The 57671-nt window shown below is 46.0% G+C and carries 50 protein-coding genes, 2 pseudogenes and 1 riboswitch (2 of these 53 running past the window's edge); of the genes and pseudogenes, 37 read left to right on the top strand and 15 right to left on the bottom strand.

Going from position 1 to position 57671, the window contains the following annotated elements:
- The 7 genes and pseudogenes from BUA14_RS05810 to BUA14_RS05780 all read left to right on the top strand — a co-directional run.
- A protein-coding gene (locus tag BUA14_RS05810; RefSeq protein ID WP_072771700.1) for an MFS transporter crosses the window boundary here: on the top strand, window positions 1-132 show its end. It extends 1047 nt beyond the left edge of the window; 132 of the gene's 1179 nt are visible here — the last part of the coding sequence; its start codon lies beyond the left edge, outside the window; it ends in the stop codon at window positions 130-132.
- Between the two features lie 10 nt (window positions 133-142).
- Window positions 143-259, top strand: a pseudogene (locus BUA14_RS28425) (RNA polymerase subunit sigma); the annotation flags it as partial.
- On the top strand, window positions 256-864 hold the full coding sequence (locus tag BUA14_RS05800; RefSeq protein WP_072771699.1) for a zf-HC2 domain-containing protein: 609 nt from the start codon (window positions 256-258) through the stop codon (window positions 862-864). The pseudogene BUA14_RS28425 and the gene BUA14_RS05800, both read left to right, overlap by 4 nt.
- 401 nt (window positions 865-1265) lie before the next feature.
- Window positions 1266-1901: a cobalamin B12-binding domain-containing protein gene (locus tag BUA14_RS05795; RefSeq protein ID WP_072771698.1), complete on the top strand. Its 636-nt coding sequence runs from the start codon at window positions 1266-1268 to the stop codon at window positions 1899-1901.
- A gap of 34 nt (window positions 1902-1935) precedes the next feature.
- Window positions 1936-3180, top strand: a complete 1245-nt coding sequence (locus BUA14_RS05790) for a uroporphyrinogen decarboxylase family protein (protein ID WP_072771697.1) — start codon at window positions 1936-1938, stop codon at window positions 3178-3180.
- 206 nt (window positions 3181-3386) lie between these two features.
- Window positions 3387-4016, top strand: coding sequence for a cobalamin B12-binding domain-containing protein (locus BUA14_RS05785; RefSeq protein WP_005809612.1), 630 nt, complete (start codon window positions 3387-3389; stop codon window positions 4014-4016).
- Between the two features lie 42 nt (window positions 4017-4058).
- Window positions 4059-4784: a GntR family transcriptional regulator gene (locus BUA14_RS05780; protein WP_072771696.1), complete on the top strand. Its 726-nt coding sequence runs from the start codon at window positions 4059-4061 to the stop codon at window positions 4782-4784.
- 179 nt (window positions 4785-4963) lie between these two features.
- Here the strand turns inward: BUA14_RS05780 and BUA14_RS05775 are convergent, their stop codons facing one another.
- Window positions 4964-5305, bottom strand: coding sequence for a winged helix-turn-helix transcriptional regulator (locus BUA14_RS05775; RefSeq protein ID WP_072771695.1), 342 nt, complete (start codon window positions 5303-5305; stop codon window positions 4964-4966).
- 196 nt (window positions 5306-5501) lie between these two features.
- Between BUA14_RS05775 and BUA14_RS05770 the strand changes: the two genes are divergently transcribed.
- Complete coding sequence (locus tag BUA14_RS05770) at window positions 5502-5816, top strand: cupin domain-containing protein (RefSeq protein ID WP_072771694.1); 315 nt, start codon at window positions 5502-5504, stop codon at window positions 5814-5816.
- A 19-nt stretch (window positions 5817-5835) separates the two neighbouring features.
- Window positions 5836-6216: a VOC family protein gene (locus BUA14_RS05765; RefSeq protein WP_072771693.1), complete on the top strand. Its 381-nt coding sequence runs from the start codon at window positions 5836-5838 to the stop codon at window positions 6214-6216.
- Between the two features lie 62 nt (window positions 6217-6278).
- Here the strand turns inward: BUA14_RS05765 and BUA14_RS05760 are convergent, their stop codons facing one another.
- The 3 genes from BUA14_RS05760 to BUA14_RS05750 all read right to left on the bottom strand — a co-directional run bounded on the left by BUA14_RS05760 (window position 6279) and on the right by BUA14_RS05750 (window position 9486).
- Entirely contained in the window at window positions 6279-7997 is a 1719-nt protein-coding gene (locus BUA14_RS05760) for a methyl-accepting chemotaxis protein (RefSeq protein WP_072771692.1), read from the bottom strand.
- Window positions 7998-8070: 73 nt separating this feature from the next.
- A complete protein-coding gene (locus BUA14_RS05755) occupies window positions 8071-8502 on the bottom strand; it encodes a chemotaxis protein CheW (RefSeq protein ID WP_072771691.1) in 432 nt (143 codons plus the stop codon).
- A 78-nt stretch (window positions 8503-8580) separates the two neighbouring features.
- A complete protein-coding gene (locus BUA14_RS05750) occupies window positions 8581-9486 on the bottom strand; it encodes an HD-GYP domain-containing protein (protein ID WP_242954566.1) in 906 nt (301 codons plus the stop codon).
- A 313-nt stretch (window positions 9487-9799) separates the two neighbouring features.
- Here BUA14_RS05750 and BUA14_RS05745 point away from each other — a divergent pair, with 313 nt between their 5' ends.
- The 4 genes and pseudogenes from BUA14_RS05745 (at window position 9800) to BUA14_RS05730 (ending at window position 14462) form a co-directional block, all read left to right on the top strand.
- Window positions 9800-11584 (top strand): sensor histidine kinase, encoded by a 1785-nt coding sequence (locus BUA14_RS05745; RefSeq protein ID WP_072771689.1) that lies wholly within the window; start codon window positions 9800-9802, stop codon window positions 11582-11584.
- On the top strand, window positions 11581-12711 hold the full coding sequence (locus tag BUA14_RS05740) for a response regulator (protein ID WP_072771688.1): 1131 nt from the start codon (window positions 11581-11583) through the stop codon (window positions 12709-12711). Before BUA14_RS05745 ends, BUA14_RS05740 begins: the two co-directional genes overlap by 4 nt.
- Before the next feature lie 10 nt (window positions 12712-12721).
- Window positions 12722-13237, top strand: a pseudogene (locus tag BUA14_RS05735) (DUF3102 domain-containing protein); the annotation flags it as partial.
- Between the two features lie 331 nt (window positions 13238-13568).
- Window positions 13569-14462, top strand: a complete 894-nt coding sequence (locus BUA14_RS05730) for a GNAT family N-acetyltransferase (protein ID WP_072771687.1) — start codon at window positions 13569-13571, stop codon at window positions 14460-14462.
- Window positions 14463-14502: 40 nt separating this feature from the next.
- Here the strand turns inward: BUA14_RS05730 and BUA14_RS05725 are convergent, their stop codons facing one another.
- Window positions 14503-16056 (bottom strand): hypothetical protein, encoded by a 1554-nt coding sequence (locus BUA14_RS05725; RefSeq protein ID WP_072771686.1) that lies wholly within the window; start codon window positions 16054-16056, stop codon window positions 14503-14505.
- A 94-nt stretch (window positions 16057-16150) separates the two neighbouring features.
- A riboswitch (molybdenum cofactor riboswitch) is annotated at window positions 16151-16282 on the bottom strand.
- Between the two features lie 499 nt (window positions 16283-16781).
- On the opposite strand from BUA14_RS05725, the gene BUA14_RS05720 reads away from it, so the two are divergent.
- Complete coding sequence (locus tag BUA14_RS05720; protein WP_072771685.1) at window positions 16782-17357, top strand: uracil-DNA glycosylase; 576 nt, start codon at window positions 16782-16784, stop codon at window positions 17355-17357.
- Window positions 17358-17371: 14 nt separating this feature from the next.
- On the opposite strand, the gene BUA14_RS05715 is transcribed toward BUA14_RS05720, so the two are convergent.
- The 4 genes from BUA14_RS05715 to BUA14_RS05700 all read right to left on the bottom strand — a co-directional run bounded on the left by BUA14_RS05715 (window position 17372) and on the right by BUA14_RS05700 (window position 22942).
- A complete protein-coding gene (locus BUA14_RS05715; protein ID WP_072771745.1) occupies window positions 17372-18298 on the bottom strand; it encodes an alpha/beta hydrolase family protein in 927 nt (308 codons plus the stop codon).
- Between the two features lie 16 nt (window positions 18299-18314).
- Window positions 18315-19421 carry a helix-turn-helix domain-containing protein gene (locus tag BUA14_RS05710; RefSeq protein WP_072771684.1) on the bottom strand — a complete coding sequence of 369 codons (1107 nt, stop codon included), beginning with the start codon at window positions 19419-19421 and terminating at the stop codon, window positions 18315-18317.
- 219 nt (window positions 19422-19640) lie between these two features.
- Complete coding sequence (locus BUA14_RS05705) at window positions 19641-22313, bottom strand: PEP/pyruvate-binding domain-containing protein (protein ID WP_072771683.1); 2673 nt, start codon at window positions 22311-22313, stop codon at window positions 19641-19643.
- 11 nt (window positions 22314-22324) lie between these two features.
- A complete protein-coding gene (locus tag BUA14_RS05700) occupies window positions 22325-22942 on the bottom strand; it encodes a TetR/AcrR family transcriptional regulator (RefSeq protein WP_072771682.1) in 618 nt (205 codons plus the stop codon).
- A 504-nt stretch (window positions 22943-23446) separates the two neighbouring features.
- Here BUA14_RS05700 and BUA14_RS05695 point away from each other — a divergent pair.
- Window positions 23447-25021, top strand: coding sequence for an FAD-dependent oxidoreductase (locus BUA14_RS05695; RefSeq protein ID WP_242954564.1), 1575 nt, complete (start codon window positions 23447-23449; stop codon window positions 25019-25021).
- Window positions 25022-25196: 175 nt separating this feature from the next.
- On the opposite strand, the gene BUA14_RS05690 is transcribed toward BUA14_RS05695, so the two are convergent.
- The 3 genes from BUA14_RS05690 to BUA14_RS05680 are packed head-to-tail and all read right to left on the bottom strand — an operon-like array spanning window position 25197 to window position 29101.
- Window positions 25197-26438, bottom strand: coding sequence for a PucR family transcriptional regulator (locus BUA14_RS05690; protein WP_072771681.1), 1242 nt, complete (start codon window positions 26436-26438; stop codon window positions 25197-25199).
- Window positions 26425-27030, bottom strand: a complete 606-nt coding sequence (locus BUA14_RS05685) for a 4Fe-4S dicluster domain-containing protein (protein WP_072771680.1) — start codon at window positions 27028-27030, stop codon at window positions 26425-26427. Before BUA14_RS05685 ends, BUA14_RS05690 begins: the two co-directional genes overlap by 14 nt.
- A gap of 4 nt (window positions 27031-27034) precedes the next feature.
- Window positions 27035-29101 carry a molybdopterin-dependent oxidoreductase gene (locus tag BUA14_RS05680; protein ID WP_072771679.1) on the bottom strand — a complete coding sequence of 689 codons (2067 nt, stop codon included), beginning with the start codon at window positions 29099-29101 and terminating at the stop codon, window positions 27035-27037.
- Between the two features lie 309 nt (window positions 29102-29410).
- On the opposite strand from BUA14_RS05680, the gene BUA14_RS05670 reads away from it, so the two are divergent.
- From BUA14_RS05670 to BUA14_RS05610, 13 genes are all read left to right on the top strand, one after another.
- The gene (locus BUA14_RS05670) at window positions 29411-31780 is read left to right on the top strand and encodes a molybdopterin-dependent oxidoreductase (RefSeq protein WP_072771677.1); all 2370 of its coding nucleotides are present in this window, start codon (window positions 29411-29413) and stop codon (window positions 31778-31780) included.
- A 13-nt stretch (window positions 31781-31793) separates the two neighbouring features.
- Window positions 31794-32414 carry a 4Fe-4S dicluster domain-containing protein gene (locus tag BUA14_RS05665; RefSeq protein ID WP_072771676.1) on the top strand — a complete coding sequence of 207 codons (621 nt, stop codon included), beginning with the start codon at window positions 31794-31796 and terminating at the stop codon, window positions 32412-32414.
- Window positions 32415-32431: 17 nt separating this feature from the next.
- Window positions 32432-33637, top strand: coding sequence for an NrfD/PsrC family molybdoenzyme membrane anchor subunit (nrfD, locus tag BUA14_RS05660; RefSeq protein WP_072771675.1), 1206 nt, complete (start codon window positions 32432-32434; stop codon window positions 33635-33637).
- A gap of 50 nt (window positions 33638-33687) precedes the next feature.
- The gene (locus BUA14_RS05655) at window positions 33688-34377 is read left to right on the top strand and encodes a TorD/DmsD family molecular chaperone (protein WP_072771674.1); all 690 of its coding nucleotides are present in this window, start codon (window positions 33688-33690) and stop codon (window positions 34375-34377) included.
- A gap of 212 nt (window positions 34378-34589) precedes the next feature.
- The gene (locus BUA14_RS05650; RefSeq protein ID WP_072771673.1) at window positions 34590-36794 is read left to right on the top strand and encodes a molybdopterin-dependent oxidoreductase; all 2205 of its coding nucleotides are present in this window, start codon (window positions 34590-34592) and stop codon (window positions 36792-36794) included.
- 24 nt (window positions 36795-36818) lie between these two features.
- Window positions 36819-37355: a 4Fe-4S dicluster domain-containing protein gene (locus tag BUA14_RS05645; protein ID WP_072771672.1), complete on the top strand. Its 537-nt coding sequence runs from the start codon at window positions 36819-36821 to the stop codon at window positions 37353-37355.
- A 38-nt stretch (window positions 37356-37393) separates the two neighbouring features.
- Complete coding sequence (locus tag BUA14_RS05640) at window positions 37394-38089, top strand: TorD/DmsD family molecular chaperone (protein WP_072771671.1); 696 nt, start codon at window positions 37394-37396, stop codon at window positions 38087-38089.
- Window positions 38090-38115: 26 nt separating this feature from the next.
- Complete coding sequence (gene nrfD / locus BUA14_RS05635; protein WP_072771670.1) at window positions 38116-38994, top strand: NrfD/PsrC family molybdoenzyme membrane anchor subunit; 879 nt, start codon at window positions 38116-38118, stop codon at window positions 38992-38994.
- Between the two features lie 16 nt (window positions 38995-39010).
- Complete coding sequence (gene nrfD, locus BUA14_RS05630; RefSeq protein ID WP_072771669.1) at window positions 39011-39868, top strand: NrfD/PsrC family molybdoenzyme membrane anchor subunit; 858 nt, start codon at window positions 39011-39013, stop codon at window positions 39866-39868.
- 29 nt (window positions 39869-39897) lie between these two features.
- Entirely contained in the window at window positions 39898-41109 is a 1212-nt protein-coding gene (locus BUA14_RS05625) for a 4Fe-4S binding protein (RefSeq protein WP_072771668.1), read from the top strand.
- A 199-nt stretch (window positions 41110-41308) separates the two neighbouring features.
- Window positions 41309-41512 (top strand): 2-hydroxymuconate tautomerase family protein, encoded by a 204-nt coding sequence (locus tag BUA14_RS05620; RefSeq protein WP_015943568.1) that lies wholly within the window; start codon window positions 41309-41311, stop codon window positions 41510-41512.
- A 59-nt stretch (window positions 41513-41571) separates the two neighbouring features.
- Entirely contained in the window at window positions 41572-42393 is an 822-nt protein-coding gene (locus tag BUA14_RS05615; RefSeq protein ID WP_072771667.1) for a TIM barrel protein, read from the top strand.
- 359 nt (window positions 42394-42752) lie between these two features.
- Window positions 42753-43193, top strand: a complete 441-nt coding sequence (locus BUA14_RS05610) for a MarR family winged helix-turn-helix transcriptional regulator (RefSeq protein ID WP_072771666.1) — start codon at window positions 42753-42755, stop codon at window positions 43191-43193.
- Window positions 43194-43736: 543 nt separating this feature from the next.
- Here the strand turns inward: BUA14_RS05610 and BUA14_RS05605 are convergent.
- Window positions 43737-45347, bottom strand: a complete 1611-nt coding sequence (locus tag BUA14_RS05605) for a PucR family transcriptional regulator (RefSeq protein WP_072771665.1) — start codon at window positions 45345-45347, stop codon at window positions 43737-43739.
- A 388-nt stretch (window positions 45348-45735) separates the two neighbouring features.
- Here BUA14_RS05605 and BUA14_RS05600 point away from each other — a divergent pair, with 388 nt between their 5' ends.
- The 9 genes from BUA14_RS05600 to BUA14_RS05560 all read left to right on the top strand — a co-directional run bounded on the left by BUA14_RS05600 (window position 45736) and on the right by BUA14_RS05560 (window position 55845).
- A complete protein-coding gene (locus BUA14_RS05600; protein ID WP_072771664.1) occupies window positions 45736-46752 on the top strand; it encodes an aminomethyl transferase family protein in 1017 nt (338 codons plus the stop codon).
- A 56-nt stretch (window positions 46753-46808) separates the two neighbouring features.
- Window positions 46809-48032, top strand: a complete 1224-nt coding sequence (locus BUA14_RS05595) for a hypothetical protein (protein ID WP_072771663.1) — start codon at window positions 46809-46811, stop codon at window positions 48030-48032.
- A gap of 132 nt (window positions 48033-48164) precedes the next feature.
- Window positions 48165-49025: an SDR family oxidoreductase gene (locus tag BUA14_RS05590; protein ID WP_072771662.1), complete on the top strand. Its 861-nt coding sequence runs from the start codon at window positions 48165-48167 to the stop codon at window positions 49023-49025.
- Window positions 49026-49052: 27 nt separating this feature from the next.
- Window positions 49053-50078: a zinc-dependent alcohol dehydrogenase gene (locus BUA14_RS05585; protein ID WP_072771661.1), complete on the top strand. Its 1026-nt coding sequence runs from the start codon at window positions 49053-49055 to the stop codon at window positions 50076-50078.
- Window positions 50079-50181: 103 nt separating this feature from the next.
- Window positions 50182-51585 carry an MFS transporter gene (locus BUA14_RS05580; protein WP_072771660.1) on the top strand — a complete coding sequence of 468 codons (1404 nt, stop codon included), beginning with the start codon at window positions 50182-50184 and terminating at the stop codon, window positions 51583-51585.
- A 161-nt stretch (window positions 51586-51746) separates the two neighbouring features.
- Entirely contained in the window at window positions 51747-52421 is a 675-nt protein-coding gene (locus BUA14_RS05575) for a GTP-binding protein (protein WP_072771659.1), read from the top strand.
- A gap of 35 nt (window positions 52422-52456) precedes the next feature.
- The gene (locus BUA14_RS05570; protein WP_345788628.1) at window positions 52457-53461 is read left to right on the top strand and encodes an ATP-binding cassette domain-containing protein; all 1005 of its coding nucleotides are present in this window, start codon (window positions 52457-52459) and stop codon (window positions 53459-53461) included.
- 563 nt (window positions 53462-54024) lie between these two features.
- A complete protein-coding gene (locus BUA14_RS05565) occupies window positions 54025-55302 on the top strand; it encodes a hypothetical protein (protein WP_242954563.1) in 1278 nt (425 codons plus the stop codon).
- A 78-nt stretch (window positions 55303-55380) separates the two neighbouring features.
- A complete protein-coding gene (locus BUA14_RS05560) occupies window positions 55381-55845 on the top strand; it encodes a cupin domain-containing protein (RefSeq protein ID WP_072771657.1) in 465 nt (154 codons plus the stop codon).
- Between the two features lie 185 nt (window positions 55846-56030).
- Here BUA14_RS05560 and BUA14_RS05555 read toward each other — a convergent pair whose 3' ends face one another.
- The gene (locus BUA14_RS05555) at window positions 56031-56552 is read right to left on the bottom strand and encodes a ferritin-like domain-containing protein (protein WP_072771656.1); all 522 of its coding nucleotides are present in this window, start codon (window positions 56550-56552) and stop codon (window positions 56031-56033) included.
- A gap of 175 nt (window positions 56553-56727) precedes the next feature.
- Window positions 56728-57671: the 3' end of a catalase gene (locus BUA14_RS05550; RefSeq protein ID WP_427846679.1), read on the bottom strand. It continues 1117 nt past the right edge of the window; only the last 944 of its 2061 coding nucleotides appear in the window; its start codon lies off the right edge, out of view; it ends in the stop codon at window positions 56728-56730.

Below are 57671 nucleotides of genomic sequence, written 5' to 3'. Positions count from 1 at the left end.
GGGATTGCGGCGGGCAGCGGCATGTTCGGGATACTGCTGGCCGCAGTCGGCAACGCTGCTTGGCTCTATGGAACTTTAGGAATGGTGTGGGTTGGCTATGCTTTTATAGTTTCAAGATATAAGCGGGTTTAGGGGTTAAACGCTGACGGGGGAATTCAGCTTCCGTGAGATCGGGGAGATTTTGGATAAAGATGAAACCTGGGCCCGGGTCACGTTTTACAGGGGAAAACAAAAAATCATGAAGGGGAGAAGGGTATGAAATGCGATATTATCCGGGACCTGTTGCCCACCTATATTGAAGGCCTGGCCAGCACAGCCAGTAACGAAGAAATCGAAAAACACCTGGCCGGCTGCGAAGAATGCCGGACCTTTCATAGTGAGATGGCAGGTGAGATCAGGGAAGAGGTCCCCATTGCCGGAGATAAGGAAGTTGACTGCCTGAAAAAAGTGCGGATCAGTTATATCCGCAGGGCCGCCGTCGCGGTGGGGAGTGTGGTGGTATGTCTGCTTGTTCTCATTAGTCTGTTTGCCGTGGGCTTTTCCGTCTCTTCTCAGGACATGGATATGACCTATGAGGTTAAGGACAATCACCTGGAAATTCATTTTCAGCTGAAAAACGGGCATGACCTGCTCGGCTCCTATACACCCGAGATAACCTATGACGAAAATCATAAGGTTATTGGTACGGGACAGCGCTACCGTCCCACATGGGTATTCCATAATCCCTTTGACGACGTCGGTTCCACGTTTACGATGGGGAGCGAGCTGCCGGGGCCGAATTCCCCGGCTGGGGTTACCCATACCGTTACGATTGAATTTGCCGATAAAACCGTTCAGTTTATCGACGGCAGGCTGGTGGAATAACCGTTAATCACTAAATCGGAGGCACTCTACGTTAAATTCCGTAGAGTGCCTTGCTTATTTTGCCGTCAAGGGTGGATCAACAGAGGAAACAAGACGAAACAATAAAGTCAGAAAATAACGACAAAAAGGATTGACCAATCCTAATGGCCCAACTATAATTAAGTTGATAATACTTGTATTAATAAGTTGAAAATCTATAAACATCTGAGTTATTGCTTGAAAAAAATATACCAGCAAACTGCCAAATTCAAAGGGCAGCTATTTTTAAATCACAACTTATTAATACAAGTTAATATCGGGTTGAGAGATGAGGAGGTGTTGTCTTATCTTTTTAACGCGAAACTTTTGTGCTCAGTTTGGATTTAACCGGTTGGAAAGATTGATTCAGGGAGGATGTAAAGATGGATTTAAAGGCATTGACTCAGGCCTTAGGTAATCTCGACGGAGAATCAATGGAAAAAATGCTAAATGAATTCGTTACCTCAAATCCCAGTGAAGCCGAGGTCAATAGTGTGGTCGGAGCTTGCCAGCAGGGTATGGCTATTGTTGGTGATTTATTTGGGAAAAACGAATATTTTGTTGGCGATCTGATCTATGCCGGCGAGCTGCTAAACAACGCACTGGGCATTTTAAAACCGGTGATTGGAGAGGCAAGCTCGGAAAAAATCGGCAAAATGGTTTTAGGGACTGTTGAAGGTGACTTGCATGATATCGGCAAAAATATCTTTAGAGGCATGATGGAAGCAGCCGGTTTTGAAGTTTATGATTTGGGTATTGATGTTCCTTCCAGCGTATTTATAGAAAAAGTAAAAGAAATAAAGCCGCAGATCGTAGGGATGAGCGGGCTTTTGACGCTGACTCTCGGCGCCATGAAAGCTACGGTTGATGCCTTAACGGCCGCTGGCGTGCGTGACGGGATTAAAATCATTCTGGGAGGCAGCCCGGTAACTGAAGATGCCTGCAGGCATATTGGTGCGGATGCTTTCACGGTAAATGCCGCTGAAGGGGTAAAGATTTGCCAGGAATGGGTTAAGTAACGATTCTGGTACATAAATTGTGGAGGTGTTTGGTGTGAATAAGTCACCTGAACAATTATATGGAGAGAGACTTAAAAGAGTAAATGATGCCATTCAGCTTAAAGTTCCTGACCGGGTGCCCCTCATCCCTATTTTTCAGGCTTTCCCATTTTACCATTATGGGGTAACCCTTGAAGAGGCCATGAACGATTATACTAAAGCAGCTGAAGCCCATGACAAGCTTTATACGGATTTTGACCCGGATTTGGCCTGGGACAACGTTTTGCTGTATCCGGCCAAAGTTATGGAATTGTTGGACCTTAAATGGTTCAGATGGCCTGGGCATGGGGTTAGATCAAACAGCATGTATCAATTCCTCGAGGGGGAATATATGAAAGCCAACGAATATGAAGAGTTGATTTCCGACCCTACCAACTTTATTATGAGCAAGTGGATCCCCAGGTCTTTCGGTGCCCTCGAAGCATTCAGCAATTTGTCTTCCATGAGGGATTCCCTTTGGCTGGGATGGTTCTCTTCCTTTTACCCTTTCTCCCTGCCGGAAGTGCAGAAATCCTTAAATACCTTGATGCAAGCCAGTGAAGAACTGGCACGCTGGTTTGGCTCGATCTTTGAGTATCGTCAGAAACTGAAGGAAAAAGGCTTTCCGGCCGCCTGGGGCGCTTTTGCCTTTGCCCCCTTTGACATGGTGGCGGATACCCTGCGCGGCACAGTCCCGGCCCTGATGGATATGCGCAAACACCCGGAGGAATTGTTGAGGGCCGTTGAGGCCATGGTCCCGATTGCTATCGAATCAGGCATTAATTCGGCCAAAACCATGGGCAACCCCTTTGTTTGGATCTGGCTGCATAAAGGGGTCGATGATTTCATGTCTGATGAGCAATATAAAACCTTTTACTGGCCTAGCCTGAGAAAATTATTGATGGGGCTGATTGATGCCGGACTTACCCCGATGGTTTACGGTGAAGGCAGCATGAACACGCGCCTGGAGGTTTTAAGAGACGTGCCTAAAGGCAAAGTCTTATACCACTTTGAACATGTGGACATGTTCAGGGCCAAAGAAATACTGGGCGATGTGGCCTGCATTTCCGGCAATGTGCCTAATTCATTACTATACTTTGGGACTCCTCAGGAGGTCAAAGATTATTGTAAGAAACTGATTGATGTTTGCGGCAAAGACGGCGGCTTCATGATGGACAGTGGGGCGCTGATTGATGAAGCAAAACCTGAAAATGTCAAAGCAATGTTCGAATTTACGAAAGAATACGGAGTTTACAGATAGGCGTAAAAACAGACTGAAGCAAGCAAAACTATCACAAACAGTATGGGGGCCTTTGGCCCCTTATCTTTATTTCCAGCTCGCCTGGGTTATGCTGAGAACTTGACCATATAAATTGAGAAAGTTATAATAAAATACAAGTATTAACAAGTTGTTGAGCGGAAATTAATTGATTTAGTCGATCGGCAGTGAGAAAGTGGGTGAGCGGAATGGATGACAAATTAATTAAGGCAATGGCAGAATTAGATGAAAAAGCCGTTTTGAAGCTGGTAAAAGAGGAACTTAGCCAGGGTTTGGAGCCTTTATCTATTCTGAAGCAGATCCAAACCGGGATAGAAAAGGTAGGGGAGCTTTACGAAAAAGGCGAATATTTCATTGCTGATCTGATCATGTCCGGCATCATCTTCAACAATGTGCTGAAGATTGAAGAAATGAATCTCTATACCACTGAAAGCAAAAAATGCAAGATTGGCAAAGTTTTGTTGGGGACTGCCAAAAGTGATTTGCACGATATTGGGAAAAATGTTTTCGGCAGCATGATGAAAATGGCTGGATTTGAAGTTCTGGATTTAGGGGTTGATGTTGCCCCGGAAACCTTTGTCGCACGTATCAAGGAGTTTAGGCCCCAGATTGTGGGGATAAGCGGCGTCCTGATTGTTGCGCTGGAGGGCATGAAAGAGACAGTGGAATTGATAACTGCCGCCGGTTTAAGGGATTCGGTCAAGATTATTCTGGGGGGGACAATTGTCAAAAACGGCGTCGATTTTATCGGAGCCGATGCCTATACGGTCGACCCCTCAGAAGGAGTGAAACTATGTTTGGATTGGTTCGAAGCATAATAAATGCTCGTCCCGGCAAATGCGTTGTTTGAGGAGCTAGCAATGAAAGAACTTTTGTACATTCAATTAGTGGATCAATTAAGAAAAAAGATTCAGATGGGCGTATTAAAACCTGGCGATATGCTCCCCTCTGAAAATGAGTTGTCCCAAGAGTACCAGATCAGCAGAGTGACGGTAAGAAAAAGCCTGTCCTTATTGGAACAGGAAGGCTATACTTATTCTGCGCCCGGAAAAGGATATTTTGTCCGCGAACCGGTAACAGACAAATATATTTTGAACTTTAATGAAATGAATAATGCCGGCGGATCTGCCACCTCCAGTAAACTGTTGGAAGTGAATGTCGTTCCCCCCAGCACGAAAATGATGTATGAGTTGCAGATTCCTGACGACCGCTATGTTATTGTCATCAAGAGACTTCTCTTGGCGGAGGGTGCCCCAATCGCGTATGATGTTAAGTATTTGCCTTACAACCGTGGCCTGCCTTTGGTCGAAAGGGAAATTAAGTATGCTACGTTCCCCGAGTTAGCCGGGAAAAAAACATCATTGTTTTCGATTAAGAAGGATTTGAAAATCTGCGCTAAAAATGCTTCCGGAGAAATATGCACCTTGTTAAATGTTGAAGAAGGCCACCCCCTGCTGGTCATTAGTCAGAAGCTTTATACTGCTGAAAACAAGGTAATTGGCTGGGGAGAAATATATTATATCGCTGAATTTTGTGAACTGAATGCCATGTGGAGCTTTGGGCAAAGGCTGTATGATAACGGGTAATCTGCTTGCTCAAAATAAAAAATATGAAAAGACATCAGCGTGAGTTGATACCGGTAGGTAAAGATGCGCTAATGTCTTTTCATTTTGTAAAGCTGACAACTTGTTGCAGATAACTTGTTACAGATAACAGTTCAGCTATTTCGCTTATGCTAAGATGCGTAATGAACATGGTACGATAATTATTCATTATTGTGCTGGTCCAGTTGACTTTGTTTTAGATGTTCTATTCCCCAACTATTCATTTCATCCAAAATCGGTTTTAAAGAGTTTCCAAGCGCCGTAAGAGAGTATTCGACCTTTGGTGGTACCTCCGGATAAACTTTTCGATAAATTATCCCATCTACCTCCAGCTGCCGAAGCTGTTGTGTCAGCATCTTCTGGCTTATTTTGCTGATTCCTTTACTGAGGTCACTGAACCTTTGTGTACCATTATTGAATAGATTTCTTAGAATAAGCACCTTCCATTTGTGCCCGATCAAGTTGACTGTATGCTCAATAGGGCATGATTTATCACATGGCATTATGATCACTCCTGCCGATTAATACTCAATACTTACTATTTGGTTAGTATAGCACAAAATAGTGCCTTCTTGCGAATAGTTTGTAACACTATTATAGTGAGTGTACAGCATTAACGTTTAAGCTTGATTTGGATTTAAATTGTTAATAATAGCTGAAAGCTAATTTTAAATTTCAAAAAGATAGGAGCAATAAGTGATGAATAAAATTAATATTGGGGATATTCTTGATTTTACAACTGAAAAAAGCGCTCGTAAGGCAATATTCAAAGAAGGCAGGCTGGATACAGGACTTTTGCTTTATGCCCCTGGGCAAACAACACCTGACCATAAGCACTCTGACATCGATGAAGTCTTTTATGTAATTTCTGGTGAAGGTACCATAACAATCAACAATGAAGAAATGCGTCTGAAAGAAAAGGATATAATTTTCTCGCCTCATGGTGAGACCCATGGATTCAATAATACCAGTTCTGCCAATTGGGTTGTGTTGCAAATTAAAATTCGAGATTGAGTACAGGAGGTATTGATTAATGTTTACACGAATTGACCATGTTGCATTTTCTGTAAAAGACAGACAAAAGTCCATTGACTTTTATGAAAAAAACTTTGGGTTCCAAAAATATTATGAACACGATGTTCCCGGGGTACCAAACCTCGAAAAGGTTGTTTACCTTAAGTTGGGCGATACCGTGCTAGAGTTTGAACAATGGACACAGGAAAGGGAGAATAGGGGGTATCATTTCTGTCTCATTAGCGATGATTTTGATGCAGATTATCAAAAGCTTAAAAACGCAGGGATTCCAGTCGCAACTGAGCCACATATTCCCGAGCCCAGAACACCACAGGAAACAGGTTGGAAAAGGGTTGTTTTTCAAGGCCCTGACGGTGAATTAATTGAGTTCCGAGGATAGAAAAATGAGTGTAAAGGCACCCTACGCTGAATGAAGCGTAGGGTGCCTGATTTGTTTTCTGCCTAGACGCTGAACTTGCTCACAGCAAGCTGAAGATCCTGGGCCATTTTCGCTAAGGCCTGGCTGGAAGAAGAGATCTGCTCCACGGAAGCGCTTTGTTCTTCGGTGGCCGCTGAAACGGTCTGGCTTTGGCTGAGATTTTGTTTGCTGATCGTGTCGATCTGGTTGATGGCATTGACGATCTGTTGACTTCCACCGGCCATTTCCTCGACACTGGCGGATACTTCCTGGATGCTGTTGACGGATTGGTTGATTGAGCCGGCAATTTGCTCAAACGTCGCGCCGACAGAAGATACCATTTCGATGCCATGCTTCACATCCTGGTTTCCAGTCTGCATGGCGGTTACGGCGTTATTGATATTGAGATGATTTTCGTTGATTAACTCTGCAATTTGGTTAGCTGCCTTGGAGGATTGTTCGGCCAGCTTTCTTACTTCTTCAGCAACAACTGCAAAACCGCGGCCCTGCTCACCGGCACGGGCGGCCTCAATTGCGGCATTAAGGGCCAGTAAATTAGTCTGGGAGGCAATGTCGGATATCACATCCGTTATCTCACCAATCATTCTGGAGCCCTGGGCCAGTTTGTCAACGGCTCCTTGGGTGACGTCTGTAGCATGACCAATCCTATTCATTTGTTTGATAGCCTGGTCGATGACTTTTTGACCATCCTGGGCCGCCAGGGAAGTATTGCTGGCTTGTTCAGCCACCTCGCTGCTGGTGGCGGCTACTTGCTGAATCGCTGCAGATATCTGTTCAATGGCCATGGACGTATCATCAATGGCCATTGATTGTTTTTCCGTTCCGGCAGCTACATCAGCAATGGCTGTAGCGACCTGGCTTGTGGCAAGTGCCTGCTGCTCAGAGCTTGCCGAGAGTTCTTCTGATGAAGAAGCCACTTGTTCTGCCGAGACACTGACATGCTTGATTAGGTCTTTAAGATTGACAGCCATTTGATTGACCGCTTGGGCCAAGATCCCGATTTCATCTTTCGTATCCAACTTGACCGCTTCAACGGTAAGATTGCCCCGGGCAATCTCATTAACATTGGTTACGACTTTGTTTAACGGTACTGAAATAAGTCTGCCTATGAACGTGCCAACGGCGATTGCTAACACTACTGCTGCGGCTAAGACGATGATGATGACCCGAGTAGAGCTTTTAAAATCTTCATTGGCCTGATCCATCATTTCTTTGGATGTCCGATCGTTATAATCGGATATTTCCAGCAGGATGGAGTTAAGTTTCTCCATGTGGGGGGTGACTTCCCTTGTAAAATACCGGAATCCTTCCTCCTCATTCCCTGCTGAGGCAATGGCCAGGGCCTCTTCGCGCTCAGTTCGATATTGTTCCAACTCTGAATCAAAGGTTGGGAACATATCCTGTTCATAGGTATCTGGATTGGTCTGTTTATAATTGGTCCAGATTTCATTGAATTGAGTGATTAAAGCATCCATCTCGTTTTTCAGTTCAAGATATTCAGTTTGAGTGAGAGGGGCTGTCAGCAACCGATAAGAGATGCCTTGAATGTTACGGTTAGCTGCCCGGGCTTCTTTAAGCAAAGATATGGATCTAAGCTTGTCGGTGTACAAGGTATTGATAATATCATTGGACTTCAGATTATTGTAATATCCTGTGTAACCTACTACGGAAAGAAAGATGGCCATTAACATCACAAGAGCGATTATTTTGGTTCCTACTCTGAGATTCTGTAAAGCTTTCATTATGTTTCTCCCTTCTGGAATCCATCTAAAGGTGACGCTGTGTTCAAAATACGGGGTGAGATGAGTCAAGATATCAAGCTTCAAGCACTTGAGGTATTCCGCCGAGAATCTCCTCAGGCTTCAGGAGAATCAGCAACCGATCGTCCAGCATTCCAATGCCATAAATAAATTTTTCAAGGACCAGCGGTTCATCACCAGGGGCTAGTACATCTTCATCCTTGAACATCAAGACTTCGGAGACGCTATCGACGATAACGCCAACCGTGCTTTCGAAAATATTAAGAATAATGATTCGGGAATGCTCAGTAGTGGGCTTTTCCTTAAAGCCAAATCTCTCTGCTAAGTTAATAATCGGTGTAACCATTCCTCTGAGATTGATAATTCCTTGGACAGACTCCCGGGCATTGGGAACATGGGTTATGGTTGTTATCTTGATGATTTCTTTTACTGATTGGATGTGGAAAGCGAACTCCTGATCATTGAGCTTAAATACTACGACCTGCATGTGTGGTATCCCTCCTTTGCTTTTTAAAATGATATTTTGAAGCGATTGGGCATTGCCTGCTTTTTCGGCGGCAGATAGTCAACCGCTGAAACTAAAGTCAAAGTCTTTATTGATAAAAAGTCTCATGCAATGCTCAACAACTTCAGAATCATATTTTTCACCTTTATAATGGCAGATTTCCTCAAGAGCAGCCTCTATACCAAGGGCCGGCCTGTAAGGTCGGTGTGAATTCATAGCGTCGACAACATCTGCTACGGCGAGGATCTTACTTTCAAGGAAAATCTGTGAGGCTGTCAGGCCCTTGGGATAGCCTGAGCCATCCAACCGTTCATGGTGCTGGCTGATGATTTTAGGGATCTGCCAAGGAAGTTTGAAATCTTTAATAATTTCATAACCAACGTCCACATGGGTTTGGAGCATCTGATACTCAAGTTGGGTCAGCATCCCTGGTTTGTTCAAAATATCGGTACTGATATATATTTTTCCGACGTCATGAATTGCAGCAGCCATAGAAAGATGATGGATCGCTTCTCCTGAAAGCTTCATCTCTGAGGCAATAGCGCAGGCTAGTTTTTGCGTCCTTTTTTGGTGCCCTGAAGTATAGGGGTCACGAAATTCGCTGATTTTGGAGATGAGGCTGATGGTTTGGGTCAGCATTTCTTCAAGGCTAAAGTGGTCGTTCTCAGTTTGTTCCTGAAAAACCATAAGGCGCATCATTTTTTCCTTATGCACTAAATCATTGGCTGAAACCATCCCGGATTTTAAAGAGCCATTTTTGGTTTTAATCGATAGGGGCTGGCTGTCTTCTCCTGGCAATAATCCCAGCTCAAAGGCTGTTTTGACCATGACTTCATCCTTGGCATAACCCAGCAGATCCAGAAAGGCTTGATTGACATCGAAGATCCTTCCTGTATTGAGATCGGCAAATAACATGGGTTCCAATGATTTGTTGAAAGCAAAGTAATACATTTCGTACAGTTTCATCACCTTTCCGGGAAAAATGCACAGCTTTCGCTCAAGTTTCAAAATCAACAATAAACTTGCATATATTTGCATTAATAGACAATAAACGGTCTTTTTCGTAAAATAATACTATAGCGATCTGACAGAATTCTGACAACCCGCTTGCTATGGTCTTAGTAAAAAGCGAAGCCATGAGTTATTAAATGCTCATGGCTATGCAAAACCAAAGGGTGATGCTACGATAAAGTGCAGACATCGTTGTAAACTCCACATTTTCGGTAACGTCAGACTGATTTGAGTGATGAATTCCAAAGTTAGATTAGGGGTTTGTTCAGTGAAGTTTCATCAGCAGTTAACCTTGTTTTTTGCGATCTTTTCATTAGGGTTGATTATCTGTGGGTATAGGGTGCAAGATGTCGGAATCGCCGGTGTATTTTCTTTGCCCATACAGCTAAGGGCTGTTTTGGCCATAGAATCTGTGCTTGACATTGCCCAAAAGAATAAAATGCTGCCTGCGGTGTCTATTGCAGGCATGGGTATTTTTTTAGGTATGTCCAGATATCGTTTCTTGCCAGGGCTGCCCCTGGCAAGAGCGGCAGCAATCGATGCGATTCAGGAAGGGATGATCATCGTCGACGAACAGGGCGGAGTCGTTGATCATAATGTTGCCGTAGACAGGTTTATCTACGACATTATCGGGGTGAAGCACAATGTCATCGGCAAGAATATTGAGTTGGTGCTCTCTGCCTGGCCCCAATGGCAATCGGCCTGTAAGAATGGGCATGAAGATGAGTTTGAGATCGATGTTTCGGCTTGGGGAAAGGCTAGATTCTTCCGGGTAAAAGTATATCCTCTTCAAGAATATAGCTTCCGGAAAAGGGGAACGGTTTCAGTGCTTACGGATATTACGGAGGACAGAATCCAGGGACAGAAGACCTCGGATTCAGAATGCAGCGGAGAGCCGGTTCAAAAAGAGTTGACTCTGCTGAAACGGCAAATGGAGATGGTTTTCAGCACCATATCGGACCGGGCGTTGCTATCCATTGTGGATCGCAACGGCAATTACTTGTTTTATACCGAGGCTGTCAAAACCCAATTTGTCGAAACAGCCGCTGATCTCACGATTGGCTCGGCCTTCCGCAAAGGATTGTATTTTTATGCCGGCGGAACAGAAATGGACTATTGTGATATCCCGGAGATCAAAGTGCTCAGTGGAGAAAAAGTATCCCAATATCACTTTATGATGAAGAGGATAACCGGTGAGACCCATTTGCTGTTTAACGGAACGCCTATTTATGATGAAGAAGGAAATGTGACCTATGCTGTATTCTTTACCCAGGATATAACGGATCAAATTCTTTGCAAAAGGCAGGCTCAGTTGACGCAGAAGCTGACTGAGCTCAATTTGACAAAGGATCAGCTCATTCAGGCAATTACTCATGATATCCGCAACCCCATCGCAACCCTGGTCAGTCTGATGGAATTGCTGGAGGGAAAGGAACGTGACCCAGTCTATCATGACCCAGACTATCACAACCTTTTAACGACAGTGTCAGAACAGGTTAAGTATACCTATGCTATGGTGGAAAATGTCTTGAAGTGGTTTCAAAAACAGAAAGAGAAGGTAAGCCTAAACCCTTCCCGGATCAACTTGTATGTAAACACCCAAAAAACCCTTAGGATTTATGCCAGGCAAGCGGAAGGGAAGGGGATAGAGGTCAAAAACAGGATCACAGCCAGTCTGAATGTCTATGCAGACAGGGAGTTAATCGAATTTGTTCTGCGCAATCTCCTGGACAACGCCATAAAATTTACAGCCAAAGGGGGAACAATCTCCATTCAGGCACACTCATCCTCCACCGGCGTGATTGTTTCAGTCACAGATACCGGAATAGGGATGGACTCAGCGAGTTTAAGAACCCTATTTGAGGATGCCGCTCCAGCGACCCAGGGAACTGAAGGAGAAAAGGGCTTAGGACTGGGACTTAGGCTCTGTAAAGAATTCCTGCATAGTCACGGCGGGGAGATATGGGTGGAAAGTGAACTGGGAAAAGGAAGCACCTTCAGTTTTTCTCTCTCAACATCCGGTAAATCAATTTTTGCAGGGGGAGAAGCATGAAGGCAATTCTTATTGATGATGATCAACCGACCTTATTTATTTTGAACAAAATGCTGGCTAAGATCCCCAGGGTGGAAATCGCAGGCGAATTCTTAAGCGCCGGAGATGCGTATCATTTTCTTAAGCATAATCCTGTGGAGCTGGCCTTTGTGGATATTAAAATGCCAGGGGAAAGCGGACTTGATTTTGCATGGAGAAGCTTGGCGGAATTCCCAGACCTTTACGTGGTTTTTTTAACAGCCTATAAAGATTATGCCGTGGAGGCCTTTGAAGTCCAGGCATTTGACTATATCGTCAAGCCGATCCAACAGGAAAGGCTGGAAAGGACAGTAAGCCGTGTTCTGCAACGCAAGGCTGCCGAGATTTCCTCACGGAACACGGTTGAACATGCCAAGGTCCTATTCGTCTATTGTTTAGGTGGGCTGGATCTTAGAAATACCAACGACGATTTTGTGATGATTAACTCATCCAAAGGGCAGGAGTTATTGGCCTATCTGTTAATCCATCGGGAAAGACTGACTTCCAAATGGAGAATCATGGAGGATGTTTTTCAGGGCATGTCTCCCCAGAATGCGGAAACCTACCTGAATACAACCGTCTATAAATTACGAAAAGTATTGGAGCAATATGGAAAACGATCGGCCATTGTGGTCGCCAATGAGAGCTATGTCATGGAAGTAAAAGATTTCTATATTGATTTCATCGAGTTCGAAAACAAAGTCCGTACCTTGCCGAGCATCACCGAGGCTAATCTCCAGGAAGCAATCCAGACGCTTAATTTGTTTGCCGGGGAACTTTTTGGGGATAAGGATTATCAATGGTCCTTAGCTGAAAAAGAGAGATTATGGGATATCTATTGCAGCTTTGCTAAAAAGCTGGGCCGATACCTTTTGGAGAATCAAAATTTAGCCTTAGCGCTGCAGGTCTTTAAAAAACTGGTGGCCATAAATGAACTGGATGAAGAGTCCCACTGCTTTTTGCTGCAAGTTTATGCGGCGCAGAACGACCTGCCCTCCCTTATCAGGCATTATGATCGTTATGTCCAGCTCCTGCAGCGGGAGCTGGCAATCTCACCAAGCAATCGGACGGCACAGTTGTTTCTAAGCTTAAAGAAATCCCTTCTGTAAAGACTCAGGCAGTTCAAATGTTGCAGCGCTGCATCATTTGGGCTATCTGCAGGGGCTCATCCTCTTTGGTGTCCCGGATGAAGAGCGGGAGCAATTTATAGCAGACAATGAGGTGGAAACCATGTCCGCCCGCGAATTGGAGCAGACCGTCAAGGAAAGGAAGCAGACGACAGAGGAAAATGACCAAAACAGCGAAGCCAGGCAACAAGAGCCGGCAAGGGCCGCGGAACCGATCCCGGTTGTAACGAGAGGCATCAAGCCGAAACCTGTGGGGCCTGCCGAAAGTGTTCATCTCGACAGCGAGAGATACGATGCCCAATATGCCATGCACCGCGATAACATGCTCAACTCTTACTCAGAGTTGCTGAAAACCCTTGTTGCCCTAAACAGAATAGACCCGGTAAAGAAGGAAAGAAACAGAAAAGAAACCTTGAAGATCACGACCAACATGGCGACGACCCTGAAGGAGTATCCGCCCAGGATTAAAACGAATTTGAAGATTCATGGGAACACAGCGCTTCCTTAATGTAAAATAGTTCGATAGTGGGATGTTTGGTTTTTTGACCTTTGCCGTAATTCTTGAAAACGGGGACGATGACAGGGGCACCCTGACCCTGACTATGTGGAACAGGTCATACGTTCCCATAAAGAGTCAAAACCAAACGGCTTTCAGGCAGCAGATAAAAAGTGTGGGCTATGTTTTTCTAAAACGAAAAAGCATAGCCCTTTCTGTGCGTTACACGTGACGATAACCCGACGGTGAAAGTTATTAGCTGTTTAGTAAAAACCACCTTGCAAAAACTCAAAGACGAGGTATAATAGTTGATAATATCAACGAGATAATTTTGGAGGCGGGTATGACTAAAGAAGAAATCCTTAGGAAAGAGATAAGGTTAATCGTGAGGGAATTGGGCTTATTAAATCATAATTGCTTTAATTCAGATCTGACACTTGCTCAAGCGCACATACTAAACTACCTGAAGCAGAACGGAGAAACTCCTTTTAATGAATTATTGATAAACCTGGGCATGGATAAGGCTTCACTCAGCAGAATCATTAGCAATCTGGAAGCTAAACATTACTTGGAGTTGAAACGATCTCAGGATGACAAGAGAATGAAAGATATCTGCCTTTTGCCATTAGGGTTGAGGGCTATTAATGATGGGGATGATAAAGCAAATACGTTTATGAATGAAATTCTGGAGCTGGGGGACAAGGAGGACACAGACAATATTGTCAGGGCCTTTAGAGCATTTCGTATTCTTGCTTTAAAGAACAATCTTAAAAAAAATGATTCGAGAATTTTCTTCGAAAAAGTTGCGGAGAATTATCGGGAGCAGGCTATAAAGTTAGCCACAGAGGTGTTTACAGGTGAGCAGAATATTCCTGCAGAATCGGTTCCGTTGCAAAATGATTTAAAGCCGATCTGGTGGTGTGCAAGAGCAGGAGAAGATATTATTGGGATAGCGGCGGCCTGGAAGGAAGAGGAGCAATGGCATTGGGGAAGGTTTGCTGTCGATAAGAGATTACGGGGGATAGGCCTTGGTCAAAAAATAGCGGTCTATTCGTTAAAAGAGATGTTTAGCCTCTATACGGAGGAGTTATATGTTGAAGCAAGGGAAGTAACATTAAAGATGTTATTAAAATTCGGATGTAAAGTGCTTGGCGAAGCGGAAGATTTTTATGGTGAAACGATAACGCCAATCGTATTGAACAAAGAATCGTTTGAGGGTATGAATTTTTCAATATAATCAAAAGATGCCATGAGGTCCAAGCCCCATGGCATCTTCGTTAATGAGCGACTAAGCGTTTATTTAATTCTTCGGCTATTTCAAATTCGACTAAATCCATATTTGTTTTGCCGATATAACCGGCCGGAATATCATTGGCTCTTACGAAATCCACAGTTTTATAATAGGTTTTGTGGCTCATATATTTTGAATAGAAGAGAACAAAATCCACCTCGCCGTAATTTCTAAGTTCAATCTTGTCATTAAAGCCATCGACCGTAAGAATGGTGGGGAACTTAGCCTTTAACCGTTTCTGCCAACTGGGGGCTCCGCCGATGATTAAGAGCTTCTTATTGGCGATAAATCTCGATAGATCCACGGAAGTCTCTGTGGGTAAATCATCGTTGGATAAATCATCGTTTTTAAGATCAATGAAAAACTCACGAAGCTGAAAAAGTTCCTCTCTGTTTTTCATTTCCGCATCCAGGTTTGTTTTAAGGCTATCGATCTCCTTATTCAGCTCATTGATTTGTGCTTCATAAAATCTGCTTTGCTCCGACAAGGCCTTCTTCAGTTTAAGCTCATAATTTTCAAACTCATCTTTGAGTTTTTGGGTCTGGATTTCAGCAGTATCCTTTTCGGATAAGGCATTATCCAATTGCTCCTTCAGAACTTTCAATTCAGAATATCGGGCATCTTCATCATTGGAAGAAAGATAAAGTTCCCTCGTTTTTAAATATTCATTAAGAAGCATTTTTACAATATAACCGGCACCGAAGGACTGTATAACCTGAGTTTTATCAAAATCCGATTTTCCCGTGGTTTTGATAAAGGCCAGCATGACTTTATCCAAATCATCCTGGTTAACCTTAGAGGCAATGAAATCAACATCTAATTTATCGATGAGCAGGAGGTTGCGCAAACAGCTGACAACAGTTTTTAAGTCTTTATTTTTACTGTAGAGAATATCTGAGGGTTTTTTTATTACCCCAAGCTCATCCTTGACGATCTGCCTTACTTGGGCTAAGCGGTTCTCTCTTTTTAATTCACTTTGGATGTCTGTATTGATGGGGTTAATGTTAATAAACAGGCTTGCCGTATTAAAAGCATTTTCGACGACTTGCAGGTTGATTAAATTTTCATTGAGTTGTTTCATAGTGTAAAAATATAAAACAATCAGCGTTTCCGTCAGCTTGAGGTTTTTGCTGGTATCTTCGATGGCTGATAATTTTTTCCTGAAGCCATCGTAGTTATTATTTTGGGCATAAATATAGACATCTTTGTAATATTTCTTGATGAGCCGCAAGACTTTCACTTTGATGAGCTCGGATTGTTCAGCACTTAGTAAAATGCCTAACGTTTTTTTAGCATAAACTTCTTGTTCCAGGTCGCCGCTGCTCAGTAAGATATGATCGTACCCTGAAAAATTTTTCGCGTTTTCAAAAAACATGTCTTTATTCTGATTATAGATCGAAGTTATATCTCTTCTCATTTCTTTAGTTAAAGATAATCCAACAGCGACAATTGCCATAAAATATTCTTCAGCCTCATGAAGTTGGATATTATAATTCTCTGAAAAAAGTTCCATGACCTGGTTTAATTTTATATTCAGCAATGAAATTCACCACCTAATAAATTTAAAATTCTTTTAACGAAAAAAAATAATGGCTCCGCCAATAGAAAGCGGAGCCATTACTGATTTTAATACAGTTGGCTTTAATCCACCTCCTTTTCAAGCGTGAAGGCATACCCGTTTCCAAGTATACCCCGAGGGCCTGGGCCCTGTCCGGTGTCCATAGATTGCTCTTTAGGATCATCCCGGCTCGGAGATTCGTTTTTCAGTTTTTAATCTAAATTCACCGTCAAAACCAGCACGATGACTGGTATCCGATAGCTTGGAAATGTTCAACTCAATGGTGATGTTTATCTTGTTTGTATTGGTGTTGGTGAGAAGGTGAGGCTTATGAATGTCGTTGTCAAACCGATATAAACATAACATACACTCCTTCAATGATATTATACTGCATAATGTTTATATTTATCAATGGTTTTGTTTGGTTTTGGGAGCAAGTGGTTTAATTTTCCTGATAACACCATGTGTCGATGCAGGTTAACGAAGCAACATTACTTGTTATTTTAGATTGAAAATATATCAATCATCGGTATAAGGCAGATAGAAAGCGTATACCTGTTTAAGAGTGGCAAAAGTGCAGGAAAGGCAATCGGTATGAGTAATGAGTAATGGGGGCAGGAAATATATCGCAAATTGTGGGCAATATAACCAATAAGCGATAGCGAAATACTTAGTCTAATAATCCCAGCAGGGTTAGGAGAGTTAATATGGATTCGTGCTTTGAGCCGGCAATTTGGCCGGAAGATAAATTGCCCAAAGAAGCCGCCGCTTATAAAGAATGCGAAGTCTGCACGGAAAAATCGCGGATCATTTGGGGAGAGGGTAATCCCCAGGCGCCTGTTGTTATAATTTTAGATAATCCAGGCGCCCGCGAAGATAAAGAGGGCCATGAATATGTCTGCGGCACAAGGCAAACGCTGCAGACGGCTTTGCATCGAGCTAATTTGGCGCCGGATGACATTTATATAACGTATCTTTTAAAATGCAGGCCCCTTCGCCGATATAATAAAGGAGAAGCCAGGGCTTTCAGTAAACCATTTCTGATTCAACAAATAGAAACGATACAGCCGAAATTGCTCGTTTGTCTGGGGGATACCGTTGTTCAGGCGATGTTTGATGATAAAGAGGCCCATGTGAAGAATCTGAGGGGGGGATGGCATGTTATACTGGGATATCCCTGCATCGTCTCCTACCATCCGTTGGCGGTAAGGAGACGGCCCAATCTGACACGTCAGTTTATGGCAGATTGGGATATGCTGAGGCAGCGCTTATCAGGTTGTTGATGATGCGAGATTAATCATACCTTGCCTATCCACTCTGCGATATCCGCCAAAACCTCTGCAGACACTTTTTGCGGGATTTTGTACTCTTTTTTAAAATCCTTGACCCTGCCGTAAACCGACTTCATAAACAGGTGGTTCAGTCCGGGGTAGAGCTTGAAAGAGACATTGGGTTTACCGATGCAGATTTGCTGATAGAGGGCGAAATCCTTTTCTGCGGTGACTTGAAAATCCTTGTCGCCCTGCAAAATCAGCACGGGCTTTTCCGTCCTGGCAAGGTAATCGGCAGCAGGATGGGAGTCCATCTCCTTGAAATACCATGCGTAGGTTCTGCCAAAAACCTTCATCTGCTTGGCTTCTTCTTCGCTCATGCCGGCGATAGCGGTGAATTTGGCTTTGAGTCCTGCAATTTGTTTATTCGCGATCCATTGCAGCAATTTTGGCAGTTGGCCCAGCATATCCTCGTTTTGACTCAATAAAATATCGCTAAAAAGGCGGGGCGAGCCTGCGCAGATGATGATACCCGCGAAATCACCGCCCTCCGCGTCAATACGCGGTGCGAGCATACCGCCGAGGCTGTGACCCAAAATATACACCTGGCCGGGGTCAATTCTGGCGTCATTTTTAAGCAGGTTGGCGGCGAGGATGGCATCCTCTATGGTTTCGCTTTCCACAGTCACAGCGCCGGGACCTGCTTTCAGCATCTGTTTTCCGTAAACCTTTGTGCGCTTGTCATAGCGGAGTACGGCGATTCCTTTGCTGGACAGTCCTTCGGCAATATCGCGGAACGGCTTATTCGCGCCGATGCGTTCATCCATATCCGCGGGGCCGGAGCCATGTACCAGGACCACAGCCGGAACCCTTGCCGAACAATGATCCGGCAAGGACAAAATTCCCTGCAAAGGGTATTGTGTTTCCCTGCCAATGATTATTTTTTCATCCATGTCCATAACCTCCATGTCACCTTCCTATAAATCTCTCCATTTTCTGGACGAGTCGCTGGTAGCCAGGGTCATCCCGCAGTGAAGCGAAGGCTGGATTCATCAGTACATCCCGCAGCATGCTTTCTTTGATCACCTGCTCGCTACGGGGGGCGGCTGCACCGCAATCCTTCAGCCACGGGTCAATCAGATCAAAGAAGGTGTCTCCATGCAGCTCGAAGGGAAAAAATGCTTCCACACAAGTATCCACATAGTCGCCAAGCAGCTCAACCGCTTTGGCGTGGGAATTGTTCGCACAATACATACGAGCGCCCAGTGCGTAAAGCAGGATGACATTGTTGGGGTTCAGCTGTTTCATATTAAAAATCCGTGCCAGATCTGAGGCTCTCAAAAAGGCTTCTTCCGCTTTTTCAAAATGGTCCGTATCCATTTGCAGGACGTTCAGGAGCCCTTGAAAGGCCACCATTACGTACTGATATAGCTCTGTCTGCAAGGTTTCTTTGGCTTTGGCGATGTTGCCCATAACCTGATAGGCCTGTGCGATTAACATACCCTCCGGCAGCATGGGGCGGATTCCTTCGCCAAGTAAATCCAAAACCCGCTGCGGCTTTTGCAGAGCCAGAAAGCAAAGGGCCTGATATGAAACCGCTTCTTTGGCCAGCTGAACATCGCCGCTTTCTGCCTGAATCCGCTCACATAGGGTCACGGTGTCGTTCAGGAGGGCCTCTTGGCGCTCCTGTGTTCCCGCCAGCATGAAGTGATTTGTGTACAGCTTGACCAGTTGCACAAGGAGCGGGAAACAGGAGTAATATTTTTTGATGATGGCGGCGCACTCCGCGATCACATCTTCAAAGGGCCGAGCAGCAAAATCGGCGGCTAACCGGGTGTAGAGTTTGGCGATGTCCGATCGTTCCATTTGAGGAGAATAGCTCATCAGTTCGTCGATGCTGATGTTAAAATAGGCCGCAAGCTGTGGGAGGAATGTGATGTCGGGATAGCTTTGCCCCGTTTCCCACTTAGAAACAGATGCTTTGGAAACACCGATATAGGCGGCAAGTTCATCCTGGGTGATTCCTTTTTCCCTGCGTTTGGCCACAATGACCGACGCCAGATTGATTTCTTTCATCAATGTCACCTCCGCTTATAGTATAAGGTTTACAAAGTCAACTTTAAAGCAACTTGTAGTTGACTTTTCAGAGAAAAATCAACTACAAGGAAACACTATAAAATAACACAGTTCTCCATGTAGGATGAACTGTGTTTTAAAATAGTATACTGGGATCTCAATAACAAAAATACAACTAATCAAGGTAAGTGGTGATGTGCTAATGGATCATCACAGCGATCACTCGGGATAGACAGCGCCTTTTTTACCATCCACTGTGATGGATTGTCCATTCCTGAAGATTTTGGTAGCGTTCTGCACCCCCAGCACGGCAGGGATGCCGTATTCCCTGGCAACGATTGCGCCGTGGCTCAGGAGGCCACCATGTTCAGTGACTACCGCACTGGCGATAGAAAACAAGGGAGTCCAGGCCGGATCGGTATTTTCCGCAACCAGGATATCTCCAGCCTGAAAGCGTGAGAAATCGGCGGGGGAGCGAATGATTTTGACCTGGCCGTGCACCTGCCCCGGACTCCCGGCCACACCTTTAAAAGCTGATCCTTGTCCGCTGTTTGCTGATGGGACAGAACCTGTTTGCCTGGCTGTTGTGGCATCCCCGCTTAATTGAGGCCAGCCCTTAAATAAGGATGGCAGATCATCAAGGGCAACTCGGGGGGCCGCTTTCCTCCTGTTGATCTTCTCATAGCCCTGGCTCCAGGCCAGTTTGTGGGATAGCAATCCTTCGAGCTCTGCCAAGGTCAAATAGTAGATATCCCGGGGGTCAAGCAGGTATCCTTGTACTGTAAGCCTTTCCGCAAGGGTGATTACAGCTTTTTTGATTAAGGAGAAGGGCATGGTGACGTAAAAATGGCGGTTGTCTCTCAGAAGCATATAGGACTGAGTGGATTTAAGCAGTTTAGCAAAGATCGCCCTCTGCACAAAATTCAGTTTGCTGCGGACTAAGACTTCAGTCTCTGCCCGCTCTTTTTGCTTTTGCTGCTCCCTTTTCTCCGGATTGATCCGTTTGTCGGCGGTAAGGCTGCCTTTCACCATGGCTAATACGATCTCCGGGTTCTCCCACCAGAAGTCTTCGGCAATATCCATGTTTACATTGAGATGCCCATAGTCTCCTAGAAAATCAGTCAATTGGGCTTTAAAAGCTTTTCCCTCTATAGAATCATCCAACCTGCTTAAAAACTCGGGAGCAGTGCGCTGTGCCAGTAATTCCCGCAAATGTGACGATGAGCCAACGGTCTCAGTCAATTCCCATAGTTTGTTGTTGGTCCGGACGGTCAGATTATCGAGCAGGCCGGAGACCAGCTTGGAACTTAGGGCCAAATCCTCGTCTCCCAGCCATTTTTTCATGAAAGCGGTCAGCATGTTATAGAGAGCTTCGGTCACAGATAAGCTGGGCAGCTGAAGCTGAAAGAACTGTTTGGCCAACTCCAGGTTATTCTTGATATAATCCAGGAGTTCCGGCATAGTCAGACTAGTGACATCGGTCTTTTTATACTTGTCTATCTTATCCAGATAACCGGGCAGCATGGCATAAAATTCTTTGGCCAAAGATTTGATCAGCTTGTTCCCGGCTTTTAGGGACCCGATGGTGAGGGTAAGCTCTTGGAACCAGGTCCGCTGGGGTGCGAACTGCTGCCAATCCGGGACAGAAGAATAGGGTTCAAGCATTTTTTGCGGTTGAAGGGACTTGAGGCTGGTAAAGTTGAGATATAAATAACCATAGATATTGGCAGCAAAGATGGGCGAGGGGAGTTCCTTTTTGCTGATTGAGCGGTAGGCATACAGACCCCCTTCAGTGTCACAAGGCTCAAGAATTGACCACCCCAGGACCGAGGACGGCTTATTGTAGCGTTCCTTGACCCCGCCGAGATTTGTCCACTCAAGCTCCGGATCAAAGTTGAAGAATTCACTCTCTCCTATATGATCATCAACTTGATCAGCGGTTTTATCCAGGGTAGTGATCGGACGCGCCTGCAGAATGTAATAGCGGTTGCCTGCTTTTGCCCATTCAATATCCTGAGGGAATTGGTAATGTTCCTCTATTCGTTTAATCAGCTCCGTAAGCTCCAGGATATCCTTTTGGCTTAAAGAACTCCTTTGCCGCTGATCCTCGGCAACCTCAACAAAAAGTGTACCCGAACCGTTCAAAGGACGCACTGCCATTTTCTCTTTGTCGGCGATGACGTAACGGATGAGAGGGTCATTTTGCTTATTGATCACATAGTGGTCCGGGGTTACCTTGCCCGAAACGATACCTTCCCCAAGCCCCCAGACAGATTCGATGACCATCTCATTTCCCTTGGCATTCATAGGGTTGACACTAAAGGCCACTCCGGAAACTTCTGAGTCCACCATCTGCTGTACGACGACAGCCAAAAAAACCTGGCGCTGGTCAAAGCCGTTATTGATGCGGTAATGAATGGCCCTCTCCGTCCAAAGTGAAGCCCAGCACTGCTTAATATGATTGATCAGCTCAGACAGGGGGAGATTGAGGTACGATTCTTGCTGCCCGGCAAAGGAAGCCTCAGGCAGGTCTTCCGCTGTGGCAGAGGAACGGACTGCAGCCAGAGATTCGTGACCGATTATTTGGCTAAAGGCCTGAACAATCTCCTGGGCCACTTCTTCCGGGAGGGGAGTTTCCAGAATGCGTTGGGAAATCTCCTGGGCAAGGAGATCAATATCCTCATTCTTCATGGTTGAGGGCTCGGCAAGCTGAGCCAAGAGCTCAGCTAAGCCTGCCCGGCTCACAAATTGGCGGTAAGCCTCGGCGGTGATGCAATAGCCTGGCGGAACAGGCAGTCCGGCCTGAGCCATTTCACCTAAGTTAGCTCCCTTGCCGCCGACTTCCTGAATACTGTTGATATCGATTTGTCCGAACTCTTTAATAAACATCATGGGTTGCTCCCTCACTTTTGTGTGCAGTTCTCTAAGCCAAGACCTTTGCTGTGATAAGCGTAAAGGGTATCGACCATCTCTTCCGGAGATGTCTCAAGCTGAAAGACATTCCAGTAACGGACGCTCTGGTAGGTACCGTAAATAAAGCTTACTGCGGCGAGTTCCGTATTTTGAGGGCTGAATTCCCCCTTCTCAACGGCCTCGTCAAGTACGGCTTTAAACCAGCGGGCGAACTTTTGCAGGGAATCGTCACGCTTGATTTTTAGATTGCTCATGGTTCGATTGGCAAGAAAAAACTGTGCTTCTGTACAGTCGGGCAGAGCAGACAATACGATGGTTTCGATTACTTTCTGGATGATTTCCTTAAGGCTTGCAGCACCGTCGACAGCCCGTTCCAAATGCCGGAGAGATTCATTGTTGATGCGGGAGTATACTTCTTCATAAATGTCTTCTTTGCTGGGGAAATAAAAGTACATTGACCCCACAGATACCTCCGCCGCCTGACAAATGTCCTGAATTGAGGTGTTTTCGAAGCCCTTTAGGGCAAATAATTTTAAAGCAGTATCGAGAATATGATGTTTCTTGGCATCCTTTTTCTCCTGAACATGTTTAGGTGTTTTATACGCCATTCTCATCAGCTCCAAGTGTAGAATGATATTCGATACTTCAAAGATAGCACTTTTTTAAGATTAGGTAAAGGATAAAAATATTCCCGCAGCACGGCGGACAGACTGATGAAAACCTACCGGTTCAAATGTTGCAGCGCTGCATCATTTGGATTGCATACGGTAAAGATGCAAAATGCTTGCCGTCCCTGGCAAAAGGTTCATTTTATGTATTTATCTGAAAAAGTATCTAAATAAAATTCATAATTCACTAATAAACAACAATATCTCCATACTAAAATGTCAAACCCCTTAAAAGACTGAGAAATAACTAAGGGAAAAGAAAAATAAAGTACAAATTTGTTTCTTGACGCATGATTCTTAAAGAATTACTATGCAAATGTGAGATATCATTTCGCTATCTGAACTTTCTAAACACCCTTGACAGCAGTGGCCAGGCCTATGATTGTGAAAGAGATATCTATCCTATTTGTGTGGAAAGCTTTAGGGAAAAGGAAGGGATTGAAAATGTCTGACACCAAGAAAGAAACGGAAAGCAAGAGATTTTCCAGAAGAGATTTTATCAGAAACACCGGACTTCTGGCCGGAAGCGCCGCTCTTGGAGCCACCTTCTTGACGGGCTGCAACTCTGAGCCCGCCTCGGCCGGCAATAATGGCGCCCCGTCGCAATCCTGGGATCATGAGACAGATGTGGTCGTTATCGGTTTCGGTGCAGGGGGAGCAGCCACTGCCATCACTGCTGCCGATGGAGGGGCTAAGGTCCTTCTGATTGAAAAGGCAGCCCAAGGAGAGGAAGGGGGAAATACCAAGTATTCCGGCCAAGGCATTATGGGCACGGACAATGCCGATGAGCTGTTTAAGTATGTGAAAGCCATGAGCGGCCTGTTCACCCACACCATTTCCGATGAGCTCATACGGGCTTTCGCCGATGGCGCTAAGGAAAATCGTGAGTGGCTGATCAGCCTTGGGGCAGATGCTGATGTACTGGATAAAGGAATGGGCGGATCAGGCAAGCCGTGGATTTGGAATGAATATCCGGAATTGCCCGGCAGCGACCATTGCATCTGCTGGCTGGTCAGCGGCAAAAACTTCGACGGTGCCTTCTATAAACTGCTCCATGATAATGTGGATAAGCGGGCTGACAAGATCGAGGTCTGGTATGATTCACCCGGCTCTCATCTGATTCAGGACCCTGAGACCAGGACGATTTTGGGCGTTCAGGTTGTTAAAAGCGGCAAAGTCCTTAATGTGCGGGCCAAAAACGGTGTGGTGCTGGCTTGCGGCGGTTTTGAGAATAATGAAGAGATGCTGGCCAACTTTACTCAGCAACCCTACTTTTACCCTTATGGAGCCCTTTATAATACTGGGGATGGGATAAAAATGGCCCAGGAGGTTAAAGCCAAGCTTTGGCATATGAGCAACTGCGCCGGCTGGTTGTGGGGATTCATGCCCCCTGACGCCAAGCGCTGTAAAACGGTAAGCCCCCAGAAAGGCATTATGGTCGGACCCAATGCCAGACGCTTTATGAATGAAGCGCAGACCAACCGCCACGGCAGGATCAATATTGGCGGACGTTGGGTGAACATGCCGGTTCCCCTGCCTACCTGGTATATTGTGGACAGCACCCAGGTTGCCGCCAACAAACTGGTCAGTTCATTCAGTGCCGGCAATGCGGAGGAAATCGCCAAAGGCTGGATTATCAAGGCCGACACGGTGGAAGATCTGGCTAAGGCTTGCCAATTGGATGCCAAAACCCTTCAAGAGACCTTGGCTGAATGGAATGCCAGCTGCACCAAGGGAGCCGACGCCCTGTTCGGCCGCAGCGGAGCCTCACTGCTTCCGGTGGCCGCCGCTCCTTATTACGCTATGAAGCTGGGTCCCACCATGTATAATACTCAGGGCGGGCCGGAAAGAAACAGCAAAGCAGAAGTCCTTGACCTGGATGGAAATCCCATCCCCCACCTGTATAGCTGCGGTGAGTGCGGCGCCATGTGGCCTGATATGTACAATGGCGGAGGCAATCTAGGTGAAGCATCCGTCTTTGGCAGGATTGCCGGCAAAAACACAGCAGCTCCACAATAAGCATCAGTATCTTCAAGACCTGCCCGTCTTATCAAATCATTGACAATGGTTGGATATATTGCAGATACTTGATGCAGGAACTCGTGAAAAAAGAGGATATAGTAACCTATCCTGATCAAAACCAGATCTTTATAAGGAATAAAGATCTGGTTTTCAATATTAATGATTGGTTAGGTTAATCATCTTTCCCCAAGTTTAATACTTGTAAGGCAATATAGACATTGACCATATGATCGACTCGGCGCAGGTCGAAGCCTGTTACCTGTTCGATTTTTTTAATGCGGTTGCGCAGGGTATTTTCATGAACGTAGAGAGCTTTAGAACATTCGGCAATCTGACATTTATACTCGATAAATACCCTGAGGCTGTCCAGCAATCCTGTATTTTCAGCCTGGTCGTATTCAAGCAGAGGACCGAGAACCCGTTGGCTGAATTCCTCCAGCTCCCTGGCCGGCTGGGTAAAGATAAATTTAAGAAACCCCATCTCTTCAAAGTAGCAAACGTTTTTATGATCAAAGACTTTTCCTAATTCCCAGGCGACCTTGGCTTCCTGATAGCTTTTATATAAATCAGTGATGGAAGGGACTCCTGAGCCTATTCCTATACCGATGGAGGAACGGTCTTTTCCGTGGTCAGCAAGCCGATCGAGAAAGCTGTTAATAAAATTATTCAAGGCAGTTTTAAGCTTTACCTTTTTTAGCCCATTAATATTGAGGATAATCACCAATTGCAGGTTGATATAAGCGCTAATCGGTGAGGAGTGGTTAAATAAGCGGGGCAAAATTTCCCGGGCCGTTTTAAAATCCCGATCCGGCAAGTCAATAACCAGGGCAAGCAGGGAGCCTTGTAAATTCCACCCCCAGGACTTGGCTTTTTCATGGATGGCTGCTTTCGAATCATAATTATTGTAAAGGATATCGCGAATGAAATCATCCCGGTATTGTTCTTGTCTTAAGCTGACTTCACTGCTGTTTTTCAGGCAGAGAAGCAAGGGCATAGAGGCATCGAAGATAGTTTCCTTGTCTTCTGCAGACAGGGATTTCAGCTTTAGTGAATCGGCAGCGGGGTAGGTTTCCAGAACAAAAATATAGCCCAAGCAATAGTCTCCGGCCAGCAAGGGCAAATAAACAAAGGGGAAAACCTGACCATTTAAAGTAAATTGGGCATGATGCAAACTATGCTCAGAGCGGCTTAGAAAATCCGCTTCATTGGTTTTTACAGGGGGAACACATAAGAACTCATCTAAATCAAGATTGAGATTATGGGGATCATGGAAGACCAGGACGCGGTGGACTGAATTGGTAAGCAGCACCGGCCGGTTAAGGATTTGAGATAAGCGCCAGATTAAATGAGGCAACCCTTTACCTTGAGCAAGATCTTGAATGAGCTGATAGAATAGGCCGTCAGGATGAGTCATTACTGCCACCTTCCTTCATCATAGTATGGTTGGGGAGCTGTAAGCCGACTTGCTTCCCTATTTTGAGCGGGTGATAGCGGGCCGCCGGCCGGGTAACCTGAATCCGGGGGATTCCGGGGAGGATCTTAAGCAAAAGGTGCTCATGATGTTCCAAGGGATCGAAGAGTTTTAAAGCTTCGACTGGACAGGCCCCTATGCAGAAAGGTTCTTCACCTTCTTCCAATTTATCGAAGCATAAATCGCATTTGATGACCTTTCCGGTATCAGGGAGGAGCACGGGAGCTTCGAAAGGACAGCTGCGTATACAGGTGCCACAGCCCTTGCATTTTCCTTCGTCGAATACGACAATGCCGTCTCGCCGTTTACGGTAGGCGTGATTAGGGCATAAACGAAAACATTCAGGATTGAGACAATGATTGCAGGATGAAGAAAGATAGTATTTGAGGAGATGCCCTTCCATTGCCAATTCAATGGCAGTTACTTTGCGCAGAGTAATACCTGGCGGCAGGTTATGGTTGACTGAGCATGCCGTCTGGCAGGAACGGCAGCCGAGACAACGGTTTGGATTGAAAACAAAACCTTTTTGATTCATTTCGCTACCCCATCTTGACCAAATTGACAAAACAATTGTTATAAGCAATACCAGGGCTTCCTGAGAAGATTTTTCCCAGATCGGTACTTTCAAAACGAAGCAGGGTATTGATTAGTTTGTTATGGATATCTTCCATCCCCATATAAGTGAGCACGATATCAGGTGGGAGGCTGAGGGAGAAGGAAACGGGCAATTCCAGTTCACCCATTTCATTATAGACTTTCGCCAGATCCCCTTCGGCCAGGTTCTTTTGCCGGCCGGTATCAGGATGAATGAGGAGTAAAGGGAGGTTTTCTAAGCGACGCAATAGATCGATAGAGTAAAACTGAGAGTTCATAGTGATAGGAGAGCGGGAAACCATTAAGCGCAAAGGATAGGAACGTGATGAGACAGGCTGGTCAACAGGAATGGGCAAGGGAGGCGTTTGATGGCAGGCGGCTGTAAAGGAGAAAAATTCATAGAGCCCGGAGGCCGTAGGAAATTGACGATCCTGCCAGGGGACAGCAGGCAGGTTTACCCGGGCGGGGTGATGGGCCAGTTCGCGGTAGTCAGTGATGCCCAGAAAATCATTGAGTGAAGTAAATTCCTGGGTCAGCCATGTCCGGGCATCTCCGTGCAAGGGAAAAGAGCTTAAACCCGGCTTGAGCTGATCAAGCACGGAGGCCAGCCCCTGCATTATTGCAAAATCCGACTTGCTTTCTCCTAAAGGGGGAATGGCTTGCTGGTTAATCGCCGCACCATAATGCCAAAATGAAATAACCACATCTTCAAATTCAAAAGGAGAAGAAACAGGCAGCACATAATCAGCCATCCGGGCGGTGGCAGAGAGAGTTTGCTCAGCGACAACCACAGTATCAATAGTTTTCATGGCCTGGATAATTTGTGCCGAGTCGGGGTCTTGGGCCACCGGGTTTCGCCCGGCAACCCACAGGAATTTTAAAGGAGGATCAAGGGTATCCAGATGAGTATACCAATCGGTCCCCAGAATTCGATTGTCAGTTTTACTTTCAGATAAACGCTGCCTTGCTCCATAAGGCAAACGAAGCTGACCGTACTTACCGGCATGGAGTAACTGTTCATAGGAAGTATAATGCACATTGCCGCCGGAAATACCGATGTTGCCGGTTAAGGCGGCCAGGCAGTCAATTATTCTGGCGTTTTGTCCGCCGGAGGGACCCCGTTGAATGCCAGGCCCCAACCTGATCGTAGCAGGTTTGATGGTACCATACAAACGTGCCAGCTCGTACAGTTCGGTGAGGGGAATACCCGTAGAAGATGAAACCTGATTGAGATCGACGGTTTCCAAATAATCACGGTATTCAGGCCAGCCGAAGGTGAAGTTATTTAAAAACCCATGGTCGATCAGATTTTCCTCAACTAAGATCTTGGCCAGCCCCAAAGCCAGATCGCCATCTGCTCCCGGGCGTATCTGATAATAAATATCGCTGCGGGCAGCTGTAGAGGTGAAGATGGGATCGATCACAACAACGATGGCTCCTTGGTCCTGAGCTTCAAAAATATAACGCATCTGGTGGATGGCCGTCCAGGCCGGATTCCCCCCCCAAATGAGAATGAGCCGGGAGTTCTGCATATCTTCAGGAAGGGGTTTTTTTAGAGCACCATAATTCAGAATAAAAGCGTCGGTCCCGGCAGATACACAGGGATTGCCCATAAGGGCGGTGATCGGCCCCAAGGAGCTGAAAAAACCTTCTACACTCTGGCTTAAAAGGCCGGTAGTTCCCAAGAATTTATTCATACTGACCGGCAATAAGCTGCCATAGTCTTGCGCTATTCCAACCAGTTTGTTGCCAATTTCCAGGAAAGCCTGTTCCCAGGAAATCCTCTGCCAATTTCCACTCCCTTTTCCTTGCTGCTTAAGGGGATAAAGAACCCGGTCGGGAGAATAGACAAGCTCTTTCAGTGCATAGCCTTTGGCACAGATTTTCCCCCGGGTATAGGGATCCCGGGGATCACCTTTTATGTTGATAATCCGACTGTCGGCGACATCGGTCAGGAGGCGGCATGAGGCGGGACAATCAGCAGTGCAGACATTGCAGTAGGTCTGAGCCATCTTATTGATACCTCCATTTATTTGGGGAAGATATTGAAAATTCACCTCATTCTATCAGAATTTGCTGGCGAATTCACCCTTTCAGAAGCCAAGAATGTGATAATGTGATTTATCACAATGCGGATACCTTTAAAATATCAATTTCCACACAGGTTGTAACGAGGGGAGAATTAACGAGGGAGCTACTGTGCTTTTTACAAATAAAAGAGGCAATTCATGGATTTTCCTACAGAAGAGAAAGAAAGTATAAAAACGAAATAGCTTTAGCGAAAGTTTTAATACTTAATACCGAAAAGAAAGGAAAATCATATGAACATTTCGAGACGTAACTTCATTAAGGGCGGTGCAGTTGGAACAGCAGCACTGGGATTGTCCGGCAGCTTGCTCTTTGCCGACAGATGGCTGCGCCCCGCCACTGCGGCAAGCGATTCTGAAGAAAGGATAGCCTATACGTACCACCCTCCGGGCTGTGGTGGCCGATGTGCGTATAAATGCACAGTGCGGGACGGCAAGCTGGTAAAGATTGAACCGAATGATTGGCCGGATCACCGGTATTCCGTGCTCTGTACACGTGGGCTGAGCGAACTGCAGCGGGTGTATAGCCCTGACCGTCTCCAAACTCCTTTGAAAAGAGTAGGGGAAAGGGGGGAAGGCAGATTTGTTCCCATCTCCTGGGATGAGGCTATTACAACGGTTGCCGACAAATTTAAAGAATTGCACAGCCAATATGGAGGCAAATCCATTTTGAAAATGATTTCGGCAAATCAGGAATATGCAATGCCGCTTTTATCATCCTTGTTAGGAATGCCAATTGCCCTCGAAACTTCGATTGATACCGGAATAGCCAGTGGATATGAGGAAGTAACAGGCACAGCACCTTTTGGTTATTCTCATCATGAGATTACAGACCTGGTCAATTCCAAGACGATCATTATGATAGGCGTCAATATTTTTGAAACGACGGTAACTGATTCCCAATTCGTTTTTGAAGCGAAGGAAGCAGGCGCCAAACTTATTGTCATAGACCCCAATTACAGTACTACAGCGTCAAAAGCCGATCAATGGATTCCGATCAAGCCTGGTTCCGATCCGGCTCTGCTTCTGGGTATGATTAACCTTATCCTTGCCAATGGCTGGTATCAAGCCGACTTCCTGCAGAAGAATACGTCTGCGCCGTTCTTAATCAGAGCGGATAATCAAAAATTGCTAAGGCAAAACGACTCTGCCGACGGGCCTGATCAGAATCCGTTCATGGTGTGGGATGAGGTTAGCGATTCGCTGCAGCCTTATAACGCCGCTGGAATTCAACCTAAATTGGAAGGAGAATTCACTGTCGGCGGGATGCAGATCAAGACTGTATTCTCTGCATTAAAGGAACAAACAAGGCAATACACACCGGCCTGGGCTGCTGAGACTACAGAAATACCGGAACAGACCATCATAGACTTAACCCGGCAATATGCTACAGGCGGTCCGGCACGTCTGGCCTGGGGCTTTGGCGGCGCAGAGAAGATTTCCAATAGTGATATTTTCGGGCATGCCGGAGCTATCCTCGGGGCCCTGACCGGTAATTTCGGGCGAACAGGCGGCGGTGTGGGCAATTGCCTATTCCATAGAATCAGCTGGGCATATGTTACACCGCTTGCCCCATGGCCGTTGCCGCCTCAGTTCAAGACCGGTGTAATGGAAATGCCTACTGCCCTCATGCGTTCTCGTCCGAATTCTGTAAAAGCCGTTCTCAACCTTGGGAACAGCTTCCAGCAGCATTTTCCTAATTTCCATCAAGCCGAAAAATGGTTCAAAGAACAATTAGAATTTATAGTTACGGTCGATGTATGGGACAATCTCAGCGTAGCTTACTCCGATATTGTACTGCCTATCGGCAGCTGTTTTGAGAGTAACTATGAGATCACTCGCTTCCAATTGAACAGAAATCATGCTCTTCTTTCCGAAAAAGTAATCGAACCCCTCTTTGCAAGCAAGAGCGATTTTGAGATCGAACAGTTATTGGCTGCCAGATTAGGATTTGCAGAATACATGCCCAAAACTCCGGAAGATTATATAAGAGCCCAGCTGAGTTCTCCCCATCCTTTCCTGGAAGGAATCACGATCGAAACGCTTAAAGCAAATCATTTCATTATGCGTTTGAATTGCCCGACAGAACCTTATATAGCTTCCAAGGATCAGATATATAAGACGCCATCTACTAAACTGGAGATTTACAATGAAAAAATGATCGAATTCGACCAAGCTTTACCGGCCTATGAAGAACCTGCGGAAATGAACTCTGAGTTAAGGCAAAAGTATCCGCTGCAATTTGCTCAGTATCGTTCCCGGTTCCATGTTCATTCCCAGTTCATGAGAGTTTCCTGGATTAGGCAGTTTTGCCCTGAGCCAAGGCTGGAACTCAACCCCTTTGACGCCAAGAGCAGGGGATTGGCAAATGGAGACCTCGTTGAGGTGTTCAATGACCGGGGTAAATTGAAAGCCCGCTGCAAGATTATGGATGATCTGCGGCCAGGGGCAGTCAGGATGGAAGAAGGCTGGTGGTCTAAAGATATGCCTGAAGGAGATATGAATAATGTAATCAATGATGCCTTTAATCCCCGTGGATTTAAGCGAAAATACGGACCGATCTTTCCGTTTTATGATACTTTGGTTGAAGTGAAGAAAGCTTAGGGGGTGAAGAAAGATGGCAAAAAAATTAGGCATGGTGATTGATTCAAAACGCTGCACGGGATGCACAACATGTGCAAACGCGTGCAAGATGCAGAATAATGTCCCCATGGGTATGTTATGGAACCGTGTGCTCACAGAAGGCGGGGAAGAGTATGATACCAGCGCAGGAGTATACCCAAATTTGCAAAAGAGCTTCCTCCCGATTGCCTGCCAGCATTGCGAAAATGCAGCGTGTGTTAAGGTTTGTCCGGTAGGTGCTACTTACAAAGATGAGCTGGGCAGGGTAGTGATTAATTACGACAGATGCATTGGCTGCCGCTTCTGCATGGCTGCCTGCCCCTATAATGCCCGGGTATTTAACTGGGAGGAACCGGTGCGTGACCCTGGCTTTAATTATGGGGATAAAGACGTGCCGATTCGTAAAGTAGGTGTCATGGAAAAATGCTCAATGTGCAAGGAACGTACCGACACAGGATTAGAACCCATGTGCGTAAAGTGTTGCCCGACCAGAGCTCGGAAATTCGGTGATTTGAATGATCCGGAAAGTGAAGTTTCCCGTTTGATTCGGGAGAGGAATGGACAGCAACTTTTATCGGAAAAAGGGACGAAGCCGCAAGTATATTATTTGGGCTAGAAGGAAGGTGTAATGTGATGGATAAAAAGGGAAACCTAACTATCGGAATGGTTGTCTTGGGGCTGTTAACCCTTATGGGGTTAGGAGCTTGGGCTTTCCAGCTGGCCAATGGACTTGGGGTAACAGGAATGAATAATGTTGTTTCCTGGGGATCCTATATCGCCATGTTCATGCTCTTTGTGGGTCTTTCCGCCGGGGGTCTGATTGTGTCTTCTTCGGCAACGGTATTCAATATTCCGTCCTTTAAAGTTGTAGCGAAACCGGCGGTCATTCTTTCTACGGTCTGTATTATTATCGCCGGAGCGTTTATTATTGTGGATCTTGGCAGCCCATGGCGGATTTACAATTTAATCCTGCATCCTCAATTCCGTTCTCCTTTGATGTGGGATGTTGTGGTCATCACCTTGTACCTGGCGCTGAATCTGGTCTACCTCTATTTCATGAGCCGATCGGAGCCCGATGAAAGGAAGTTAAAGATTATTTCCAGAATCGCCCTGCCGACGGCAGTGCTGGTCCACTCCGTCACAGCTTGGATTTTTGGTTTGCAGATAGCCCGTGCAGGCTGGCACAGTGCTCTGATGGCACCTCTATTCGTTGCCTCGGCCTTGGATTCCGGACTGGCGTTATTGATTATCGCCTTGTTGGCCTTGAACAGGTTAAAAATGTTTGAAGTTGAGAAAAAACTGATTGGGACGTTAGCCGGCCTCCTCGTTACCTGTGTGGTCGTTGATGCTTTTTTCGTCTTCTCGGAAGTTCTGACGATGCTTTATCCGGGAGAAGAGTCGGCCATGGTGGTATTAAGGGAAATGACCAGCGGGTTAGCTGCTCCGTTTTTCTGGGGGGAAATCATTCTTGGCTTTATCCTGCCCTTTATGATTCTGGTATTTAAGAAGAACAGAGAGAATACGAATTATGTTATGTTTGCTTCGGTAATCGTGATTTTAGGAGTATTTTGCAAACGCGTCTGGCTGCTGTTTTCCTCGTTTATCCATCCTAATGTTCAAGGGGCTCCCGGTGTTACCTATGGGAAATTTACTGAAACTATGGGGGATATGTGGTCCCTTCAGGGCAGTTATGCGCCAACCTGGGTTGAATTAGCCATCATCATCGGCATGCTGTCCATGGGTGCCTTGCTCTTCACCTACCTCAGCAACCGGTTCCTTTCAGGAAGCACCGACTTCATACCGATGGTGAAGCCAGGACAAGCAGCGGAGAACAAATAACCTGTTGAAGGGAAGGAAGAGAAAATGGTCAGAAAGGAGGAGGGTTGGTCATGATGTATACCTGGCCTGAAGTTTGGAAGTTGCGAACCGAGCTGTATAAGTTTCTGGGCAATTGCCTGTTGGAGCCCCTCTCAGCATCAACGACGAAGACCTTTGAGGGAAAGGTATGGGAAAGTTTCCCTTTAGAGCCGGCTAATCGGCAGATGGAGTCCGGATTGGGGCAACTAAGAAAGTGTACGGAAGGTCTTAAGATTATGGCGCCAAATGAAGCCCGGCAAGAAGTTATGGTGGAATACACCATCCTCTTTTTGGGGCCTGGCCGGCCTAAAGCCCCGCCGTGGGAGTCCGTGTATCGGACGGAAGGGCAGCTGCTGTTTTCAAGAACAACGTATGAAGTCAGAAAAATCCTTGCGGACAACGGCTTGGAAATGGTAGAGAAAAATCACCAGCCTGAAGATCATATTGGGATTGAATTGCTTGCCTTAGCTCTTATGAGTGAGAATGTGCAGGATGTACAGGAATGGAAGGAGCAAAAGACGAGAATTGGCCGGCAGGCCTCCTTTATAGATGAGCACTTGCTTTCCTGGATTCCCGGGCTTTGCAAGGATGCGAAACAAAATGGCAGTGTAGGCTACTATGGGGGATTGATCGAACTGATTTGGGGAATTCTCCTCTGGGATCGTGAACTCTTGCAGGAGTTTTTGACTCAGGGCGAGGACTTAGCCGGCATTTTAGTATAGGCATCTGAACTAACGCGGCATATAGGGGAGTAATGGTTTCTCTATATGCCGCAATCTATGCTAACTCAAAACATGGAGAAAGGGATAATGTGTATTTTCACAACGAATCCCCCCGATATTTGGAGTTAATGACATAGGCCATTGTTAAGAAATTAACGAATTAATGAGTCGAATAAAGTTCAAAGTTGTTTTGTTAAAAAGGAGGTACTTAAATGACGGATGCAAAGGATAGCCAAGGGTTTAGCCGCCGCAGTTTCTTAAAGGGTTCAACAGCTTTGGGTCTAAGTATGGGGTTATTTGGCCTGACTGCATGTACGGACAAAAATTCGGGCAGCAAGAGTGTAATCGGTGTTCAGACCGGAGAAAAAACCTTGACCACCCATACCTGTCCCCGCAACTGCTATGATACCTGTTCTTTGATTGGGGAGAAGGTTGATGGGCGGATCGTCAGGATTGTCGGCGACCCTAAGAATCCCATAACCGCAGGGACACCTTGTGTCAAGGGGCAAACCCACATCAATGTGCTTTATCATCCTGATCGTATTTTGCATCCCCTGAAGCGTGCCGGTAAAAAAGGGGAAGGAAAATGGGAAAAGATTACCTGGAATGAAGCCTATGCTACGATCGTCCAAAAACTTAAGGAAGCCATCGACCAATATGGTTCAGAATCGATCATGCCCTATAATTTTTCGGGGACCATCGGGTTTGTTCATCAGCATGGTGTTCCCTGGCGGTTTTTCAATAAGATCGGAGCGACCAATATCACCAGAACGGTATGCAATACCGGTGGCAAGGCGGCGCTGCCCTACACTTATGGCGATTTCTCATCCATCGATCCGGAAACCTTTGCTAAAACAAAGTGCTATGTTACCTGGGGAACCAATGAATCCTACACCAATGTCCATTCCGTGAAATTCATTCAACAAGCGCGGGATAATGGGGCCAAACTCATTGTGGTTAATCCCCATCGCCATCCCCTGGCCTCCCAAGCGGATTTATTTATTCAGCTTAAACCGGGAACCGATGCCGCCTTTGCTCTGGGTGTCCAGCATATCATCATCAATGAGAACCTTTATGACAAGGACTTTGTGGAAAACTATACGATGGGTTTCGAGGAACTTAAAAAACAAGTCCAGAACTATCCGCCCAGCAAGGTGGCTCAACTATGTGAAGTTACCGAAGAGGGAATAAGGGAATTTGTGAAGATGTATACCCAGGCTAAGCCCTCGATCATTAGAATGGGCTTTGGTTTTGAAAGGCGGACCCATGGCGGGGGGATGGTCAGAGCCATTTCGTTTCTTCCTGCCCTGATGGGAGTTGTCGGTGTCGAGGGTGGGGGATTCAGCTATGTTAACTACAATCATTATCCTTTTGACAACAGTTACACGAAACGTCCGGACTTAGCCCCCCGCAAGATGCGGACCATTAATATGAATGAATTAGGCAAGGCGATTGCCGGAGAGCTTCCCACCACGAAGGAGAATCCGGTGAAAGTATTGATCTGCTTCGGCGGCAATCCGATTCCTTCGGCTCCCAATGTGAACTTGATCAAGAAAGGATTGGCGAGAGAAGATTTATTCACAGTGGTTCACGAAGTATTTATGACGGATACGGCGGACTATGCCGATATTATCCTTCCCGCTGCTCATTTTATTGAATTTGAGGACGTTATTGCCGATTACCTCGGTTGGTATGTCCGCTACAGCGAACAAGGGCTGGAGCCCATGGGAGAATCCAAATCCAATGTGCAGATGTTTAATGAGCTGGCCAAACACATGGGGTTCACTGATGAATGCTTCAATGAAACATCCACCGATATCATTAAGAAGGGGATTCTGGACAAGCCCATCTTTAAAGACATTACCTATGAGAATCTGAGGAAAAATCACTGGATTAAGGTGGATTTCGGGAATGTTTTCAGTGATCGCAAATTTAAGACGCCCTCGGGGAAAATCGAATTTTACTCTGAGAATATCACCAAAGCAGGATTGCATCCGGTGGCGGAGTATCTGCCGGAAGAGGAGAGTCAGGACGGTTCTCCGGCCTTATTTTCAAAATATCCCATTAATCTCTTGACCCCGGCTTCACCCCAATTGCTGAGCTCACAATGGCATAATGTCCCCTATATCCAGGAAAATCTGGGTGAGCCTTTTGTCACGGTCAATGCCAAGGACGCCGAAGACAGGGGAATTAAAGATGGTGATTATTGTCTGATTCAAAATGACAGGGGGCAGGTCAAGCTGAAAGCGAAGGTCAGCAATAGTGCAGTTAAAGCAGGCGTGGCGGTGAGCTTCAAGAGCTATTGGAATAAGTATACGGATGGCAACACGATCAATAGTTTAGCTCCCGATGCGATTGGCGATTTAGACGGAATCTCCACCTATAATACAAATTTAGTGCAAATCACGAAAGCTTGATTGATGTGAAAGGAGTCCTGAACGATGGCTGGTCAGAAAGCATTTCTTTACAATCAGAATTATTGCGTAGGATGCCATTCCTGTGAAACGGCATGTATGGTTAAGAACCAAGTGGATGTAGGTGTAAGCTGGAGAACTTTGGATAGCTTTGAGGTTGAGATCAACGGAAGAATGGTGGAGCGTTATCTTTCCCATTCCTGTATGCATTGTGCGGAACCTCAATGTGCTTCAGTATGTCCTACCAAAGCCTATACCAAACGGGAAGATGGGCTGGTGATTCAGGACCACGATAAATGCGTGGGGTGCGGATATTGCATCTATGCTTGCCCGTATCAGGCACCAAAGATGAATCCCTATACCAAAAAAACAGAAAAATGCACAGGCTGTTATGACTTGATTGACGCAGGGGAGCAACCCATGTGTGTCCGGGGGTGCCCGGTTCAGGTCTTAAAAATAGAGGATATCGATAAGCTCGATGCTGAAGGAGCGGTTAAGGAAGCCATCGGTTTCCAGGCCTTTGCCACCAATCCATCCATGCGTTTTGTGAAGATAAAGCAGTAGAGTGCGCTTAAGATTTGGACGCGAAGGGATGGGACGTTTTGAGTAGTCTGGGTAATAACGAAATGCAGGAAATGTTGGCTTATCGATGTGTTATGTTTGATCTATTGCGAAGTCTATTTATGTGGGAATGCCCGGAAGAACTTTTCGCGGACATGATCTCCTGGTCAGAGCCGGAACGTGGTGAAGCAATGGCCCCAGACTGTGCAGAAGCGCGACTCAGAAAAGGTCTGTCATCCCTATCTTCTGCAGAGCTGGAAAAGGTCTATCATGAGGCAACGATAGAGTTTACCAGGCTCTTTGTGGGACCTTATCACTTGGAGGCTCCTCCTTATGAATCGGTATACCGCAACTCCAACCGGCTCATGATGCAGGATGTTACCATGAAGGTCAAGAGGTTTTACAGAGAGAACGGTTATGAAAGAAGCGGGGTCTATAAGGAACCTGATGATCAGATTGGGGTAGAGCTGGAGTTTATGTATGCCCTGAGTGAAGAGGCTTTGCAGGCTTTTCGGAAGGGGAATTTCGAGAAGTTAAAGAGGATTTTATCCGCTCAGGAACAATTCATGGATCTTCACCTGCGAAAGTGGTTACCCCAATTCTGTCAGGATATCCTGAAATCGTCTCAGAACGAATTCTGGAGAAGTATTGCTGTCTTTACCGAGAACTATATTGAAGAAGACAAGGAACAGATCCAGCGGATTCAACGGGAACTCAATGTATATTGCCAGAGCTAAGCGGCGGAATGGAGGATAAGGATCATATGTATCATTGGGGCTGGAAAATTATCATTTACTTGTTTTTAGGCGGGTTAGGAGCAGGGGCTTATTTAACGTCTTTTGCAGCTCAAAAAGGCTGGTTGGGGGAAAACAGCAAACTGGACAGAGCGGGCTACTTTTTGTCCGGGCCTTGTATTGTCATCGGAAGTTTGTTGTTGTTTTTGGATCTGGGTATAGCATTTTCTGATCCGCTCGGTGTTTTAAGAATGTTCGCCAACATTACTTCGGTCATGACCTGGGGGATTTATATATTATCGCTGTTCATTCTGGTGGGCTTTCTTTCTGCTTATTACGCGGGGAAGAACAGAAAAATGCCGGCAATGCTGTCGCTCTTTGGGGCAATTCTTGCGTTAGGAACCGGAGCCTATACCGGGGTTTTACTGGCTGTGGTTACATCGGTGCCCTTCTGGAACACATTGCTTCTTCCTGTATTATTTGTTGTTTCTGCTTTATCGACAGGTCTTGCCGCTACCGCATTGTGCGCGCATTTCCTGGAAAACAAGGGGAAGCAGGGAGGGGAGCAGCCAAGTGAAGCAAAGACGAACAAGGTTCATCTGGTATTGCTTGGTTTAGAGTCGATTCTGATCATGATGCTGCTGGCACTTGCTTTAACAGGTGTAAAAGGGGCTGGCGCTGCTGCTTCTGCACACATGCTTACCAGCGGTTCTTTAGCCCTGCCATTCTGGCTGCTGGTGGTGGCCATCGGTTTAGTTTTTCCTTTGGTCTATTATATTGTCTCAGCCAAAGAACGGCAAAGAAAGCTGGCTTCATTCTTTAATGTTCTATCAACTGACTTTGCGGTGCTCATCGGAGGGCTGACACTGAGGGCAACCATCGTCCTGTGCGCCGTGAGGGTTTTTTAAGATAGGGGGGAAATCAGTGGGAAATTGGGGCTGGCTTATCATCGGCTTCCTGTTCTTTGGCGGTCTTGGCTCGGGTGCTTATCTGACATCTTTTGCAGCGGAAAAAGGCTTATTTGGCAAAGGGAGTAATTTGGAGCGGGCCGGTTATTTTATCTCAGGTCCCTGCCTGGCCGTTGGGCTGTTCCTTTTCTCCATGAATCTGGGTGTCAGCATCACTGGAATTTTAACCATGATCGGTAATCCTACGTCGGTGATGACTTGGGGGGTCTATCTCTTAATCATGTTTATGGTCCTGGCTTTTTGGAGTTCTTATCATAAACGTGAAAACAAGCAAGTTCCGGCAATGGTCTCAGGAGCGGGAGCAATACTGGCAGTGGTAACAGCGGTATACACCGGGGGGCAGCTTTCCGTTCTTTTTGCTCAACCCTTCTGGAACACGATCCTCGTACCGGGATTATTTGTAGTGTCTGCTCTGACTATGGGATTGGCCTCTTCATCCCTGCTGGCCCGCATCATCGAAAAACCCGTTCAGCAAGGGGGGACTGCGGTAACCAGGATAAACATCATCCTCCTCTTGGTGGAATTGGTGATCTTAGCGACTTTGCTGCTGCTCTCTTTTTCAGGTGCTAAAGGTCCGGTCGCTGCCGATTCTGCCCAAATAGTTGTCGCCGGAAGACTAGCCGCTTATTTTTGGATTCTGCTAATTGCTGTCGGATTGGCTTTTCCGCTTTTCAACAACGTCTACCCAAAGAAAAGGCAAAATGAAAGGGGTGGCAAGATCTTAGGTTTGTTAAGTGAGGTGGGCACACTGATCGGAGGGGCAACCCTGCGGGCCGTTATCGTATTGTCGGCATTGCCTATCTGGAGTATATAATCGACCCGGCCGGGAGTGACTACTAGGGTATGAAAATAGAGAAAAAAGCGCTTATCATGACTCTATCCTTACTATTAGCTGTTTTTATAGGATTAAGCTGGGTCAGGCCAGGCGAGGCTGTGCTGTTGCAAGCTGAAGAGGTCCTGCCCGAGGCGCAGTCCTTTCTGAAGATTGCGTCTTCCCCCCTTACATTAAAAGGAGTAAGTCAGGGCCCCCATGGAGAAGAAGAGGTCAAAGGCTATGTTGTCATCGCAAAGGGGAGTTCATATGGCGGACCCATGGTCATCGCCACAGGAATTAACCCCCATGGGATTATTATGGGTACAGCTATTATTGAACACAAGGATACACCTTCCTATATTAGAGTGATTAAGAAACGTGGTTTTCTCAAGCAATTCGAAGATAGAAAAATAACCGATCCCCTATCGATCAAACAGGACATCAATGCCATATCGGGAGCAACTTTTAGCTCCCGGGGCATTGCCGAAGCGATTTCAATCGGCAGTCATGAGGTAGCCAGAAATCAATTGGGGCTGGATGTGGAAGATGAAGAGGCGGCATGGGTTTTGGGAGTGAGGGAAGGCTCTGTTATGGCCTTAGTTATCCTGATGCTTGTGGGGATAGCGCTGAAAAGTGATAGAATCCGCTGGCTAACCATGGCAGGAAGTCTGGTGCTGATTGGCTTCCAATACAACACCCCTATCTCACTTGCAAATCTGGCCTCCTTATTAATGGGGTATCTTCCTTCAATTCAGCAGAACCTGGTTTGGTATATATTTTTAATCGTTATTCCGATATTAACTTTTCTGATTGGAAAGAACCTATACTGCTTCTGGCTTTGTCCCTTCGGTGCCCTGCAAGAGTTAATGGCCAAAGTATTGGTAAGCAAAGAGGTTATTTGCTGCAGCCGGGGGGTAGAAGAAAAGGTGGCCCTGGTCAGATATGTTTTAATCTATATTGCCTTATTGGGCGCTGTAGTCTATCAGGCGCCGGGATTGGCCGGTTATGAACCTTTTGCCACCCTATTCGGAATGCAGGGAAATATCACCGAGTGGCTGGTTTTAGTGGTCGTCTTGTTTTCCTCATTGTTGATACGGAGATTCTGGTGCCGCTTTTTTTGTCCGGGAATGATTGTCAATAGAATTATTTTGAGATTAAGACATCATTTGATTGATTTTAAAAGGAAATTTGGAGCAAAATTAAACCATGGGTGTTCGGCACAAAACCCGGTGGATCAATGAGGTGCGGTGATGAAATTCAGCGGAAACAAACATGATAGGATATTTCTATTCCTCGTTGGTTCAACTGTTCTGTTGATTAGTATCAACTTTTTGACCCGCTTTATTTAGGGAGGAGTAAAGGAGGTGATAAGCGAAAAAGACCTTAGTTAGAACAGTTCGGATACATTATGTAATTAGGAAATGGAGAGGAGCAATTATTATGCCCTATGTAAATATCAGAATCACCAATGAAAACGTCACTCCGGAAAAGAAAGCATTGCTTATCAAAGGAGCTACCCAGCTGCTTGTGGATGTGTTGGGCAAAAACCCTAATACAACAGTCGTGGTCATCGATGAGGTCAATACTGATAATTGGGGTATTGGTGGGGAAACTATTACAGCTCGTAGAAAAGACGGCCGCTGACATTTGAAAGGAATCCGGGTTTTATTGAATAAATAGAACCCGGATTATTGTGAATCAGTATGGAAAAATTATTATTTGGTATTTCCGGTTTGCCCCTAGGTGACGGGACTAAAAGGTTTAATTATGCAACTGGCATACATTATTTAAAGTCTATAGGGCTGGATGCCATGGAACTGCTGTTTGTTCGCAGTGTCAATGTGACGGATAACAACAAAGGGGCTATCCTTGAGGCAAAGCGAAAGGAAGGCTTTTACCTTTCAGCCCACGCTTCTCATTATATCAACTTAAATTCCAATGATATCGCTAAACGAAATCAATCAATCACCAGAATAATTGATGCTGCAGAAGGCTTAGCAAAGGTTAGAGGAAGGAGTTTGGTATTCCATCCGGGATTCTACATGAGTGACTCCAAGGAAGCTGCTTACGCTGCAATTAAAAGCAATTTAATGAGGCTTTCGAGTTGTGGCATAGATTACAGGCTTGAGACAACCGGAAAAGGTTCTCAGTTCGGAACGCTGGAAGAGCTGGTTTCTCTTTGTCAAGAGGTGCCCTCATGTAAGCTTTGCCTTGATTTTGCTCATATTCACGCGAGATCAAACGGCGGCCTTAAGGGTTATGATGATTTTGCCGGTGTTCTTAAGCACGTCCTTGATCATTTAGGCAGAACGGCCCTGGAGGATTTACATATCCATATGGGTGGAATAAGATACACAGCGAAAGGGGAGAGAAGTCATGCTCCATTACTGGAAAGTGACTTTAATTATCAGGAATGTCTAAGGGCTATAAAAGATTATGGTGTCAGGGGATGTATCATAGCTGAAGGGCCTCTTTTAGAGAGAGATGCTTTGCTTCTAAAAGAAACCTATGAAAAGCTGCAATAGGCTGGAAATAATTCTACCTAGGCAAACGGGCGTGCGACCCGGATATTATCCGGCCGATGATACTTGAATCATGGAAACGTTGCAGGGCACGGGGGCTCAATCCTTATGACGGTAAAAGTTATTACATTGAACGTTTTGAACTTGCGGAGAAGATAAAAAAGTGATAAATTTTTAAGTAGTAATACCACATTTAATGCTTTCATTGAATATAAAAATTATGCAGAAACAGAAAATAAAAAGAGAAATTATTAATAAAATATATTTATCATAAAAGTGTTCTTTGTTTTTAAAGTATATCTGACCATTAAGGTCTTAAAGAACGTTAACAATAGAGATTGAACAAGGTGATGTTGAATACTATGATATCTTTTGATGAATATACCCGTGGATCTTTTGACTATAAGGCCAATAAGTCGGCACTCCTGATCACCCGACAACTAGCCAAGAATTTTAAAGATAAAGATATTGTGATCAGTACGGAGCAGTGGAAGCTCCTTCTTTACCTGTATCGTGAGGATGGGCAGACCCAGTGCAGCCTATCCGAGGCCACTGGAAAAGATGAGCCCAGCATTTCGCGAATCATTAATACGATGGAAAAAAACAATCTGGTGCTCCGAATCCCTCATCCTAACGATCGCCGTACTAATCTAATTTATCTGACAGAAGGCGGCAGAAATATGAGGGAAATGCTTATGTTTTTGGGCAAAAAAACAAATGAAGAAGTGACACGGGGCATTACCCGAGAAGAAATTGAAACATGTATCAACGTTCTCGATAAGATTATTGGCAATCTTTCCTGATAGCAAAGGGTTATTCCAATCCGGTCATTTGTGAGTAAGGAAAAGGCGTTTGAGTGCATGAGATGATTCAAAGCAATAAGGCTAATAAACAACAAGAGCAATTTATAATCCAGCGTTTATTAACGAGAACTTACAATCAGTAGGTTCTTTTTTCATTTATTGTGCACGTATCGGACTCTATGTGATGCATAGCGACTAGCAAAGGCAATACCTAGCTTCTTATCGATCAGCAGTTCTGCAACTCATTAATATAACCGTTCATTACTCCCACACAGAGCAGTAAACGCTGCTGTCCACTTTCTACTCTCAACCAGGTGCTAATATTATCCAGAATATATTCAGTTATATTAGTGTGCTGGTGAATTTATCAAATAAGGGACCCCGGTAGCGTCTTCAGATTATCTTTCTGATAGAACACCAGGTCCCTTTTAGATTATTTTAGTGAGTATTTCGCTCGGCATAGCTTTCCATGTTCCCGGACAACGCGCAGACGACACTTGGCTCAGGTATCCTTCCCAACTGGTTGTGCTATGCTTTAAATCCCTATTTATAAATGCTTTCCAATATCTGAAATTTTCTCGGCTCTGCCAGAGTAAGTTCATGATTAACAAACTCTCCAGGGTCATTGCACGTGGTGGTGACCTTTTCGTTGGCCTCCATGATTTTCAATGAGATCAGCAGGCGAAGCCTCTGGTCGGAATCCTTTAAATCTGTTTGCAACAAACTTTCGATGCGTTTCAGCCGCGTCAGAAGGGTGCTGCGGTGAACGAAGAGATCATCGGCGGTTTTCGCCAAATTCATATTGTTATTCAAATAGATGCGGAGGGTTTGCACATAATTGACCTGAGATGTCAGATCATGAACCTGAAGTTGGCGAAGCCCTTTGGTCAGTAAAAGTTCCGGAGGGAATTCCCCCATACAGTGGGAGATCATATAGTGCAACACGTAATCGTGAAATGGGTAATAGCAAAGCTCCGGATGGGTGGCCGACCCCATTTCAAGGGCAACGCACGCCTGTCGGTAATAAAGGCGTGCCATAGAAAGATTGGTAAATGAGTAGCTGGCTCCGGCGATTAGATCCATATCCTGCAACAGCTCTTTTACCTTATCGGTCAGCGTTCTTTCATCGCAAGGGATTTTTTTTACATCAAAAAAGGTAACGATGACGGATTCATATTCAAAAGCTACGCAGCCGGGGAAGGAGTCTTCGATAATGTTGCAGAGGTATTCCACGGGTACTTTATGTGAGCGGTAGCCAAGTTTCATAGCAATACAGATATAATGCCCGTTGAAGTTGCCCGACAAGTACCGCATCCTTGTCGAATCGACCTGCAAACAGCTGAGCAAATCCTGCAGGATGCCCCTGAGAATATTGATGTGGCTGCCGCTTAAGATCGTGGAATATTTTTTAAATGAACTCTCGATAAATTTTGCCAGATATTGAGCTAGTACAATATCGCTCTGACGATGTTGGCGCAAGACAAAAGGAATCGTCAGGTTGCCGATATAAATTTTCTTTTCAAAAAGGTTCATGGTGAAGAGCGGAACATTTCTGGCCATCATTAAAAACGGCTTATCCACATTCATGCTGTTGCCATAGGTATTGATGTGCTCGCTCATGGCATTCATCCTGATGTTGCCGTTTTCGTCAGGGCGATAAATGGCCAGATCATCCCGGGTATCAATAATACTGCTATAGGCTTGAACGCGAAAGTTGGCGTCGATAACAATGATAGGATTCTCAAAGATAGGGAAGCTGATCCTGACCATCTCTTTAATACTTGCGGAAGTGTTTAAAGCGTTCCTTAATCCGGTATCCCACTCGTCGTATTTATCGAATATCTGCTGCACCAGATCAAATGCAGTAAACAAGTCGGTATGATCCCGGGTGATAAAGCACACACATTTATCGTTCAAATAGGGTGGAGGAGGAGTTCCTCCAACGCATAGGATAACAACTCCATTGCCCAAAACCGGAGCGGGCGGGAGTTGTTCAACATGGGATATATAGATATGGTTTGCTTTGAATTCGTGGCTCGCACCATTATAGAGCTTTGGCCGCCCCAGGGTGAGTTCTATCTTTTTGGGCCCATAGCTCTCCAGCATAATGGATTGATTGAGGTTATCAAAAAGGATATCGGTGTTGAGTTTCATAGAACAGTTCCCTCCGCACCTGTTGTAGTTTGTAGGGTCTACGATAGCAACTCCAAAGCATAGGCCACTTTTTATGTGGAAGATATCAAAATTAAGTATAGGGTAATGAGAAGGATAAAACAATCATCGTTGTTAGCGAATTCTCTCTATTTTCTTAAAAGGTAGAAAACACATTTATCCTTACTTCAGTCTGTACTTATTATTTTATATGAATTACCGGCAAGGATAAATCCTATAAAGTATAGGAACTTCACACGCAAAAGACATGTCAACTATAGGATTTGCAGATTAGAAGAATTGTCGTAATCTTCAATTAGTTGGTTTTCGCGCGGAACCGCTAGCGCCCATGATGATTTCAAACTGAATCAAGAAAGGGAAGTGAAGGAACATGTTTAAGAACGTGTACAAGGACGATGCTGCGAAAAGAGAGCAGCATGAAGCGGTCAGGAACAAGGTGGGATGGTACCACTTTACCCATCAATTGCTGGAAGTAACCGGAGAAGACGCAACGGCTTTTCTGGACAGAATTCATGCCAATCCCATCGCGACGTTAAAAGTTGGCAGCGAACGCTACACAACCATTTTAAACGAAGACGGAGTGATCATTGACGACGTGGTTGTGTTCCGCCTGGAAGAGAACAAATATTGGATTTCAACCCTTTATGTGAATAAATTGGTTAAATGGCTCGATGCCTATAAAGGGGAGAGCAAAGTAGAGTACAGGAATATAACCGGCGCTTGGGCCATGTATGCCGTTCAGGGCCCTCTGTCCAAGGAGCTGTTAAACTGCTTCCTGGCAGAAAAAATTGATGATCAGAAATTTTTTACGATCCGCGACAATAAAATCGGTGATGTCCTGGTTAAGGTCAACAGAGCCGGTTTTGCAGGGGAAAAAGTGGGCTATGAAATCTATATCGCCCCGGAAAAGGCGGCGTTGGTAGAAGCCAAACTCGAAGAGTGCGGTAAAGCCTTTGGCGCAGTGCGGGTCACGGAGTTTCAGCTTATGGTCTGGACCCTTCCGGCGGAAAAGGGCTTCTACCTTATGTGTGATCTCAACGGGACCAATCCTCTGGAAGTGGGTTTGGAACGCGGCATAGACTGGAATAAGGATTTTATCGGCAAGGAAGCCCTGGTCAAAGTGAAGGAAGAAGGGCCCAAACGGCGGATGCTGGGCTTCACGGTCGATGAAGAGGATATGCATATTGAAACCAGGAGTCTGGGCAGCTCCGGCGCACCGATTCTCCTTGACGGTGAAGAAGTGGGAAGAGTGAGAAAGCTGACCTACGGTTATACCGTCGGCAAAAACATCGGCTATGCCTTAGTTGACAGCGGCAAAGCCAACATCGGCGATAAGGTAATCATTAACGGATTTGAAGCAACCTTAACGGATAAAGTATTTTGCTGATTCGGCAATGAAAAGAAGTCACCGTTATTAAAACTGAACCTAAAAGGAGAATGATTATGAGTAAATATGCGACACGGATCCCCAGCCATGTTGGTAAAGGCGCTCTTCCCGATCATCCGGCGATCAAAACCCCCTGGGAGAAACTCATCTCATTTCATGATGCCTATCATTATGCCTGCCGGCACATCGCGGTTATGGATCAAGCCTTTTTCAACGTTCTGCGTATTGTCATTCCGGATTATGAAAAGCGCTGCAAAGCGCTCTGCGATGCCAACTATAATAATATCTACAGAGTCATGTCAAGCCCTTATGGGAAAATTCATGCCGAAAATCACAGCATTCATCCCTTTATGGCGGGGGGATTTCTGGCCTCCATGTATGGGGATTCAGGGGATGAGCGTCTCTGTATGCCCGGACGTCTCAACGACTTTGGCCAATATCGCTGCGAGAAGGAACTTGACGAATGCCCCTGGGATATTCTCGGTTCGGAGATTTGCCGCGCTTCAACCCATGTCCTGGATGGAATCGGCGCAGCTTTCGGAGGACATCAACTGGATTACCACATGGTTGAGGCCAAAGGCTGCGGCGATCTGCACTGCCGCATCGTTGCCGAGAGCCGTGAAAAATACCCGATGCCGGAACATGATACCTGGGAAAAGTTTGGTCCGATCGCTACTGCGGATCAGATCAAGTACACTCCCGAAGACCAAATGCTGAAAGAGCCCCAGCAGTTCCGTGCGGAATGCGATTATAAATACCGCAATGGCTTAAACATGGAGATGACAGCTGCTGAGCAGTATCCAGGTGTGATGCATCCCCTCGGGGCCGACTATGTTATGAACACACTGAACCCGATGATCGCGGCCAACGAGATCACACAAGAGCAGGTGGCCTTTATTGTAGAGTGCGTCTTTAATGCCGCCGGCAAGATGGCCTTCGGTGAATTCTTCGCCATTAAAGGGCTCCGGGATTGGCTCGGCGTTCCCAATGACGTGGATGGCGCACGCGTGCTTGGCGGGTATATCGAAGTTATGCTGCAGGTTCTGCGGGTTCCCTATACTGTGGCGGCCTTTGATGAGAACGAAGCGGTTTACGATATCACGCTGGCTAACCTGGAACGCCGTCACCCCATGCTGACCCATGCCTACCTGTCCATGTGGTACGGTATGTGCAAAACCCTTATCGGTTCGCAATGGTTTGCATGGCGTGAGACGGAAGGAGTCCCCGGAGATATTCTTCAGCTGAGAATCAGTAAGAAAATCGACAAATTCTGCTTATAATCCTATCTAGCTCATGAATGGGGCCATGGGCGTTTCCTGGCTGGGATGAGATATGGGGAACGCCTATTTTCCCGGATCTAAACCGCTGGAGTGTAACGGGATAGTTGAAAAATAGAAAGAGGGAAGTAAAGCATGGATCACAAAGTGTACGTAGTCATTGGCGGGGAACGGGGTATCGGATTAGCCGTATCTGAACGCCTGTCTAAAAAGGGCAAAGTTGTGATGTCCGGTTTTGCGGAAAGCGATGTCAGGGAAGGAACCGCAACCCTGAAAGCCAAGGGCATTGACGTCGCATCCATGGTTGTTGATATCAGAAAACCTGAGGATGTAAAGGGCATTTTGGAGGCCGCTTTGGCGGTGGGTACAATTGAAGGGGTTGTTCTTGTGGCGGGCTTGACTCCGGCTTGCGGCGATTGGAAGGCCATTTTTGAGGTGGATGTGCTCGCTCAGGTCGCAGCCATGAAGTTATTCAAACCCCATATGGGACCGGGCACAGCATTTGTGCTGTTTGCTTCATCTTCTCCCTATCAGCTGCCGAGAGAGATGCTTGATCCATGTAATGATGCCTTGTGGAACGCGGATACAGACCCCGAAACCATGTGGAAGACAGTTGAGCCTGTCGTGATGGCCAGAGGGGAGGCTGTTGCCCCCGGTTTAGCCTATTCTCTGGCTAAAAAAGGCACGATGTATATGGCTCAGAAGTATGCTGTGCTTTTCGGCGGAGACGGAATCAGAGTCAACTCTGTTTCGCCGGGAATCGCCGATACGGTGAATAACAGCATCGAGCTTGCGAAGAGCATGAATAAGCCTGATAACAGAATGTGGAATATGATCAATGTGCTTACTCCATCCAAAAGAATGGGCACTACCATGGAAATGGCGGCTGTTGTCGACTTTCTTCTGAGCGAAGATGCGTCATTTGTATCAGGGATAGATATCCTGATCGACGGGGCCTGCGCGGCTCACATGAGAATGAAGAAACTAATTCCGTAAGAAATACTTATTGGGGGTGCATAGGGAATGAAACCTGAAACGTTTAAGGCGGCAATCTACAAAGGTATAGGAACTGTTGAGTTTAAAGAGCTGCCCTATCCGCAGTGCGGGGATGATGATATTATCGTCAAAAACGTCATAGCCGGCATTTGCGGTTCTGATGTCGCCGCTTTTAAGGAGGGCGGCGATGCCAATATGATTTGGAAGGATTCGGAGTTTGGTCATGAGATGGTCAGTGAAGTGGTGGAAACCGGCAAAAATGTTAAGGATGTCAACGTTGGCGCTTATGTCTTTCCGAACATGGGTCAGGCTAAGCGGGACAGAATGCGGATGGCAACGGTGGGCGGGTTTTCCGAATACATTCATATTCCCCAATTCGAACTCAACTACAGTGCCATTAAGCTTGACAAAACGATTCCCCTGCTGTCTTCTGTCCTCCTTGAGCCCTTTGTTGTCGGTACCCGGGGTGCCAAGAATACCAACCCGGGCCCCGGTAAAACCGCCATTGTCTTCGGCGCCGGTATTATAGGTATGGCCGCCGCCATTATGTTCAAGTGGTACGGCTGCGATAAGGTTATGATTGTTGATATTTCCGAATATCGACTGGAAAACGCGCGGAAATTCGATCTCCTTACCTGCAACCCGCAAAAGGAAGACCTCAAAGCCAAGGCCATCGCCGAGTTCGGATCACAGCGATGCTATAGCGGCGAGGTCTGCGGTGCCCATCTGTATGTCGACGCTCTGGGTGTTGATGAGAGCTTTGCTTACTTTGGTCAGCTGGCCGGCAGAAACGCCTTCTTGTCCGTAGTAGGCGTGCATCATCATCCGATTACCTTTGACTTCTTAAAGCTCTGCTTCAACAACTGGTATATCAGCGGCAGCGGCAATGGATCATACGAAGAACTTTCCGTCGATGTCCTGGAGATGATGAAGTCCGGTAAATTTGACCTTTCTGTGCTTGTGTCACACCAGTATAAGCAGGAAGACATCGTTAATGCGCTTAAAGTCGCCGGCAATCCCCAAGAGGCACAGAAGGTGGTTGTCAGGTACTGATTGCCGTCTTCCCTGTAAGCTCTTTTCAGAACAGTGTCCGATAACGCCCAGGTATTTGCTCTCAACCTAAAAGAGTAAAAAGTTTGGAAAGGAAGAATTTTTAATGAATCCATACCAAGCGGTTAATCCGGGAAAGAAGATCATGACGGTTATTGGGGTGTACATTGCCATGATTGCCGCTATCATGATGTCTTCCGGCGGCTCAACAATGCTCCCCGCCGCAGCCAAGGAAATAGGCGGGGAATCGATCTTTTCACTGGCTCAAACCCTTCTCGGTGTGTGCAGCGTGGCCCTGATGCCTTTATACGGCTATCTCGGCGCCAGGTTCCCGGCAGAAAAACGTACATTGATCTGGGTTTCCTATTTAATCACCGCCGTTATCGTCTTTTCCCGCGGTCTTGTCAACAGCATGTGGGCTATCGTTATTCCTTCCTTCCTGATTGGCTGCTACAGCCCGGCGATTTATGTTCTCGGCTTCTCCATTATCAGGGATATGTACGATATGAAACAGGCCGGAGTGTATCTGGGAGCGGTAGGAACGATGCAGGCCATTGGCATGCTGATCGGGCCGACCCTGACCGGTATTATCATTCAAACGGCAAGCTGGCGTGTTGTGAACTTTATCATTGGTCCGCTGTTCCTGCTGGGGGCGCTGCTGGTTTTGGCCGGAGCAAAAATTACCAAAGAGGAAGGTAAGTCTATCGCCAGAACAGGGACCTTTGATCTGCCCGGTGCCATTGCCACCGTTCTGTTTCTTACCGGCCTGATCCTGGCTCTTTCAATCACCAATTATGCGCCTTTCGGCAGCCCTGCCAACTCGCTCCTGTTCGCGGTTGCTGCGTTCGGTCTGGTTTGGCTCATCGTTATCATCCGGAAAAAAGGAACTGAAGCGTTCATCCCGGCTCCGGTGCTCAAGGATCAAAACACCCTTTGCCTGACGCTGAATAACTTTTTCTGTAATCTTTCCACTATGGCCCTTTACTTCTTCCTCCCCGCTTACGTCATCAATGTGATGAAACTCCCTCCGACCTACGCCGGTCTGGTCATTACGATCTATTCGATTCCCGGGTTGTTTCTGGGGCCGATTTACGGCCGGATGATCGGCAAAGCGGGGAATGCGCGCAATGTTTCCATTTTTGCACAGGTTATCAGAATTGGCGTTTCCTTGGCCTTTATTTTCGTCCTGACACCGTCGACGCCCATTTTCGTGGTCCTTGGCTTAATGTTTCTGGCCGGCTTTTATGGTGCTTCCGGTGGTGTCATTCCCGCCGCCGCACCGCAGATTCAAATCAGGCCTGAAATTCGCCAGCTGGGCAATTCAATGGTCCAGCTTGGGCAAAACCTTGGCGGTTCAATCAGCATTGCCATCTACACGCTGGTGATCACCATGGCCGGCATGGTCAGCGGTATCAAAATTGCTTGTGGTCTTGCGGCAGCATTTGCTGTAATCGCCTTACTTGTAAGCTTTCCGCTTAAGAAACTTGACTTGGCAGAGGAAGGGAAATAGCTGTAATATTTTTCTCCCTTATGAACAGGAATGCCATAGCCGTCAATGGGTTATGGCATTTCTGATTAATCAGCGGCGAAAAGAAAAAGCATTGCATAATGACAATACTACCGAATCCTATACCGTCGTTTATTTTCGCTTGGGAAAGGAGCTAACTCTATATGAATTTAGTGACGTTTGCCGGACCGCCGTCGTCCGGGAAGACATCAGTCATTATCAAAACTATCGAAGCATTAAAGCAGAGATTATTATCTGTTGGCTTATTAAAGTTTGACTGTCTATATACCGATGATGACATCTTATACGAAAGAGAGAATATAAAAGTCAAAAAGGCTCTTTCCAACTCCCTTTGCCCTGATCATTATTTCGCCAACACGATTGAAGATTTCGTAAAATGGGGAGTTTCTGCAAAATTTGATTTGCTGATAACCGAAAGTGCGGGACTCTGCAACAGATGTTCACCTTTTATTGTGGGGGTAAAAGCTATTTGCGTAGTTGATAATCTAAGTGGGATCAACACCCCCAAAAAGATCGGTCCGATGCTGACAACAGCTGATGTCATTGTCATAACAAAAGGTGATGTTGTATCACAAGCCGAGAGAGAGGTGTTTGCGTCCAAAGTAAATGCCGTGAATCCAGCTGCAACGATTATCCATGTGAATGGTTTGAATGGTCAGGGGGCGTTTGAATTAAGCACTTTAATTTACGATCGTAACGAGAATATCGCTACTCTAAAAGGTAAAGAGCTCCGGTATGATATGCCGGCGGCCCTTTGTTCTTTTTGTTTTGGGAAAAAAAGACTTGGAGATTTGAAGGAAACTCCGCGAAGATACTAAAGAAGTGGAGCATGTAAGTAAGAGAAAATCAGGTGATGATAATGTTGGACATAAAAGAGCTTTTAAGCATGAAAATAACTGATTTGGAGATGAAATATCCTTTTGTTGTGTCGTTTTTTAACGAAAACAAACTAAATACATTTGGTTTTAAAGAATATTCCTTTGAGGAATATCTAAATCGTTTGAATCCCATGCAGCTTAAAGTATCGGCTCTAAGTAAAGAGCAAATGAAGGCGAATTTTCTTGCCTTTGCCGGGCAGCGATTAATAGATCCGACTAAAAATACGGTAACATCATTAACTATTTTGCCGGGGACGGACAAAAGCGGAAATCCGGAAAGTTTCAAGGAGTTCACAGTGCATAAAGGCGAAATCGTTTCTATAGTTGGTCCCACAGGATCGGGTAAAAGCAGATTACTGGCGGATATTGAGTGGATGGCCAATAAGGATACGCCGAGCCGAAGAACATTGCTCATTAACGGCGAGCGTCCAGATTACAGCAATAGGTTTTCGATCAGCAATAAATTGGTAGCTCAATTATCGCAAAATATGAATTTTGTCATGGATCTGACTGTCAAAGAGTTTCTGGAACTTCATGCCGAAGGGCGTATGATTGAAAATCGCAGTACATTAGTGGGAGATATTATATGGGCTGCAAATGACCTGTCAGGTGAAACGTTTGACATGGATACCCCTGTCGTCGCATTGAGCGGCGGTCAAGCGAGGGCATTGATGATTGCCGATACTGCGCTGCTCAGCAGCAGTCCTATTGTTTTGATCGATGAAATTGAAAATGCAGGAATTGATAGGAAAAGAGCAATACATCTGCTTATTGATGCGGAAAAGATTGTTATTATCGCGACTCACGATCCGAGCTTAGCTTTGTCGGCAAACAAACGAATCAACATAAAAAACGGTGGAATAGAAAAGATTACGGAAACCAGTGCAATGGACAAAGAAATTTTGAAAGAACTCGAGAACATGGACCGAATCATCAATAGAATGCGGGTAAAACTCAGAAACGGCGATAGTCTGGAGTAATGTCTATGAGCAAAAAATGGAGAGAAAAAATAGAACAGTGTGATTGCATGCAGTGAGCATGAAAGTACAACAATGGATTCAACTTTAACAATCGAGGAAATCGCACGCCGATGGTTACGCAAACTTCGGCTGGACCCTTGAAGGTACCTCTACACCGATTCAAGGTGTAGGTTCTGTAACGCTAAAGTTCAAGCGGGATCGCAAGATCCGCAATAAAGCAGAGCAAGTTAAAACCACTTCCATTAAAAAAGAAACGGGATAATTTGAAATTTTGATCAGTATTATTTTCAGAGAGCTGAAGCTGTCCCGCAGCATAGTCTTTATCGCCATACGCCTTATTACTTGTTTATATTACGCTTTGATTTATTGCTGATGAAGATGCAACTCCGGTATTGATAAACAATATAACTAAACTTTCCTTAGTTTGAGCTGCTAAAAAGATATATAGACACCCTTCTTTATGGTAAAATATTCATAATCAGATGCAAGGCGACCTTGGTAAACTGCCCGAATCATGGGGCGTTTTGATTTGAAATAAACGCTATCAAGGAGAGGCAATGGGTATGACTGCGGTAAAAAAATGGAATAGCATCAAAAACAAGAAAAGCAAAGCATGGTATGGGTGTGCATTCTTGCTGATAGCCATGCTGCTGTCCGCCTGCACAAACCCGGCTCTGTCCGGGGAGCAGACGGACAATACTCCTCCACCTTCCGAAACGCCTGGTGTTTCAGCACCGGCACAGGATACCCCTATGTCTGACGGGACGGAAAACGAGGCAACGAAGCCGGCAACCCCTGTTGTAAAAAAATACTACGACTATTTTGTGGAGCACCACACTCTGGTAAATAACAGAGTATTTACCGTCAATGAAAATACGCTGCAGGATGATGTGCTATATTTTGCCTTCATGAATACCAGGCCGGCAGAGGGAAAGCCGGCTAATATCCGCACGCAGAAGCAGGTCGATGATGTCTTGATGAAGTATTTCGGGATCAAGCCGAAAAGATACAGCACAGGGATCTCCGGTGTGACGGCCAGCGGAGATGTTCAGATGGGCAGTGTGATTGAGGATGTGATCCGGGTGCACCGGCTGTTTTTAAAGCAGCTTACCGATAACGGCAACGGCAGTTATGATGCTGTTTTCAAAGTGTATCAAATCCAGACGGACCGCGTGCCGCCCGACCTAGATCGCAGGATTCTTGAAGGGGATCAGGGAATGGAGGTCTACCATACGCAGGATGTGAAGGCGACTTTCACCGAAGTCCCGGAGGGAGAGTCGTATTATTTAAAGTTCAGCGAATTTACCCTGATACCCCGTGAAGGACCATTTGCCCCACCGCCCCAGGAGACGGACTACTTAAAAAAGGTAAGCCGCGATGAACTAAAATCCTTTCACGGGCTTGCCATTGGCATGACCCTGGACGAGGCGAAAAAGCTGCTCAATCTGCCCGAAGGGGCCTATGAGTACCGTGAAGACAGCTATGCCGATTATACCCTGGTCAATGCCGACGGCTGGAGCTATACATTCCGCACTCTTCCCAAAGAAAAGAGCGATGATAAAAACCAATATCTTATGGCGATCAACATCCGCGACTATCTCGATGTGATGTTCCGTGACATCAAGCTGGGGGACGCTTATGAAGACGTGATCAAAAAATTTCCTTCAGGCCAGGAAGAGGGCCAGCTACCTGGCGCGCCGGACAGCTATTTTACCCGCGACTACCGATTTGCCTCCACCCTGCATAATGTGGATATTTTTACCGGCGATGTACACATCGCTATGCTGTTCGGGCGGTATGACACACTGGCTTGGGCGGATATCTACTCCACCGATTACTGAAGCGGTTTGCCTGAGAAAACGAGGTCATGGTATGAAGCAAATACGATACAATACGGGTAAAAAAATGGAGGACTCTGCATGAAGAAAATATTAAACATTGATAACATGCCCAGGGAGCATATCGATGATCCGGATTTTCAATCAAAAATGCAAACCTTATTAATCGGTAACGCTTTGGGATGTGAAAAAATCTATGTCAACATCGACTATGTAAAACCAGGCGGCAAGAGCGTAAAATATCATTCCCATTCAAAGCAAGAGGAGTTTTTTCTCATCATGCAGGGGAGTGGTCTATTGAGGATGAATGGGGAAGAGGTGTCCATTAAAACGGGTGATGTCATTTCCAAACCTGCCGGTCAGGAGATCGCCCATCAATTCATTAACAATGGTTCGGAGATTCTGCAGATACTTGATGCAGGTACTCGTGAAAAGGATGATATTGCGACATATCCTGATGAAAACGTAGTCTTTATAAGGAACAAAGGTTTGGTTTTTGATATTAAAGATAGTATGAAAGGCTGGACCTCCGATCCGAATTCATAATACTGAAAGACTCATCTTCCTTAGCACTATATAACAGATTCTTTTTAATATGAATAAATGATCAAAACGAAACGGTTTTCAGGCAGCAGATAAAATGTGGGCTATAATAGATTAGCCCAAATGGAGGATTTGAGTGATGAAAGGCTGTTTGCCATAGAATACGAAGATATAGAGGATAGTGTTTGTTAAACCTGCTGGTACATCTCTCTGAAAATCTGGAGATGGTGCACCTCGTCCTGGATGATGCGGCGTAAGATGGCCACAATATTCATATCGCAGATGGTATCCGCCTGATGGGAATATTTGCGGATGGCTGCTTCCTCTGCTTGGATTGATTCAGCGATCAGAGCACGCACCCCGTGAGGATAACCGATATAGGAAGGGGACCACCATTGCATACAATCCCGGCAGCTCCAAAGCCGTGGGTCCGCTCCCAGCAGCAGGGCGAGCTCGGCGAATATATTGAGATGGTGCATTTCAACGATGCTGATATCGCGAAAGCAGCCTGAGATCCAACTATACTGGGGTTTCGTCACAACGGAGATATAGAAATACCGAGTAACATCGCTCATTTCGGAAACGGCGTCCCCCATGTTACCAAGCATTTCACAGGCATAAACGGGATTTAGGCCGGCCACCCGCACCGGCGGATACGGCACATCCACCCTGTACCGACATGTGTTGGTGTTGTTATCATTCATCGCCATGTTCCCTTTCCCATGTTGATTATGATACACTTTATTCAGGCGAAGAGGAGATTATAACAGTGCCTCAACATGGCGGATGGATTGACATGCCGCGGGGAGCGGAGCAAAAAAAAGGGACCGCAGCGTCTTCAGATTGTCTTATCTGATAGAGCACTGGGGTCCCTTTTGGATTATTTTAGTGGACATTCCGCTCGAAATGACGTCCCGTTGTGAGTGCTGCCAGGAAGTTATTGGCGTAGACTTCCATGTTCCCGGCCGCGGCCGGTTCGCAGACGACACCTGGCGCCGGCTTTTGTCCGGAAGGCAACAGGTCCAGCAGAGCCGACGCCTCACCGCTCAGACCAATGGTCTTATAATGGTTAAAGGTGTCCAAGAGGAAACCCTGCACATCCGCCGAGCCTTTGAGGGCCTCAGTGTGGGAACCGCCGGGGATATAAACGGCATCGTAAAAGACAGAAGCTGTGGTAGCGTAAGTCTGGTTGCCTTCTACCTTGCAGTTATCACCGGCAGTAACCGGTCCCAGCTTACAGGACACCACATCAAAACAAGCACCGTCGGCAATAAGGGTAGCGGTAAGAGCATCAAACTGAGCTTTATCGAAACCGCTTTCAAGGAGGACAGCCACTTTTCTGGTTTTCGGGCTCTTGGCGGTATTAGCCATACTGAGAGCGGGGGAAGAAGCCGTGGTGGGATTGGCCCCGTTGGCTGGAGGTGTGGCCCCTAAGCCCTCCGCCACCTTTTGGGCCAGCTGCGGATCCACGTTGCCCAGCATATCCACAAGCTTTTGGTGGGTATGCTTATGCTTGCATTTGCCCAGCTCGAACCGGAAAGCATCGATGATGTGTTGTCTTTCCCAGTCGGACATACTGTTCCAAAACATAGCCGGTTGGGTGTAGTGATCCCGGAAGCTCTCGCTGCGCTCCCGGATAACATGGCCATCGACTTTTTCCTGATAGTGTTCGAAGTGACTTTCCCCAGCGCGGGCGGCGTGAGGCTCACCCTTATTCAGGGAGTTGGGGTAGTAGCTGGTCTGCCCCTCGTCAATGGTCATGCGGTGCATGCCGTCCCGTTGGTTGTTGTTTACCTTGGGCAGCGGGCGGTTAATGGGAAGCTGGTGGA

The organism is Desulfitobacterium chlororespirans DSM 11544 (assembly GCF_900143285.1).
GTDB classification, from domain to species: domain Bacteria; phylum Bacillota; class Desulfitobacteriia; order Desulfitobacteriales; family Desulfitobacteriaceae; genus Desulfitobacterium; species Desulfitobacterium chlororespirans.
Note: the sequence above shows the minus strand (reverse complement) of the source record. Positions and strands in the feature narration are given on the sequence as shown.

Excerpts from the sequence above, each read along its gene's own strand:
- BUA14_RS05800 (WP_072771699.1), top strand. The coding sequence starts at position 256 with ATGAAATGCGATATTATCCGGGACCTGTTGCCCACCTATATTGAAGGC.
- BUA14_RS05795 (WP_072771698.1), top strand. The coding sequence starts at position 1,266 with ATGGATTTAAAGGCATTGACTCAGGCCTTAGGTAATCTCGACGGAGAA.
- BUA14_RS05785 (WP_005809612.1), top strand. The coding sequence starts at position 3,387 with ATGGATGACAAATTAATTAAGGCAATGGCAGAATTAGATGAAAAAGCC.
- BUA14_RS05780 (WP_072771696.1), top strand. The coding sequence starts at position 4,059 with ATGAAAGAACTTTTGTACATTCAATTAGTGGATCAATTAAGAAAAAAG.
- BUA14_RS05775 (WP_072771695.1), bottom strand. The coding sequence starts at position 5,305 with ATGCCATGTGATAAATCATGCCCTATTGAGCATACAGTCAACTTGATC.
- BUA14_RS05770 (WP_072771694.1), top strand. The coding sequence starts at position 5,502 with ATGAATAAAATTAATATTGGGGATATTCTTGATTTTACAACTGAAAAA.
- BUA14_RS05765 (WP_072771693.1), top strand. The coding sequence starts at position 5,836 with ATGTTTACACGAATTGACCATGTTGCATTTTCTGTAAAAGACAGACAA.
- BUA14_RS05760 (WP_072771692.1), bottom strand. The coding sequence starts at position 7,997 with ATGAAAGCTTTACAGAATCTCAGAGTAGGAACCAAAATAATCGCTCTT.
- BUA14_RS05755 (WP_072771691.1), bottom strand. The coding sequence starts at position 8,502 with ATGCAGGTCGTAGTATTTAAGCTCAATGATCAGGAGTTCGCTTTCCAC.
- BUA14_RS05750 (WP_242954566.1), bottom strand. The coding sequence starts at position 9,486 with ATGAAACTGTACGAAATGTATTACTTTGCTTTCAACAAATCATTGGAA.
- BUA14_RS05740 (WP_072771688.1), top strand. The coding sequence starts at position 11,581 with ATGAAGGCAATTCTTATTGATGATGATCAACCGACCTTATTTATTTTG.
- BUA14_RS05730 (WP_072771687.1), top strand. The coding sequence starts at position 13,569 with ATGACTAAAGAAGAAATCCTTAGGAAAGAGATAAGGTTAATCGTGAGG.
- BUA14_RS05720 (WP_072771685.1), top strand. The coding sequence starts at position 16,782 with ATGGATTCGTGCTTTGAGCCGGCAATTTGGCCGGAAGATAAATTGCCC.
- BUA14_RS05715 (WP_072771745.1), bottom strand. The coding sequence starts at position 18,298 with ATGGATGAAAAAATAATCATTGGCAGGGAAACACAATACCCTTTGCAG.
- BUA14_RS05710 (WP_072771684.1), bottom strand. The coding sequence starts at position 19,421 with ATGAAAGAAATCAATCTGGCGTCGGTCATTGTGGCCAAACGCAGGGAA.
- BUA14_RS05705 (WP_072771683.1), bottom strand. The coding sequence starts at position 22,313 with ATGATGTTTATTAAAGAGTTCGGACAAATCGATATCAACAGTATTCAG.
- BUA14_RS05700 (WP_072771682.1), bottom strand. The coding sequence starts at position 22,942 with ATGGCGTATAAAACACCTAAACATGTTCAGGAGAAAAAGGATGCCAAG.
- BUA14_RS05695 (WP_242954564.1), top strand. The coding sequence starts at position 23,447 with ATGTCTGACACCAAGAAAGAAACGGAAAGCAAGAGATTTTCCAGAAGA.
- BUA14_RS05690 (WP_072771681.1), bottom strand. The coding sequence starts at position 26,438 with ATGACTCATCCTGACGGCCTATTCTATCAGCTCATTCAAGATCTTGCT.
- BUA14_RS05685 (WP_072771680.1), bottom strand. The coding sequence starts at position 27,030 with ATGAATCAAAAAGGTTTTGTTTTCAATCCAAACCGTTGTCTCGGCTGC.
- BUA14_RS05680 (WP_072771679.1), bottom strand. The coding sequence starts at position 29,101 with ATGGCTCAGACCTACTGCAATGTCTGCACTGCTGATTGTCCCGCCTCA.
- BUA14_RS05670 (WP_072771677.1), top strand. The coding sequence starts at position 29,411 with ATGAACATTTCGAGACGTAACTTCATTAAGGGCGGTGCAGTTGGAACA.
- BUA14_RS05665 (WP_072771676.1), top strand. The coding sequence starts at position 31,794 with ATGGCAAAAAAATTAGGCATGGTGATTGATTCAAAACGCTGCACGGGA.
- nrfD (WP_072771675.1), top strand. The coding sequence starts at position 32,432 with ATGGATAAAAAGGGAAACCTAACTATCGGAATGGTTGTCTTGGGGCTG.
- BUA14_RS05655 (WP_072771674.1), top strand. The coding sequence starts at position 33,688 with ATGATGTATACCTGGCCTGAAGTTTGGAAGTTGCGAACCGAGCTGTAT.
- BUA14_RS05650 (WP_072771673.1), top strand. The coding sequence starts at position 34,590 with ATGACGGATGCAAAGGATAGCCAAGGGTTTAGCCGCCGCAGTTTCTTA.
- BUA14_RS05645 (WP_072771672.1), top strand. The coding sequence starts at position 36,819 with ATGGCTGGTCAGAAAGCATTTCTTTACAATCAGAATTATTGCGTAGGA.
- nrfD (WP_072771670.1), top strand. The coding sequence starts at position 38,116 with ATGTATCATTGGGGCTGGAAAATTATCATTTACTTGTTTTTAGGCGGG.
- BUA14_RS05625 (WP_072771668.1), top strand. The coding sequence starts at position 39,898 with ATGAAAATAGAGAAAAAAGCGCTTATCATGACTCTATCCTTACTATTA.
- BUA14_RS05620 (WP_015943568.1), top strand. The coding sequence starts at position 41,309 with ATGCCCTATGTAAATATCAGAATCACCAATGAAAACGTCACTCCGGAA.
- BUA14_RS05615 (WP_072771667.1), top strand. The coding sequence starts at position 41,572 with ATGGAAAAATTATTATTTGGTATTTCCGGTTTGCCCCTAGGTGACGGG.
- BUA14_RS05610 (WP_072771666.1), top strand. The coding sequence starts at position 42,753 with ATGATATCTTTTGATGAATATACCCGTGGATCTTTTGACTATAAGGCC.
- BUA14_RS05605 (WP_072771665.1), bottom strand. The coding sequence starts at position 45,347 with ATGAAACTCAACACCGATATCCTTTTTGATAACCTCAATCAATCCATT.
- BUA14_RS05600 (WP_072771664.1), top strand. The coding sequence starts at position 45,736 with ATGTTTAAGAACGTGTACAAGGACGATGCTGCGAAAAGAGAGCAGCAT.
- BUA14_RS05595 (WP_072771663.1), top strand. The coding sequence starts at position 46,809 with ATGAGTAAATATGCGACACGGATCCCCAGCCATGTTGGTAAAGGCGCT.
- BUA14_RS05590 (WP_072771662.1), top strand. The coding sequence starts at position 48,165 with ATGGATCACAAAGTGTACGTAGTCATTGGCGGGGAACGGGGTATCGGA.
- BUA14_RS05585 (WP_072771661.1), top strand. The coding sequence starts at position 49,053 with ATGAAACCTGAAACGTTTAAGGCGGCAATCTACAAAGGTATAGGAACT.
- BUA14_RS05580 (WP_072771660.1), top strand. The coding sequence starts at position 50,182 with ATGAATCCATACCAAGCGGTTAATCCGGGAAAGAAGATCATGACGGTT.
- BUA14_RS05575 (WP_072771659.1), top strand. The coding sequence starts at position 51,747 with ATGAATTTAGTGACGTTTGCCGGACCGCCGTCGTCCGGGAAGACATCA.
- BUA14_RS05570 (WP_345788628.1), top strand. The coding sequence starts at position 52,457 with ATGATAATGTTGGACATAAAAGAGCTTTTAAGCATGAAAATAACTGAT.
- BUA14_RS05565 (WP_242954563.1), top strand. The coding sequence starts at position 54,025 with ATGACTGCGGTAAAAAAATGGAATAGCATCAAAAACAAGAAAAGCAAA.
- BUA14_RS05560 (WP_072771657.1), top strand. The coding sequence starts at position 55,381 with ATGAAGAAAATATTAAACATTGATAACATGCCCAGGGAGCATATCGAT.
- BUA14_RS05555 (WP_072771656.1), bottom strand. The coding sequence starts at position 56,552 with ATGGCGATGAATGATAACAACACCAACACATGTCGGTACAGGGTGGAT.